At 55.8% G+C, this 57,671-nt stretch carries 45 protein-coding genes (1 of these 45 only partly in view); 13 read left to right on the top strand and 32 right to left on the bottom strand.

Annotated features, from left to right (window positions below; all coding sequences use genetic code 11):
- The first annotated feature begins 133 nt into the window (after positions 1 to 133).
- Together O9H85_RS26845 and trhA are read left to right on the top strand one after the other, a co-directional pair.
- Positions 134 to 1,471: an N-acyl-D-glucosamine 2-epimerase gene (locus tag O9H85_RS26845; protein ID WP_269884483.1), complete on the top strand. Its 1,338-nt coding sequence runs from the start codon at positions 134 to 136 to the stop codon at positions 1,469 to 1,471.
- 117 nt (positions 1,472 to 1,588) lie between these two features.
- The gene (gene trhA / locus O9H85_RS26840) at positions 1,589 to 2,224 is read left to right on the top strand and encodes a PAQR family membrane homeostasis protein TrhA (protein ID WP_409348209.1); all 636 of its coding nucleotides are present in this window, start codon (positions 1,589 to 1,591) and stop codon (positions 2,222 to 2,224) included.
- A gap of 121 nt (positions 2,225 to 2,345) precedes the next feature.
- Here trhA and O9H85_RS26835 read toward each other — a convergent pair whose 3' ends face one another.
- From O9H85_RS26835 to O9H85_RS26820, 4 genes are all read right to left on the bottom strand, one after another.
- Positions 2,346 to 2,753, bottom strand: a complete 408-nt coding sequence (locus tag O9H85_RS26835; protein WP_269884482.1) for a DUF4395 domain-containing protein — start codon at positions 2,751 to 2,753, stop codon at positions 2,346 to 2,348.
- A 54-nt stretch (positions 2,754 to 2,807) separates the two neighbouring features.
- Positions 2,808 to 5,180 (bottom strand): type IA DNA topoisomerase, encoded by a 2,373-nt coding sequence (locus O9H85_RS26830; RefSeq protein WP_269884481.1) that lies wholly within the window; start codon positions 5,178 to 5,180, stop codon positions 2,808 to 2,810.
- A gap of 210 nt (positions 5,181 to 5,390) precedes the next feature.
- On the bottom strand, positions 5,391 to 6,776 hold the full coding sequence (gene fumC, locus O9H85_RS26825; RefSeq protein ID WP_269884480.1) for a class II fumarate hydratase: 1,386 nt from the start codon (positions 6,774 to 6,776) through the stop codon (positions 5,391 to 5,393).
- 232 nt (positions 6,777 to 7,008) lie between these two features.
- Positions 7,009 to 8,925 (bottom strand): FAD-dependent oxidoreductase, encoded by a 1,917-nt coding sequence (locus tag O9H85_RS26820; RefSeq protein WP_269884479.1) that lies wholly within the window; start codon positions 8,923 to 8,925, stop codon positions 7,009 to 7,011.
- A 218-nt stretch (positions 8,926 to 9,143) separates the two neighbouring features.
- On the opposite strand from O9H85_RS26820, the gene O9H85_RS26815 reads away from it, so the two are divergent.
- Together O9H85_RS26815 and O9H85_RS26810 are read left to right on the top strand one after the other, a co-directional pair.
- Positions 9,144 to 11,306 (top strand): HelD family protein, encoded by a 2,163-nt coding sequence (locus tag O9H85_RS26815; RefSeq protein WP_269884478.1) that lies wholly within the window; start codon positions 9,144 to 9,146, stop codon positions 11,304 to 11,306.
- 224 nt (positions 11,307 to 11,530) lie between these two features.
- Complete coding sequence (locus O9H85_RS26810; RefSeq protein WP_269884477.1) at positions 11,531 to 12,313, top strand: arylamine N-acetyltransferase family protein; 783 nt, start codon at positions 11,531 to 11,533, stop codon at positions 12,311 to 12,313.
- Positions 12,314 to 12,428: 115 nt separating this feature from the next.
- Here O9H85_RS26810 and O9H85_RS26805 read toward each other — a convergent pair whose 3' ends face one another.
- Entirely contained in the window at positions 12,429 to 12,716 is a 288-nt protein-coding gene (locus O9H85_RS26805) for a hypothetical protein (protein WP_269884476.1), read from the bottom strand.
- Positions 12,717 to 12,901: 185 nt separating this feature from the next.
- On the opposite strand from O9H85_RS26805, the gene O9H85_RS26800 reads away from it, so the two are divergent.
- Positions 12,902 to 14,458, top strand: coding sequence for an ABC-F family ATP-binding cassette domain-containing protein (locus O9H85_RS26800; RefSeq protein WP_269884475.1), 1,557 nt, complete (start codon positions 12,902 to 12,904; stop codon positions 14,456 to 14,458).
- 112 nt (positions 14,459 to 14,570) lie between these two features.
- Here O9H85_RS26800 and O9H85_RS26795 read toward each other — a convergent pair whose 3' ends face one another.
- Together O9H85_RS26795 and O9H85_RS26790 are read right to left on the bottom strand one after the other, a co-directional pair.
- Positions 14,571 to 15,167, bottom strand: a complete 597-nt coding sequence (locus O9H85_RS26795) for an Hcp family type VI secretion system effector (RefSeq protein ID WP_269884474.1) — start codon at positions 15,165 to 15,167, stop codon at positions 14,571 to 14,573.
- 425 nt (positions 15,168 to 15,592) lie between these two features.
- Positions 15,593 to 16,501, bottom strand: coding sequence for a glycoside hydrolase family 25 domain-containing protein (locus O9H85_RS26790; protein ID WP_269884473.1), 909 nt, complete (start codon positions 16,499 to 16,501; stop codon positions 15,593 to 15,595).
- Positions 16,502 to 16,628: 127 nt separating this feature from the next.
- Here O9H85_RS26790 and O9H85_RS26785 point away from each other — a divergent pair, with 127 nt between their 5' ends.
- Complete coding sequence (locus tag O9H85_RS26785; protein ID WP_269884472.1) at positions 16,629 to 16,940, top strand: hypothetical protein; 312 nt, start codon at positions 16,629 to 16,631, stop codon at positions 16,938 to 16,940.
- Between the two features lie 311 nt (positions 16,941 to 17,251).
- On the opposite strand, the gene O9H85_RS26780 is transcribed toward O9H85_RS26785, so the two are convergent.
- From O9H85_RS26780 to O9H85_RS26765, 4 genes are all read right to left on the bottom strand, one after another.
- A complete protein-coding gene (locus tag O9H85_RS26780) occupies positions 17,252 to 17,902 on the bottom strand; it encodes an HAD family hydrolase (RefSeq protein WP_269884471.1) in 651 nt (216 codons plus the stop codon).
- 224 nt (positions 17,903 to 18,126) lie between these two features.
- Positions 18,127 to 19,119 (bottom strand): 2-hydroxyacid dehydrogenase, encoded by a 993-nt coding sequence (locus tag O9H85_RS26775; protein WP_269884470.1) that lies wholly within the window; start codon positions 19,117 to 19,119, stop codon positions 18,127 to 18,129.
- Between the two features lie 38 nt (positions 19,120 to 19,157).
- Positions 19,158 to 20,012 carry an ATP-dependent sacrificial sulfur transferase LarE gene (gene larE / locus O9H85_RS26770; protein WP_269884469.1) on the bottom strand — a complete coding sequence of 285 codons (855 nt, stop codon included), beginning with the start codon at positions 20,010 to 20,012 and terminating at the stop codon, positions 19,158 to 19,160.
- Between the two features lie 191 nt (positions 20,013 to 20,203).
- On the bottom strand, positions 20,204 to 20,680 hold the full coding sequence (locus O9H85_RS26765; protein ID WP_269884468.1) for a glutathione peroxidase: 477 nt from the start codon (positions 20,678 to 20,680) through the stop codon (positions 20,204 to 20,206).
- Between the two features lie 207 nt (positions 20,681 to 20,887).
- Between O9H85_RS26765 and O9H85_RS26760 the strand changes: the two genes are divergently transcribed.
- Entirely contained in the window at positions 20,888 to 22,192 is a 1,305-nt protein-coding gene (locus O9H85_RS26760; protein WP_269884546.1) for an AAA family ATPase, read from the top strand.
- 30 nt (positions 22,193 to 22,222) lie between these two features.
- Positions 22,223 to 23,953 carry a hypothetical protein gene (locus tag O9H85_RS26755; RefSeq protein WP_269884467.1) on the top strand — a complete coding sequence of 577 codons (1,731 nt, stop codon included), beginning with the start codon at positions 22,223 to 22,225 and terminating at the stop codon, positions 23,951 to 23,953.
- A 26-nt stretch (positions 23,954 to 23,979) separates the two neighbouring features.
- Here O9H85_RS26755 and O9H85_RS26750 read toward each other — a convergent pair whose 3' ends face one another.
- The 8 genes from O9H85_RS26750 to O9H85_RS26715 all read right to left on the bottom strand — a co-directional run bounded on the left by O9H85_RS26750 (position 23,980) and on the right by O9H85_RS26715 (position 32,630).
- A complete protein-coding gene (locus tag O9H85_RS26750; protein WP_269884466.1) occupies positions 23,980 to 25,077 on the bottom strand; it encodes a DUF3900 domain-containing protein in 1,098 nt (365 codons plus the stop codon).
- 253 nt (positions 25,078 to 25,330) lie between these two features.
- Positions 25,331 to 26,497 (bottom strand): stalk domain-containing protein, encoded by a 1,167-nt coding sequence (locus O9H85_RS26745; protein WP_269884465.1) that lies wholly within the window; start codon positions 26,495 to 26,497, stop codon positions 25,331 to 25,333.
- A 152-nt stretch (positions 26,498 to 26,649) separates the two neighbouring features.
- Positions 26,650 to 28,260, bottom strand: coding sequence for a copper amine oxidase N-terminal domain-containing protein (locus O9H85_RS26740; RefSeq protein ID WP_269884464.1), 1,611 nt, complete (start codon positions 28,258 to 28,260; stop codon positions 26,650 to 26,652).
- Positions 28,261 to 28,464: 204 nt separating this feature from the next.
- Positions 28,465 to 29,112: a superoxide dismutase family protein gene (locus O9H85_RS26735; RefSeq protein WP_269884463.1), complete on the bottom strand. Its 648-nt coding sequence runs from the start codon at positions 29,110 to 29,112 to the stop codon at positions 28,465 to 28,467.
- Between the two features lie 81 nt (positions 29,113 to 29,193).
- The gene (locus tag O9H85_RS26730; protein WP_269884462.1) at positions 29,194 to 29,877 is read right to left on the bottom strand and encodes a GNAT family N-acetyltransferase; all 684 of its coding nucleotides are present in this window, start codon (positions 29,875 to 29,877) and stop codon (positions 29,194 to 29,196) included.
- A 34-nt stretch (positions 29,878 to 29,911) separates the two neighbouring features.
- A complete protein-coding gene (locus O9H85_RS26725; RefSeq protein WP_269884461.1) occupies positions 29,912 to 30,781 on the bottom strand; it encodes a carbon-nitrogen hydrolase family protein in 870 nt (289 codons plus the stop codon).
- Positions 30,781 to 31,485, bottom strand: a complete 705-nt coding sequence (locus O9H85_RS26720) for a class I SAM-dependent methyltransferase (RefSeq protein WP_269884460.1) — start codon at positions 31,483 to 31,485, stop codon at positions 30,781 to 30,783. Before O9H85_RS26720 ends, O9H85_RS26725 begins: the two co-directional genes overlap by 1 nt.
- Before the next feature lie 164 nt (positions 31,486 to 31,649).
- Positions 31,650 to 32,630, bottom strand: a complete 981-nt coding sequence (locus tag O9H85_RS26715) for a helix-turn-helix transcriptional regulator (protein ID WP_269884459.1) — start codon at positions 32,628 to 32,630, stop codon at positions 31,650 to 31,652.
- Positions 32,631 to 32,804: 174 nt separating this feature from the next.
- Here O9H85_RS26715 and O9H85_RS26710 point away from each other — a divergent pair, with 174 nt between their 5' ends.
- Positions 32,805 to 34,313, top strand: a complete 1,509-nt coding sequence (locus O9H85_RS26710) for a glycoside hydrolase family 26 protein (protein WP_269884458.1) — start codon at positions 32,805 to 32,807, stop codon at positions 34,311 to 34,313.
- Between the two features lie 67 nt (positions 34,314 to 34,380).
- On the opposite strand, the gene O9H85_RS26705 is transcribed toward O9H85_RS26710, so the two are convergent.
- From O9H85_RS26705 to O9H85_RS26690, 4 genes are all read right to left on the bottom strand, one after another.
- Positions 34,381 to 35,148, bottom strand: coding sequence for a sugar phosphate isomerase/epimerase family protein (locus O9H85_RS26705; protein WP_269884457.1), 768 nt, complete (start codon positions 35,146 to 35,148; stop codon positions 34,381 to 34,383).
- A gap of 97 nt (positions 35,149 to 35,245) precedes the next feature.
- Positions 35,246 to 36,457, bottom strand: a complete 1,212-nt coding sequence (locus tag O9H85_RS26700) for a Gfo/Idh/MocA family protein (RefSeq protein ID WP_269884456.1) — start codon at positions 36,455 to 36,457, stop codon at positions 35,246 to 35,248.
- 164 nt (positions 36,458 to 36,621) lie between these two features.
- Entirely contained in the window at positions 36,622 to 37,548 is a 927-nt protein-coding gene (locus O9H85_RS26695) for an aldo/keto reductase (protein ID WP_269884455.1), read from the bottom strand.
- A gap of 56 nt (positions 37,549 to 37,604) precedes the next feature.
- Entirely contained in the window at positions 37,605 to 38,609 is a 1,005-nt protein-coding gene (locus O9H85_RS26690) for a Gfo/Idh/MocA family protein (protein ID WP_269884454.1), read from the bottom strand.
- A gap of 128 nt (positions 38,610 to 38,737) precedes the next feature.
- Between O9H85_RS26690 and O9H85_RS26685 the strand changes: the two genes are divergently transcribed.
- Positions 38,738 to 39,577: an AraC family transcriptional regulator gene (locus tag O9H85_RS26685; RefSeq protein ID WP_269884453.1), complete on the top strand. Its 840-nt coding sequence runs from the start codon at positions 38,738 to 38,740 to the stop codon at positions 39,575 to 39,577.
- A gap of 87 nt (positions 39,578 to 39,664) precedes the next feature.
- On the top strand, positions 39,665 to 41,821 hold the full coding sequence (locus O9H85_RS26680; protein WP_269884452.1) for a DNA topoisomerase III: 2,157 nt from the start codon (positions 39,665 to 39,667) through the stop codon (positions 41,819 to 41,821).
- Between the two features lie 30 nt (positions 41,822 to 41,851).
- Here the strand turns inward: O9H85_RS26680 and O9H85_RS26675 are convergent, their stop codons facing one another.
- A complete protein-coding gene (locus O9H85_RS26675) occupies positions 41,852 to 42,160 on the bottom strand; it encodes a S1 domain-containing protein (RefSeq protein ID WP_269884451.1) in 309 nt (102 codons plus the stop codon).
- Between the two features lie 4 nt (positions 42,161 to 42,164).
- A complete protein-coding gene (locus tag O9H85_RS26670; protein WP_269884450.1) occupies positions 42,165 to 43,079 on the bottom strand; it encodes a TIGR01777 family oxidoreductase in 915 nt (304 codons plus the stop codon).
- 170 nt (positions 43,080 to 43,249) lie between these two features.
- Between O9H85_RS26670 and O9H85_RS26665 the strand changes: the two genes are divergently transcribed.
- Positions 43,250 to 43,684 carry a MarR family winged helix-turn-helix transcriptional regulator gene (locus O9H85_RS26665; protein ID WP_269884449.1) on the top strand — a complete coding sequence of 145 codons (435 nt, stop codon included), beginning with the start codon at positions 43,250 to 43,252 and terminating at the stop codon, positions 43,682 to 43,684.
- A gap of 125 nt (positions 43,685 to 43,809) precedes the next feature.
- Positions 43,810 to 48,960, top strand: a complete 5,151-nt coding sequence (locus O9H85_RS26660) for an AAA family ATPase (protein ID WP_269884448.1) — start codon at positions 43,810 to 43,812, stop codon at positions 48,958 to 48,960.
- Positions 48,961 to 49,125: 165 nt separating this feature from the next.
- Here O9H85_RS26660 and O9H85_RS26655 read toward each other — a convergent pair whose 3' ends face one another.
- The 7 genes from O9H85_RS26655 to O9H85_RS26625 all read right to left on the bottom strand — a co-directional run.
- Positions 49,126 to 49,929: an alpha/beta hydrolase gene (locus O9H85_RS26655; protein WP_269884447.1), complete on the bottom strand. Its 804-nt coding sequence runs from the start codon at positions 49,927 to 49,929 to the stop codon at positions 49,126 to 49,128.
- A 36-nt stretch (positions 49,930 to 49,965) separates the two neighbouring features.
- Positions 49,966 to 50,307 carry a bacillithiol system redox-active protein YtxJ gene (ytxJ, locus tag O9H85_RS26650; protein ID WP_269884446.1) on the bottom strand — a complete coding sequence of 114 codons (342 nt, stop codon included), beginning with the start codon at positions 50,305 to 50,307 and terminating at the stop codon, positions 49,966 to 49,968.
- Positions 50,308 to 50,351: 44 nt separating this feature from the next.
- Positions 50,352 to 50,849 carry a metallophosphoesterase family protein gene (locus O9H85_RS26645; RefSeq protein WP_269884445.1) on the bottom strand — a complete coding sequence of 166 codons (498 nt, stop codon included), beginning with the start codon at positions 50,847 to 50,849 and terminating at the stop codon, positions 50,352 to 50,354.
- Positions 50,850 to 50,955: 106 nt separating this feature from the next.
- The gene (locus O9H85_RS26640) at positions 50,956 to 53,091 is read right to left on the bottom strand and encodes a hypothetical protein (protein WP_269884444.1); all 2,136 of its coding nucleotides are present in this window, start codon (positions 53,089 to 53,091) and stop codon (positions 50,956 to 50,958) included.
- A 1-nt stretch (position 53,092) separates the two neighbouring features.
- Positions 53,093 to 53,983 (bottom strand): ABC transporter ATP-binding protein, encoded by an 891-nt coding sequence (locus O9H85_RS26635; protein WP_269884443.1) that lies wholly within the window; start codon positions 53,981 to 53,983, stop codon positions 53,093 to 53,095.
- A gap of 12 nt (positions 53,984 to 53,995) precedes the next feature.
- On the bottom strand, positions 53,996 to 56,935 hold the full coding sequence (locus O9H85_RS26630; RefSeq protein WP_269884442.1) for an ABC transporter permease: 2,940 nt from the start codon (positions 56,933 to 56,935) through the stop codon (positions 53,996 to 53,998).
- An 11-nt stretch (positions 56,936 to 56,946) separates the two neighbouring features.
- A protein-coding gene (locus tag O9H85_RS26625; RefSeq protein ID WP_269884441.1) for an efflux RND transporter periplasmic adaptor subunit crosses the window boundary here: on the bottom strand, positions 56,947 to 57,671 show its 3' portion. The gene runs 316 nt beyond the window's last position; 725 of the gene's 1,041 nt are visible here — the last part of the coding sequence; its start codon lies beyond the right edge, outside the window; the stop codon is at positions 56,947 to 56,949.

Genomic DNA, 57,671 nt, shown 5'->3' with positions numbered 1-57,671 from the left:
TGCTTATCGGAGTTCTTCTAAGCAGCCAGACCTTCGGTTTACGCAGCAAAGCGTTCAAAAAAGCGAATGTCTTCCTCTTCTGGTACAATAAACTAATAGTAGACTTTAAAAGCTTCTACAGGAGGGCTTTTCAATGAAAGCAGAGCCGACGATTCAATTCGATCCGACCTTCAGCTACTACCTGGACCGCTCGCCGGAAAGCGTAGCTGCTGAGCTGGAGCTGGCGGGATACCGGACGGTCCGTTATTTCGTCACCGATGAAACCCGGGTCAATCGCCGTTTGGTCGAGGCTATGAAGGACCGCGGGCTTGAAGTATGGGGCATGGTGCTCGGCAACGGATATTACAGCACGAACCATCTTCCTCCCGATTGGCCCTCATGGCAGATGACATTACTCAAGCCCGTCAATGACGGCTTCACCCGCCTGTCCCCCTTCAGCTCCCGCTACGTCGCATGGAAGAAAGCGGCGCTGGCACAGATCGTCCGAACGGTTCCGTTCGATGGCATCGAGATCGCCGAATCGTATTTTCCCGAATGGAACGGCCTTAGCAGCGGTGTATATGGGGACGTCGGACCGCTCGCCCGGGCGGCGTTCAAGAAATTCAGCGGCGGCGAAATGCCCGAATTCAAATACCGGACATCACCTTATTACTATAAGAAGGACATCGCTAGGTATATGCTGTGGGTGGAATTCCGCGTGCAGACGGTGAACGGCTTCTTGCACGAGCTTCTCAATGGGGCCGGAGGGGCCCGGGAAGCGAACCCGCGGCTGCGCGTGGCAACCTGGTCCGTCGCGGTGGATGCCCGTAATGCCGTCAGTCGGGTGAGGGAGGAGCAGGGCTTCGACGCGCCCGAAATGATCCGCAGGGTGCGGCCGGACCTGCACATCATCCAGACCCATTGGCCGGACTGGATGCGTGGGAAGCTTCCGGCGGATTACGCCAAGGCGTATGCCTCCTTCGTGGAACAGATTCGCGCTTCCCACCCTTCGCTCCCGCTCGGGCTGCAGACCGATATCGGATCGCTGCGGAATATGCGGAGAAGCCGGGGCTGGCTGACGGAGTTTGCCGCAGAAGCCGGCCGGTTGGGATACAGCATGTGGACCGCTTACGAATACCATATCGGCTTAACCATGTACACCGAGCCCCCAGTCCCCTTAGCGGCATGCCGGATCGGTTCCGACCGGATCCGGCTGGACTTCAGCAAGCGGGTGGATGAAGCGACGGCGGCCGCTGCCGAACGTTACACTTGCTTCGCGAGAGACGAGCGATTGGCGTTGGCATTAACCGTGGAAAAGATCGACGGGAACCAAGTTACGCTCCGTACGGACGGGAAACCGGGCTTTCCGCCCGAGTCGTTTCATGTTCAGGTGCACGGCATCCGAGATACGCCGGACCGCCGGCTCCTTCCGAAGGAACCCTACAACGAATCGCCGCCGGGCAGCTCGGTGACGGTTCCGGCGGCACTTTGAACATTGGTCATTTCTGCCGGGAACGTGTACAATGAGATCAGCGTCATTTTCCGGATACATGAAATGAAACTCATGGGGAAAACTAGCTGTCATCACCGCCGACAGGAGTGAATTGGATTGACCGCCACATCATGGAAGGAAGAACGCGCGAACGCGATCTCCCACGGCATCGGCGCCGTGCTGAGCGCCGCCGCACTCGCGCTGCTGCTGATGCATTCGCTGAAGAACGGCAACGTTTGGCACATCGTCAGCTTTACGATTTTCGGCGTTACCCTGATCTTGCTCTATGTCTGCTCTACCCTGCTTCACAGCGCACGTCAGCCGAAATGGATCGATCTGTTCGAGATTATGGACCACTCGGCCATTTACCTGCTCATTGCCGGCACGTATACGCCGTTTCTCCTCGTCACCCTCCGAGGGCCGCTCGGTTGGAGCCTGTTCGGCGTCGTGTGGGGACTTGCCTTAATCGGCGTCATCTTCAAGCTGTTCTTCGTCAAACGCTTTAACGTGCTATCCACTCTGTTCTACATAGCCATGGGCTGGATGATCATTTTCGCCTTCCAGCCGCTGAAGCAGCAGCTGCCCGCCCTAGGCATCGACTGGCTGGTGGCCGGAGGCCTCCTCTATACGTTCGGCACGATCTTCTATTTGTGGCGCAAAATTCCGTACCATCACGCCATCTGGCACACGTTTGTGCTGTCAGGAAGCATCTGTCATTTCATCGCCGTGTACAGGTACGTTCTGCCCCGTTAGCCCGCCATGACTTATCGGTTAGAGCGCTTTTCCGCAAAAGATCGCAAGATCCGCGGGAAGGCGTTCTTTTTCGTTTCTCCCCAAAAAAAAGCGGCCAAAGCCGCCAAGCTCCGGTAGGAGCTTAACGGCGAAGCCGTTTGAATTGATAATACAGCGTGCAGCCGATGCAGTAGCCGCAGATGGCCATGAGCGCCGCCGCGCCGACCAGTCCGGCGAAGATATACCCCGCGATGCTGCCGGCATTCAGCCAGAAGAATAGAATCGATAACGTCAGCAGAATGACCGCGATCGAATTGTTGAAGCGCTGCAGCTCCCGCGATTCGGTAGGGGCGCCTGCCAGCTTGCTTCTCAGAAACGGAGCCGCCAACATGACGAATACGTTGGATCGGACGCCCTGCCACAAGTTAATGACTTGAATCGCCCACAGCACGACGATCAGAACAGGCTGCTGCAGCAGGATGGCCAGCAGCACCAGCAGAACGATCCCAGCTTGGTTCGTGCGCACATAGGGCAATGGGATTTCTTTCATACGGATGCTCCAACTCCTTTCAATTAGGATTCTTGATCAGTTGTTATAAGAGCATTAGGATGATGCGGCCGCAGTTTCCAATGCGAGCTTGCCGGTGTTTTTATCCTGCAGAACCAAGCGGCCTTCGATCGGACGTCCTTCCGTGTCCTGCAGCCGCATCAGTGCCGTTCGTCCATGCTGCAGCAGGTAGCGAAGCGCCGTTTCGGTCAGCGTCGCACCGAAGCTGATCTTCCAGATCACAAAGCCGCAGCCGGCTTTGTACTCGCTGCAGCCGTAGCCGCGCTTGCCGGCGATGATGCGCCCGCGGCAGCCCTCGCGCGGGCACGGCGCCAGCGGCACCGCCGCCGCGGGCCGCGCTGCCTCCGGCGCAGGCGCGGGCTCGCGCAGCGCAGCGGCTGCCGCTGCGGCCGGCGCACCGCCGCCCTCGCCCTGCGCCTCGCCCGCCGCCTTACGCCGGCTGCGCGGCTTGGCGCCGCCTTCGGCGGCTGCGCCCTTGCGCTCGCCGGCACTCGCGCCTCCGCGCTTGCGTCCGCCCGCGGCCTTCGAGGGCTCCTCGCCCTCGAAGGCCGTTTTGGACGCGCGCGCCTGCCGCCGCACCTTCTCGACGATCAGGGCGGCAAATTTCTTGACGTTCAGCATGAACGTCTCGTCCGAAGCGGCCCCGCGCGCGATCTCGTTCAGGCGCCGTTCCCAGTGGCCGGTCATCTCCGGCGAGGTCAGCAGCTCGACGCCCGCTCCGCGGATCAGCTCCACGGCCGTCCGGCCCTTTTGTGTGATCGCGATCCGCTTGCCCTGCATCGTCACGTAGCCGACCTGCTTCAGCCGCTCGATGACCGAAGCCCGGGTCGCGGGAGTGCCGAGGCCCGAATCCTTCATCGCGTCGCGAAGCTCCTCGTCCTCGATCTGCTTGCCCGCGCTCTCCATTGCCTTCAGCAGCGTTCCTTCGGTGTACGCCTTCGGCGGCTGCGTCTCCTTCTCCTTCGCCGCGCTGTCGGCGCAATGCACGCCCTCCTGCGGGTTTAGAGAGAACGGGGTGGAGATTTCCTCCTCCGCCGGCTCGTCGCCGTCCTGCGCGTCCTTTTCCTTATCCGCCTTGCCGCGCCCGCGCGCGGACTTCTCCTTTTTCGCATCGGTGTACAGCACCTTCCAGCCCGGCGACAGGAGCTGCTTGACGCTGCTCTTGAACGATTCCTCTTCGCAGGAGGTCACGATCGAATGCACCTTGTAAGCCGCAGCGGGGTAGAAGTGGGACAAGAACCGCCGGACGATTAAATCGTACAGCTTCTGTTCATCAGGAGGCAGTCCCGAAGCGATCTTATGGGTCGGCAGAATTGCATGGTGATCCTCGACCTTGGCCGGATTGCACACCGCTTTATTATTTTTATGCACCAGCCGCTTGTCCGCCTGCTCGACGAACGCCTTATATTCGGTTTTGCCCAGCTGGTCCAGCGCACGGTGCATCTCGGGAATGTTCTGCTCGTTCACATAGTTGGAGTTCGTCCGCGGGTAGCTGATCACCTTATGCTTCTCGTACAGCGCCTGCGCAAGGTCCAGCGTCTTCTTCGCCGAGAAGCCGAACTTGGCGTTCGCCTCCCGCTGCAGCAGCGTCAGATCGTACAGCTTGAACGGATACTCCTTCGTATCCTTCACCTCGTACTCCGCAATCCGTCCCGGTTTGTCCTTCACCTTCGCGGCCAGCGCCACCGCCTTGTCCCCATCGGTCAGCTTCTCGCCCTGCCACATGCCGCGATACCGCGTTTCGCCCTGGGTGAACCAGGCCTCCACTTCAAAATATTTGTTCGAGGTAAACGCCTCGATCTCCTTTTGCCGGTCGTACAACAGGGCGAGCACCGGCGTCTGCACCCGGCCTACGGACAGCAGCTCGTTATGCTTTGTCGTAAAAGCACGCGACCCGTTCATGCCGATCAGCCAATCGGCTTCGCTGCGGGCTTTGGCCGCCCGAGTCAAATTATCGAATTCCGAGCCTTCCTTCAGCTCGGCGAACCCTTTGCGAATCGTTTCGGGCGTGAGGTCCGAGATCCACAGCCGCTTCACGGGCTGCCCCAGCTTAAGGTGCCGCTGAATTAGCGAGAAAATATGCTGCCCTTCCCGCCCGGCGTCGCATGCGTTGATCAGCTCCGAGCTGCGCTTCGCCAGCTCCGCAATCACCTTCAGCTGATCCTTCGTCCGCGGATTCGGGACCAGCTTGAACTGCTCGGGCACGATGGGCAAATCGCCCAAATTCCATTTCTTATATCGATCATCATACGCGTCGGGCTCCGCAAGGCCGATCAAATGGCCGATCGCCCAAGTGATGATGTATTGTTCCCCTTCGATGTAAGTCCGCTGATTTTTCGCTTTCGGGTCGATCGCCGCCGCGATGTTGCGCCCCATGTCCGGTTTTTCCGCGATAATGAGCGTTTTCATGGCTTCTTCCTCTCCTGCTGCCTTACTATTTGAGACTATGGACCTTCCCCACAGGAGCCGGATGGCGTTAGGTCACCGGTCCGTCCCGGTTCAGCCGATCCTGCATTTCCGTACTCTTGTCCAGCCTCTCATTGTAAACACTCTTCTATATTAACACAAGGGCGCCTCGTGCGAGGACAAAATCTTCCATCCCACCGAGGCGCCTGCCGCTTACTTCGGATGTATCATGTTCTCGGGGCGAACCCATTCGTCAAACTGCGCCTCCGTGAGGTAGCCGCTTTGAACCGCGGCCGCTTTGAGCGTCAGCCCGTTCTTATGGGCGGTCTTGGCGATGGAAGCCGCCTTCTCGTAGCCGATATGCGGATTCAGCGCCGTGACAAGCATCAAGGACTCATCCAAGTACCGCTTGATCGTATCCCGGTTCGGCTCAATGCCTACCGCGCAGTGCTCGTTGAACGAATCCATCGCATCGGACAGCAGCCGGACCGACTGCAGGAAATTGTGGATGATGACCGGCTTGAACACGTTGAGCTCGAAGTTGCCTTGGCTTGCGGCAAAACCGATGACTGCGTCGTTGCCCATCACCTGGCAGGCGACCATGGTGACCGCTTCGCTTTGCGTCGGGTTCACCTTCCCCGGCATGATCGAGCTGCCCGGCTCGTTCTCGGGAATCGAAATTTCGCCGATCCCGCAGCGCGGGCCGCTCGCGAGCCAGCGGACGTCGTTAGCGATCTTCATCATATTCGCCGCCAGCGCCTTGAGCGCACCATGCGCGTACACCAGCTGATCGTGGCTTGTAAGCGCGTGGAATTTGTTGACTGCGGAAGTGAACGTTTGCCCTGTGGCGAGGCTGATTTCCTGAGCAACGGTTTCGCCGAACTTGGGGTGCGCATTCAGGCCCGTACCGACGGCGGTGCCGCCGATCGCCAGCTCCCGCATCGCCTCGGAGCCGGCGCGAATCATCCGTTCCGTCTGCGTCAGCATTGCATGCCAGCCGCTTATTTCTTGGCCGAGCGTAAGCGGCGTCGCATCCTGAAGATGGGTGCGGCCGATTTTGACGATGTCCATGAATTCTTGCGACTTTTGCTCGAGCGTGGCCTTCAGCCTCTGCAGCGACGGCAGCAACTTCTCCTCGACGGCCAGAACGGCGGCGATATGCATCGCGGTCGGGAACGTATCGTTCGAGCTCTGGGACCGGTTGACGTCATCGTTCGGATGGATCTTGACGCTGCTTCCCTTGGACTCCAGCAGCTGGTTGGCCCGGTGCGCTACCACCTCGTTGACGTTCATGTTCGATTGTGTGCCGCTGCCCGTCTGCCACACCACGAGCGGAAATTCGTCGTCCCAGCGTCCTTCCCATACCTCGCTCGCCGCGCCCGTAATCGCTTCAGCCTTCTCCTTGTCCAGCACGCCCAGCTTCAGATTGGCTTGAGCGGCCGAGAGCTTCAGCACCGCCATGGCGCGAACGAGCCCGAGCGGCATGCGCTCGGTCCCGATGCGGAAGTTTTCGCTGCTCCGCTGCGTCTGCGCTCCCCACAAGCGGTGTGCGGGCACCTGAATCTCGCCCATCGTATCCTTCTCGATCCGGTATTCCATTGTGAAGCTCCTCCTTTTCCCGCGGAAGCGGTGATCATCATACCCTATACCCATTTTACCCTATTCAGGAAACGGTTAACACCAGGATACGGATACGCCGACCTTGTCTTACAAGGACCAGCGCGTTTACCAAGGTTGATGCGAAGCTATAAGTTACGAAAACTTATAAATTCTTATCAACAAAGAATACACCCGTCCGGCCCGAAGAGGGCCAGACAGGTGCGTGGTTAAGCTATTCGATATTCATCTGGGCGTAATTCTTTGCAACGTCCCGGAGCAGGAGGAACGCTTCGCCGTTAGTCAGCTTGTTCGGATCCGCAATCTTGGACAGCGTCTCCTGCGTCAGCCAGCCCCTCGCCTTCAGCTCCTCCGCCGTTTTCTGCTGCGGAGGCTTCAGTCCGATCGCCGTACCGATCGTCAGCGCCGCCTGATTCAGCGTCAGCGCCTGCTTGGCGGGATCAGCCATGCCGACCAGCGCGGCCGAAGGATCTCCCGGGAATACGGCCGGCTTGATTTTGCGGATTCCCGCCATGTTATAGACGAACCGCTGCGCGTTGGAGGCGCCGTCGACTTCCCAATCCTTGTTGTTGTACCCGCCGACCGTAAGGAACATGCCGACCGCAGCCTTGAGACCGGGGTACGCCTTATGCTTCGTATACTCGGGCGCGTCGAACTTATACATCTTCAGCTCCATCTTCTGCTGGACGAGCTTCTCCCGCAGCGCAGCGATATCCTCGCTCGATTGCGACAGCTGGCGGAACGTGATGCCTTTGTCCGCAGCCAGCTTCGCCGCAGCGCCGGCCGCTTGTCCCGTAGCCATGCCGAGCGGAATGACCCGCGCGCTGCCGTGCGGCAGCGAATCGAAGCTGGCAGCCCGCCCGACCACGAGCAGCCCGTCCACCTTCTGCGGCACGAGCGTCCGGAACGGTACACCGTATTGAATCGGCTTCATCATGACCGCGCCCGGATCTTTATAGTTCGTGCTTTGGATGTCGACCTCATAGGAGCCGTAAGCAATCGCATCCGGGAAATCGCGGTTGTCCATCAAATCCGCCATCGTCAGGCGGTATTCGCCGATCAGATGCCGCGTCTCCCGCACATAGAGCTCCGGCGCCGTGCCGACGAGCTCCAAATTTTTGAACTCGGGGAAGTGCTGCTTCATGTATTCCACGACATGCGGAGCTTCCTTCTTCCCGATCTCGATCCCTTCCTTCACGGACTGCGGGTTCAACGGATCGACTCCGAAAATCTGCATTGCATTGATCAGGATTGTGTTATCATTCTGACGACCGATGTTGAGACCGCGCATGCGCACCCGCTCCGGATTCGTCGACTTGTATTCCTTCATCTCGGGGAAGCCCCATGTGCTTGTCGCATCACTCTGCGTATTCTTGTGCTTGCCGAACGACTGCCACACCTGCGGCGTGACGCCGCTCAGCTTCATGACTAGCGTAACGGCCATCTGCGATTTCGGATCGCCGATGTCTTCCCGTCCCCAGGTAAAAGGCGCGCCCGCCGCCGCCGCAATATCGGCATCCTGTGTGGCGTCGATGACCGCCTTCGCCTTGACCGCGATCTTGGTGCCGTCTTCCTTCACGATATCGAGTCCGGTTACCTTATTCGCAGGCGTACCCGGCTCCACGGACGGCTTCATCTCTTTCACCTTCATGAGCAGGTCGATGTTCGGCTCTTTGCGCACCATGTCATAGAAGACGTTGGCCGCCGTCGTCGTATCGAAGGACGTTCCTTCTACCCGCTCGTACCATTCCTGAAAAATACCCTTATCCAAAAAATTATGCTTTCCGGGAATGACCGGCTGCTCCGGCGCATAGTTCAGGTCGATCGTATTCAGCCAGCCGAGCGTCATGAGCCCTCCGAGAATTTCCCGGCCCCGTCCATCCACGAGCAGCACCTTCTGCCCGTTCCGCGCCGCGGAGATGGCCGCGCTTATGCCTTCGGGATCGGTGCCAGCTACGATCACGTCATAGCTATCCTTAATCGATGCCGCCGATTTGACGGGTATCAGCGCCTGCGGCTTTGCCGTCCCGCGCGCTCCGTTCTTCATCCACCAATACCAGCCGCCCGCTCCGGCGGCCGCCAGCACGAGCAGCACGATGATTCCCCAAATCCATTGCTTCCGTAAATGCATGATTTCACTCCCATATTCCGTGCGCTTGTCCGCGCTTCGACTAATGTTTCCCGGATCGACCGGTCTTTCCGGGGCAAACGATTCCAGCCTTATCCTATACGAGGATTGGCCCTCTTTGTTTCAAAAAAATTACTCCCTTGAAGCGGCGGCCCTGTTATGATATATTAAATCTCCTTTGAGCCTAAACTTTATGTAACTACGAAACGGAGGTATCCCCCTTGGAATCTGGTCTGCAGAACGCTTATCAAGAAGAATTGGCCCGTCTGGAGCTCACTATTGAAGAAATGGACCGCCATCTGGCGGAGCTCCGGGCCATCCCGCCTTATACCGGTCCCGATCTGACCGAGCAGGTATTGGAATCGATTCGCGAGAACAAACGGCACAGCTTGGCGCAAGCCGGACCCGAGCCATACTTCGGCAGGCTGGATTTCCAGGAGGAAGGCAAGCCGGAGCCCACTCCGTTATATATAGGAAAGTTCGGCGTCGAACGTGCCGATTCGCCCGAGCTGCTCGTCGTCGACTGGCGCGCCCCGGTGGCGAGCCTGTTCTACTCCTTCACCGGCGGAACGGACAAAGCGGCTTATGAATCTCCCGACGGGACGATCGATGGGCTCGTTTACTTGAAACGAAACCTCGTCATCCGCAAGCAGCTGCTTCAGCGCGTCGTCGACACGTTCGACCGCAGCGGCGATGCGATGGCCGTCACCGACGAGTTCCTGCTGTACCGCCTCGGCGAGAACAAGGACAACCGGCTGCGCGACATCGTTTCCACCATCCAAGCCGAGCAGGATTCCATCATTCGTGCGGGCAAGAACAACGCGCTCGTTATCCAGGGCGTCGCGGGCAGCGGCAAAACGACCGTAGCCCTTCACCGGCTCGCATATCTGCTGTATCACTACAGGAACCAGGTGCATGCGGAAAAAATGATCATCTTCGCACCGAACCGCATGTTCCTCGATTACATATCCGGTGTGCTCCCGGAGCTCGGCGTAGGCCATATTCAGCAAACGACGTTCGCCGATTGGGCGCTCGAGCTGCTGGAGCATGAAGTGAAGCTGACGGACGCGGCCGAGCGGCTGCTCTTCTGGTTCGGCAATGCAGCGGACAGCCCGGTGATGGACGACCGGGCTCCGGGTCGTATCAAGGGCTCTGTCACATACATGAATTGGCTCGGGCGCGTTGTCGATGCCTATGAAGCGCAAGCCGCGCCTCAAGCCGATTTTACGCCATGGGAGCGCGCCAGACTGTCTCAGCGGACGATTCGTGAATGGTACGAGGTCGAATATAAGCACGAGCCGCTGATGAAACGGCGCGAGCGCGTCCTGGCGCGCATCAAGCGCTGGATGGAGATGGAGCTCGACAAGGTGTGGGAGGTCCATCTCAAGAAAGAGTACAAGAAGAAGGGCTCGGCCAAGCTGCGCGACTATTCCAAGGCATGGACCGCCTATTCACCCTTTACATTTTACAAAGAACTGTTCGCGGAAAGCAACAGCAGGCCGGCTTGGCTGACGGAAGAAGCCCATGCGTATGTACCGGAACCGATTCGCACCGCCACCGCCGCTCTCGCGAAGAAAAAGAAAGTCGAGCCCGAGGACCTCGCTCCCCTGCTCTACTTGCGCAGCCGCTTCATCGGCATTCACGGCGATCTCCGCTTCGATCATACCGTGATCGACGAAGCGCAGGATTTCTCGCCGTTTCAGGTAGCGCTGCTGTCTCTTCATACGAAGAACGGGTCGTTCTCCATTCTTGGCGACTTGTCCCAAGGCATTCACGCGTACCAAGGCGTGATCGATTGGAAGGAGTTTTTGTCCCTCTTCCCGGAGGATCAGAGCGCCTACTTCACGCTCAATCGGAGCTACCGCTCGACGATGGAGATCATTTACTTCGCGAACGAAGTGCTGAAGGCCGGCATCGCCGAGCCTCCCGCTCTTGCGGTGCCGGTATTCCGCAGCGGCGAGCCTGTGGCGATGGTGAACACGGATGAGGACGGTCTGATCCGCAAGCTGACGGAGGAAATTGCCGCTCACCGCGCCAAAGGCGGCAATGGGACCTTGGCCGTGCTAGCCCGCTCGGAGGAGCGCTGCCGCAAGCTGCACGAGCGGCTCCAAGCGGCGGGCTGCGAGGTTCATCTCATTATTCCGGGCCAGCAGCAGTATGAAGGCGGCGTATCGGTACTGCCGGTTTACATGGCCAAAGGGCTCGAGTTCGACACGGCGCTCATCGTCGACGTCGACTCCGTGAATTACGCCGCCGCGCCGCAGGACGCGAAGCTGCTCTACGTCGGCTGTACCCGCGCCCTTCACGAGCTAAAGCTTTATTACAGCAGCGAGCCGTCCCCGTTAATCGGGGGCATAACGGGCGAATTCGTCCAATCGTTTTAAACCCGAATAGGGCTGCCCCGTGTCTATACGGCACGGGACAGCCCTATTCGTGCTTCTGCGCGGCTCTGACGGCGTTTACAATATCGCTGAATGTTCCGCTGCCGCCTACACGGCACGCCATTTACCCGGCCGTCGACTTTTTTTTCGTCTAATGCAAACGTGAGTATGATAAAATAAGGTCACAACTGACATGATGGTTAAAAATGGGAGGAGTGAAGAAGCTTATGGGGAAACAGCAAAGCGATGTTAGTCCCGAAGTCCGTGCTTATTTGGAACGTATCGGTTATGAAGGTCCGCTGGAGTGCAGTCCGGCCGTTTTGGAGCAGCTTCAAGAATGCCATCTTCATACCGTGCCTTATGAGAATTTGGATATCCTTCACCGTAAACCGCTATCGCTCGAAATCGACGACCTTCTGGAAAAGATCGTGACCCGGAGACGAGGCGGTTATTGCTTCGAGCTCAATGCCCTCTTCAGCTGGCTGCTGCGCGAGCTGGGCTATTCCGTAACCGATCTGATGGCCCGATTTTGGCGGGACGAACCCGCACCTCCACCCAAAAGACGCCATCAGGTATTAAAGGTGGAGACCGGCGATGCTTCCTACTTATGCGATGTCGGCGTCGGAGGGATCGTGCCCCGGCGGCCCATCAAGATGGAGGAAGGGCTTGTTCACCGGCAGGGAGACGAAACGTACCGGTTGAAGAGAGATCCGTACTACGGGTGGGTGCTCTGCGAATTAAAGAAGGACGAGTGGAAATGGCTTTACTCGTTCACGGAGGAGCCGCAGCTGCCTAAGGATTTCATTATGGCTACCTACTGGTGCGAGAACGCCCCGGATTCCATCTTCGTAAGCCAGCCGATGATTGCGATCCGTACCCGGGAAGGCCGGAATACCGTTGCCGGGAAGGAATTCAGGCTTTTTACCGCAGAAGGCGTCCGCTCGTTTATCCCGGAAACCGAGGAGGAATACAAAGCGTCGCTCGCCGCTTACTTCGGCATTCGCCTTTAATCGTCATCAGCCGCCGCCGGGCAGCTCGTTCCCCTGTTCATCCGTTATCGGGGGCGTTGATCTTGTAAACATGAGTTGGCTCCTTCACGATTAGATGCTTGAACAGGTCCGTCCGCTAATGTTTGTCCCGGCGAAACAGCGAAATGCCGCCGAAGCCGCTAATAATCGCGATGTAATATCCCAAGTCGTACCACCATCCGATGTTATGGACTTCATAGACCCGGATATGATGCTTGAAAAAGCCGATCACCAAGGAAACGGGAGCAATCCAGCCGTGCCATATCCCCCAAAAAAATCCGGCGGGATGCTGCGCATTGCTGGCCCCGTCCCCAGGCACGCAGCCCGATAAAGAGAGCATGGCCGCGAGCAGCAAAGCCATTGTCAAGAAAGACTTTATTTTCATTTTCCAGCCTCCTGTCCGCTTTGTCCGATTGTCCGATTGTCCGATTGCAAACACTTGAGTACGTTCACATTTATATTCTCAATGCTGCGTCCCAATCCCTGCCTCCCTATATTCGACATTGAGTGTTCTGCCCTTAGAGCTTATAATATTACAGGAATCAAGATTAAATAGAAAAGGTGTCATTCATGAGCATACTAAACGTAGAACGACTAAGCCACGGCTTTGGCGACCGCGCCATCTTCAACGACGTATCCTTCCGCCTGCTCAAAGGCGAGCATATCGGTCTCATCGGAGCCAACGGCGAAGGCAAATCCACCTTCATGAACATCATTACGGGCAAGCTTCAGCCGGACGACGGCAAGATCGAATGGTCCAAAAGAATGCGTGTCGGCTATCTCGACCAGCATGCGGTGCTGAGCAAGGGCATGACGATCCGCGGCGTCCTGAAGGGAGCCTTTCAATACTTGTTCGATATGGAGCAAGAGATGAACGATATGTACGGCAAGATGGGCGAAGTATCCCCGGAAGAGCTGGAGCAACTGCTTGAGGATGTCGGAACCATTCAGGATATGCTGACCAATCAGGATTTTTATATGATTGATGCCAAGATTGAAGAAACCGCCCGGGGACTCGGGCTTACCGATATCGGACTCGATAAGGACGTCAACGACCTCAGCGGCGGACAGCGGACGAAGGTGCTGCTGGCCAAGCTGCTGCTCGAGAAACCGGATATCCTGCTCCTCGACGAGCCGACGAACTATCTCGACGAAGTGCATATCGATTGGCTGAAGCGTTACCTGCAGGAGTACGAGAATGCCTTCATTCTCATTTCGCATGATATTCCGTTCCTGAACAGCGTCATTAATCTGATCTATCATATGGAAAATCAGGAGTTGAACCGTTATGTCGGCGACTACGATCATTTCCAGCAGGTTTACGAAATGAAGAAGCAGCAGCTGGAATCTGCCTTTAAGCGCCAGCAGCAAGAAATTGCCGATTTGAAGGACTTCGTAGCCCGGAACAAGGCAAGCGTCGCGACGCGGAACATGGCGATGTCGAGGCAAAAGAAGCTCGACAAGATGGACGTCATCGAGCTGGCGAAGGAGAAACCGAAGCCGCAGTTCAACTTCAAGGATGCAAGAACGTCCGGCAAGCTCATCTTCGAAGCGGAGAATCTCGTCATCGGTTACGACAGCCCGTTATCGAGAGCGCTCAATCTCCGGATGGAACGCGGCCAGAAGATTGCGCTAGTGGGCGCGAACGGTATAGGGAAAACGACGCTGCTACGAAGCATCCTTGGCGAGATTCCGGCCATCTCCGGCTCGGTCCAGCTTGGAGATAACCTGAGCATCGGGTATTTCGAGCAGGAAATGAAGGAGGCCAACTACAATACGTGCATTGAGGAAGTATGGAATGAATTCCCTTCCTACTCGCAGTTCGAGGTGCGTGCGGCTCTGGCCAAGTGCGGGCTGACAACCAAGCATATCGAGAGCAAGGTAGCCGTACTTAGCGGCGGCGAGAAGGCGAAGGTGCGTCTCTGCAAGCTGATCAACCGCGAGACGAATTTGCTCGTGCTCGACGAGCCGACCAACCATTTGGACGTAGATGCGAAGGATGAGCTGAAGCGTGCCCTCAAGGCGTATAAAGGCAGCATTCTGCTGATTTCGCACGAACCCGAATTTTATCGCGATGTCGTAACGGATACGTGGAATTGCGAAACCTGGACGACGAAAGTGTTCTAAACGGAATTCTCCAAAAAGCGTGCCAAATCGTTAAAGATTAGGCACGCTTTTTGATTGGGCAGCTCCGTTACCGATTACATGGCACGGTTCTGGCGGGATGGATTCAAAGATATTATTTGATAACGGAGTTTTGGGCGAAATCCCAGCCGCCGGTGACAGGAGCCGATAAATTTCCTTTAGCATCAATAGCCGAGTACCTCATTTTTATGGATTTAAATTTTAAGTTAAGCGTTTCAACGGTATTGTTAAATTGATAATCCGACACATACACCGTATCCAAATCGATAGTTAACATCGGAGCAGGAGCATTGCCGTCTTTATTGTGCCTTAAGAAAACGAGCTGTCCATTTTTGATTTTTTGTCCGGTGAGTGCAGCTTGAAATAAATGAATTGAAGAAGAATCGAACCGCAATTTTGTGACCGAAAATTGATTAAGGGTGCTTTTTCCTGCACCCGAGCCCGATCCTGCTGCATGTGATGAAGTATTAGAAACGTCAAATTGAACGTCTGCGATTTCGATCCATTTTACGTGACTCCTTTCGGCGGATTCGCCCTCAATGCCATCAAGCTTCAAATAGACGTCAAAATTTGGACCCGCTTGTGCGTTTACAGCGGTTGCCGGTGCTGCTGCGGCGGCTGGAACGGTTAAGGTCACTGCCATCAAAAATACAATTAATGCCGTTAGAAGCTGCTTTTTTAATCCTTTCATAAAGCCCACGCTCCTTTTATCAGCGATACTCCATGTATCGACGCTCCTAAATATATTGGATAGTCGGGCCTTTTGAATATAAGCTGAAAGACCCGGTTTTTATAAATAATTACCATTATTTTTTGAAGCAACGAGGCGGTTTTCACGGCAGATTCCATGACGACAGTATAAACGGCTACGCCGTCCTTGTCTTACAAGGACCAGCGCGTTTATCAAGGTTGATGCGAAGCTATAAGTCGCGAAAAACTTATAAATTTTTATCAATCAAAAAAGCGCCCGTGAGGGCGCTTTTAAGCCAAGTGAGCTATATGCTTAAGATAAGACCACTCGGTTGATGCCAATATAACAGGCCGTTATCCAGATTTTAACTCTCTCGCCCTCTGTCTACAATGCCATTTTTTGGAATTTTTTAAACGAGCGGAAATTCACTGCCCTTGACCAAGCGGAGAAATAGAAGCGCTCGCCAGCTGCTTCCATCCTTCGAAATCATGGATTGCAATGCCCCGGTAAGAGGGATAAACGGCTAACGTTCGCTCAGTCAGCTGCATCTGCTCCTTAACATAACTCATTCCCTTATCGTAAAATGTGGTATACCCCGGTTTCACGGGGTTCGTTTCAATGCCGACGATCACTTTCTTGTTTAACCTACTGGCCGTTTCGAGCTCATGCTTTACGACGTCCACGATACCGCCTCGGCTGAGCGCCTGATCGCGGTAGGCCATGATCGTTACATAATCCAGCCGCTCCAGCATCCAGCTGTTCATGGGGGTGGCATTTTTTGCCGGAGAAACCGGGACCTCATCCAGCCAGAAGGGCAAATCGGCTCCTGCTTCCACGTCCTTCAGTCCCTTGGTCAACGAAGTAAAATAATCCATGGACGAAAGCCAACCGTCGATCATGCTTTGCTTTTGATTCGTATTCCATCCCGGTTCGTTATAAGGCTCCATATCCAAATGAATGCCCTTTATCTTTTGCAGTCCGGAAGCCGATTCGTTATACGCGCGGACCCATGCGACCAGTTCCGCAATTTTATGTTGATTCTCCTTCCTCGCCCAGGAAGGATCGCCGTCCAGTGCATGAATTCGGATGCCGGACAAGCTTGCTTTTTCAATAAAAGCGCGATATTCGCCGAAGCTTAGCTTCGGATTGATTTGCAAAAAGATCAGATTGACCCGGTTGTTTCGGGCAAAAGCGAGCAGCTGCTCCGGGTCCTTAGAGATCAGATCGGAATTCCAGACCCAAGTCGCTCTCACTTGAGAAGGATTGCTTAACGTACATAGACATGCCGCCAGAATACATATAATAAGAGCCGGAATCAGCCTTCTTTTCATCATATCTGCCTGCTCATCTCCTTGTCTCGTAGGCTTCCCGTAACTTTATTCAGTTTGCCATGGACTACCCGGCTTGTCAAAACGGATATATAATGGTTATGGCAATCGAGACCGATAAGGAGGTTCATGAATGGATGAAAACGTAGAGCAGGCGCTGGAAGCGGCGTTACGCCATTGGAAAGCGATGTCGGGGGCTGACAGTGAGGAGGCCGAGTCGACAGCAGATGCGTTCCAGGCTTCTTTTTATCATTTCATCGATGCGGTGCGCGAATGGATCAACGGACGAAATCCCCGCCCGCAGACACTGAAGGCCTTTCTGGAGCTGACTGAGGTACAGGAAATCGTAGACCGGCTTCCGGCACCGCTGTATTTGAATTTCGAGACCGAAGCCGAGCTCCTGATCGAGAATAAACAAAGAATCGATGATGACAAGTACGATTAAAAAGAGATGTGACGAAACCTCCGAGTTGCCCATTGGCGGTTTCGTACACGTCTCTTTTATTTCCACTTAGAACTCGTACAATAAATTATCACGCGAAGCCGGCCTCACTAACTTCTGAGCGGCTCTTGAGTAGGTCTCTTCATACTTGAACTAGTAATTCTGCATGGATGAGCCTCCATTGTATGGTATGAGTTTGGTAAGATTTGCTTGCATTATCCCACATCATACAACGTCATCCGGTTTTGCCGTCAGTGGATAACTTTAGCTTCGCTGGTGAATTTGGTAATCTGGATTCAAGAGTTAACCGGTCGTTATTGTTCCAATTCGCGGATCAATTGTTCCAGGCTCACTTCACTCATAGAACCAATTCTTAAATCGAATGCTTCAAATTGCAGATTTTCCGTAACGCCATTGGGTACGATGACGCATCGTAACCCTGCCTTTACGGCAGCCTTAGCGCCATTGGGGGAATCTTCAAATGCGACCGCTTCAGCGGCGGAAACGTCCAGTGCCTTTACCGCTTCGACGTACAACGCCGGATCAGGCTTTACTTTCTCCACCTCGTCTCCGGTCTTGATCACTTGAAAATATTCGTAAAGGCGAAACTCCTTCAACCACCCTTCCACCCATGCTCTGGATGAGCTGGACGCGAGCCCGATCTTCAAGCCAAGCTCTTTGGCGCGGGTCAAATAGTGTTCGACGCCATCTCTTAAAGCGATATCTTTCATTTTCGTTCGATGTATTTCTTGCGCCGATTGCTTGATTTCACCGACTTCCCGCTCCCCCAGCCGCTGCCCGATATAAGCGTCCAGCAACGTATCATCCGTGCCGATGCACTTTACGAATACCTCCATAGGGAAATCCGCCCCTCGGAGTTCAAAGGCTTCTTGAAAAGCATGAAACCATGCCGTCTCGGTATCGATAATCAGTCCGTCAAAATCAAACACGATTGCTTTAATCATCAAACAACCCCCGATAAATATCATTCGAAATGCAATCTCAACTTCACTGCCCCAGGATAAACGGCTACGCTGTCCTTGTCTTACAAGGACCAGCGCGTTTATTAAGGTTGATGCGAAGCTATAAGTTGCGATAACTTATAAATTCTTATCAACTCAAAAAACCAAAAAACTGCATTCGCATGCAGTTTCCCGGCACTAATTTCATTCATTTCCTTTGAATGCGTTTATTCCACGAGCGACCTCAGCTCGCTCACCACGTACTGCGGCTTCCTGCCTGCGAGAGCGTCTACGAGGTTGTGCGCAGCCGTCATGGCCATATCCAGCCTTGTCTTGGCCGTCGCCGAACCTATGTGCGGCAGCGTGACCACGTTCGGCATCTGCAGGAGCGGATTATCCGGCTGCACCGGCTCGGTATCGAACACGTCCAATCCGGCGCCGCGGATGGTGCCATTCTGCAGCGCTTCGATCAATGCCTGCTCGTCTACAGTTTGGCCGCGGGAAGCGTTAATGAAGAACGCCGAACGCTTCATCCGGTCAAAGTGCTCCTTGCGCATAAACCGCTGCGTCTCCGGCGTGAGCGGCGTCATCAGCACGACGAAGTCCGATTGCTCCAGCAGCTCCTCCAGTCCGCAGAATCGTGCATGGAACCGCTCTTCCGTCTCCGGACGGCGGCTGCGGTTATGGTACAGCAGCTTCATATCAAAGCCGTGCACCGCACGCTTCGCGATAGCTTCACCGATGCGCCCCATGCCGATAATGCCGAGCGTCGCATGATGAACGTCGAGGCCGAAGAAATCCTCGTCGGTTAGGCCTGCGCCCTTCTTCCACATTCCCTGCTTGACAAAATGATCTAATTCTGGAATTCGCCGGGCCGACGCCAGCATAAGCGACAGCACCAAATCCGCTACCGTATCGTCCAGCACGTATGGCGTATTCGTACCGATCACGCCTCTCGCCTTCATCGCTTCCGTGTCAAAATGGTTATAGCCGACGGAGATCGAGCTGACAACCCGCAGCTTGGGCGCGCGTGCCAGCAGCTCGCCGTCAATCGGTCCGCTGCTGGTCAAGAGGCCCTCCACCTCGGCCAATTGGCCCAAGAGCCCTTCGCGGGACGGCGTTCCCCGGCCGTCCCACATGCGGCATTCGCAGTGCTGCTCCAGAAAGGCGAGTACTTCATCCGGAATCTTTTTGGTAATGTAAATTTTCGGTTTGCTCACGTCGCGGAACAGCTCCCCTCTTCTCAATTGGACTAACCTTAAACGCTTGCCGCCGTGTTCACGGCTTGCTGCTCCGGCGCAAGCACTTCGTTCAAGCTGCCGGACCGGTAGCCCTTCAAATCCAGTGTCACATAAGCGTAGCCGATCTCCTTCAGCTTGGCGTGAACCGTTTCGGCCACCGCCAGTACCTCCGCGAGATCCGATGCCGGCACCTCGACGCGGGCGAGATTGTCATGCTGCCGTACGCGCACTTGGCGGAAGCCAAGCTGGATTAGGAAATCCTCCGCCTGGTCGATCATGGACAGCTTCTGCGCCGTGATCAGCTCGCCGTAAGGAATGCGCGAGGACAAGCAGGCGAAGGATGGCTTATCCCACGTCCGAAGGCCGAATTTGCGGGACAAATGGCGGATTTCCGACTTCTTGATGCCCGCTTCGAGCAGCGGTGCGCGAACTCCGCGTTCATGCGCGGCCTGCAGGCCGGGGCGGTGCTCGCCGAGGTCATCGGCGATCGCGCCGAAGACGACATAGCCGAATCCGCGCGCCTCCGCGATCGGGATCAGATGATCGAACAGCGAGTTTTTACAGAAATAGCAGCGGTTCGTCGGATTCTCCGCATAGCCCGGGATATTGAGCTCGCTCGTATGAATCACTTCGTGAGGCGCGTTCAGCTCCTGTGCCAACTGGATGGCTTCATGCTTCTCGCGTTCAGGATACGTCTCCGAATCGGCAGTTATAGCGAGCACTTGATCCCGATCCAGAAATTCGAGCGCGGCCTTCAGCAGGAAAGCACTGTCCACGCCTCCGGAGAAGGCGACTACCACTTTGCCCATCGAACGGAGGATTTCCCCCAGCCGTTCGTATTTTTGTTCTATCGTAAGCTCCAAAGCTTCCATCCTCAAAAACCTCCTTATGAGCCGCCTGGCGGACCCGGTGCGGCTTATCTGCGGTGCACACGTTTGCAAAGACTAACGCAATCACACCTGTTGTAGCCTATTATAGTCTCTTTTTCCGATTTGAAAAAGATCTTTTATTCAAAAGTCCGCAAAAAAGCAGCCAGCCTTCCAGCTGACTGCCTGGAACCCGCCTAGAGCAGGCTTTTTACATCATCCTCCAGGGCGGCGGGTTCCGTGCGGGCGCTGAACTGCTTCACGACATTCCCCTCACGGTCCACAAGGAACTTAACGAAGTTCCACTCGATGTCGCCGGTCCGGTAAGGCTCCGGAACATGATCGACGAGGTAGGTAAACAGCGGATGGGCGTGCTCGCCCTTCACGTCGATTTTGGAGAACATCGGGAACGTGACTTTATAGTTTAAATCGCAGAACGCTTGGATCTCCGCGTCGGTGCCGGGCTCCTGGCCCGCAAACTGGTTGCAAGGAAAGCCGAGCACGGTGAAGCCCTGATCCCTGTATTGCTCGTACAACGCTTGAAGCCCCTTGTAGTGCGGGGTCAAGCCGCAGGCGCTGGCCGTGTTGACGATCAGCAGCACGTCGCCTTTATAATCCTCCAGCGATTTGGTTTCGCCCTCAATCGTCTTGGCTGAGAAAGAATAGACCGTCATGGTATCGCTCCTTGTCCATGGTTATTGTCACAGCTATTGTACCATGATTCCGAATGGAATTAAAACCCAACCTTCTTATTAGTGAATTAAGCCGCAGTCTGCTAAAATAGGGAATGTTCTACTATCCATGTCCGAACGATTCCAACGATTCCGAACATAAAGGAGGAACGCCGTCCTTTGGCCCTTGTGCCGCGCCGGCGAACGTCGATGAACCAAGAGATGCAAACGATCCGTGTCAAGATTGAAGAAGCGGTCTCCCTGCTGGAGGAACGCTTCCTGGAGCGCGAAGAGCTGATCCGTCTTCTGCTGCTCGGTCTGATGAGCAACGAGAATGCCCTGCTGGTCGGACCGCCGGGCACAGCGAAATCGCAGCTGGCACGTGCAGTGTCGCAGCTGTTCGGCAGCGGCCGCTGGTTCGATTACTTACTGACCCGGTTCACGACGCCGGACGAAATGTTCGGCCCCGTGTCCCTGCAGCAGCTGAAGCTTGACCAATATGTACGGCAGACCGACGGCTATTTGCCCGCCGCCGATTTCGCCTTCCTCGATGAAATCTTCAAAGCGAACAGCGCGATCTTGAACGCGCTGTTGTCGATACTGAACGAGCGTATTTTCTTTAACGGACAAGAGAAGCAGCCGGTGCCTCTGCTGTTTCTGATCGCCGCCTCCAACGAGCTGCCGGAGGAGAACGAACAGCTGGCCGCTTTGTACGATCGATTCCTGATCCGTTATGAGGTCGATTATTTAAAACACATGTCGAGCTATGAGAAAATGTTCCAGCTTCCGGACGCTCCCCTGCCCGAGTTGCTTTCCTTGAAGGATATCCGGCTGGTTCGCGAAGCCGCCGAAGAAGTGACGATTCCCGAGCCTCTGATCTATATACTGTATCAATTGAAAACGGAGATGGAAACCAAAGAATACAAGCTGTCGGACCGCCGCTGGCACAAAATCGGGCGCGTCTGGAAAACGTCCGCCGCTTTGAACGGGCGCAGCGAAGTCAATGTATGGGACACCGTATTTACGCCGCATATGCTATGGGATTTCCCGGAGGACCTCGGTCCCCTGCAGGAGCTGTTCCAGAAGGTATTCCAGGACGCTCTGCGACAGGAGACCGAACGGGAGCTTCCGCTCGGGCGCTACGACCGGACCGCGAAGCATTGGCTGGCCTTCGAGGATGAGCTCCATGCGTTCCAGTTCAAGAAGGAGGTCGGGACGCGGATGTCGCCCGAGGAGCTGGAGAAGGCCAGGACGAATCTGGAGAACTGCCGGACCGAGCTCGAAGAGACGGCGCGGGAGCTTCGCGGCAAGCTCGTGCAGTGGCTGCAGCGGGAGAAAGATTTGCCCGGCTTCATCCGCAATCGCAACTTCCTTCTGCTGCACACGGCGCAATATGCGGTCAAATATACCCACCTGCGAATTCAGGGAGAGCGGACGCTGCAGACGCTCCAGGGTCTGTACCGCACCCTCTTCGACCGCGAGATCCCCGGCGTGCAGTACGATTATACTTTGTAGGACTCCGGCTTAAAGGGGAGAAATGGCAGCATGATCATCCGCTGTGCGAAAATTGACCGCTATGTATTCGACGGCTACGTGAATTCATCCCGGACGGCCCAGGAATGGATACGGGAAGCCCGGGCCCGGGCCCCCTGGTTCTCGGTGGAGCTGTTCGCCGATTTCTTCATGTGCTTCTATCTGGCGCAGCCGGAGACGGACCGCAGCACGGAAGCCTCTCCCTTCCACCATTGGCTGGTGGAGGCGCTGCAGAAGCAGTTCTTCTACCATACCATTCATCCGCGGACGATAGGCGAAGTGAATGCATCGTTCAAGACGTCGCTCAAGGCGCTCATGTGGCTGACGGATAGCTTCGCCGAAGAAGTGAAGAGGCGGAAGAAAGACGAGAAGCAGCTGTTGACCATAGGCCTGGATGAAACGAAGCAGCAGCAAGGACAGGAGCAGTCACAAATGAGCGAGCGTTTGTCGGACAAGCAGATCGAGCAGCTGAAGCTGGTCGGCTATACGCTGCAGCAGGGCAAGCGCAATGTAGAGGAGAAGCAGGCGGCGTTGGACAGCCGTCCGCTCGTCGAGGCGGAGGTCGCGGCGCTGAAGGAACGGATCCGCTCCACGCAGGAGGATATGCGCACGGAGTTTCAGAAGCGCGACAAGCTGCGGGTCCGGCTGCAGAAGGCGGAGAGCGAGCTCGCTCAGCGTCAGAAGCAGCTCGACCGGTTGACGCGGCGCGAGCTGGAAACGATGCGGCAGCTGGAGGAGCAGCTCGGCGATTGGCTTAACCGGTCGCTGAAGGAGACGCTCGGGCGCGAGGAAGTCGAGAGCCTGGACGTCCATGAGCTGCTGCAGGCCAGCCAGCGCGTGTCGAACCGCCGCTGGGGCAGCGATCTCGGCCGGCTGCACCGGCAGGCGTTCGCAAACTACACGGAGTGGATTGAAAAGCTGAAGCGGCACCCGGAGCTGACGGCATTCCTCCAGGAGATCGGGAGAAATATTCAGCACCTTAAGGCGGAGCGGCGGAAGCAGAAGTCACCGCGAATACCGGAGCGGTACGACGATCTCCGGCAATCGGGAGACATCGCCCGCATGCTTCCGAGCGAGGCTATTCTGCTGGCCGATCCCGATTACGAGGCTTATTTCACCGTGAAGTGGCTGGAGCGCAAGCTGCTGACGTACCAGGTCACCGGACGGACGGAAGAGCCTCAGAAGGGCCCGGTCATCTGCATGCTCGATACGTCCCACTCCATGCGCGGCCCGAAGCTGCGACTGGCGCAAATCTTCGTCGCCACGTTCGCGGCCTTCAGCCTGCTGGAGCAGCGCGATTTCGTGCTCCTGCTGTTCGGCGCCCGCGGCGAATTGATCGAGCGCCCGCTGTACTGGCGGAAGCCGGACTGGGCTTCCTTCTATGCCCTGTCGCAGCTCGCGTTCGGCGGCGGGACGCATTTCGACGCGCCGCTGAAGCGCGGTATCGAACTCGTATCGACGCAGCCCCGCTATCATGACGCCGACTTCGTCATGGTGACCGACGGCGTCGGCGCAGTCTCGCCCCCTGTGCGCGAGCAGCTCGGCTTGCTCGGCCAGACGAAAGACGTGCGGCTGCACACGCTGATTGTCGGCACCGCCCGACAGCATCTCGCGCAGCGCTACGAGATCCTGGGCGTTTCGCACCAGGTGCGGTTTGCCGCTACTTGGGAAACCCGCCAGAGCGAGTCGCTGCTGCTGGATGTGTTCAAGAAACGCCGCCTGGAGAGCAAAGAAGGGACCTAATTTGAGGTCCCTTCTTTATTTTCATCCTATACCCCGACTGTCTCCAGCTCCGCCCGCTCCTCGCGCTCCTTCGCCTTGATCCTCTCGACCAGCTGCTCAAGCGGCTCCGGGGCAAGCAGCTCCACTGGCGAGATACCGCGGTCGAACTGGACGAAATCGCCTTCAAGCACGACGACGTACCGTTCCCCGACCTTGGCAATGTGCAGACGGTCGCCGAAATCGGCGAGCAGCGCGCGGACGGACATGTCGCCGACCTTCAGCTTCATCTCGATGTCAGGCTTCTGGTCGACCATGATGGAAGCGGCCTCAACCACCTGCTCGGGGCTCCATTTCTCTTGCAGCTCGCGCTTCTCGCTGCACGCCCAAAGTTCGATTTCTTCCAGCTCCCGTTCCTTCGCTTCCGGATTGTCCTCGAACACCTGCTCCACATACTGATGGACAAAATCAAGCACCTGGTCGTTCATCAGCTCCGGCACCGATTTCTCGTACTCCACGTATTTGAGGAAATCTTCGAAGTAGCGCGCGTGGGAAGCCTGATGAATTTTGAGCTCGCCGATCTCCATCATCCCGGGCTCCGGCATATGGGGATACATGATCGATTTCAAATTTTTCGCGTGGATCGCCATTTCCACCTTGTTCAGCAGACTACGCTCGTCCGTAATCCGCGCAATTTTCTGCTCGAAATCGCACTTGAACACGAACAGGAACGGCTCGTCGAAATACTCGTTCAGCTTGGCACTCGCGACGAACATCGCCCCGCCGCGGATGGCGCTCGTATCCATATACGCGCGAACGAGCGCTTCCGCTTCGTCCGTATATTCCTTTATCGTCCCCGCCGTGCGCAGACGGGCGAACAGATTATAGTTCGGATTCGATTCGAGACCGAAGCCCTCCTCTACGGCAAAGCGGCCGATCTTCGTCGGCACCTGCTCCGCCTTCGGATGCAGCTCCGCTTTCCGCTTCGCGGTCTTGGCGAATTCACCGTGCAGGAAATCGCTCAGCTCGCTCTCCGCATAGTCCTCGCCGTCCAGCGTCTGGTAGTGCTTGCACCGTTTACCTCCCTGGCCGTCTTCCCCATCCACCTGAATGACGAAAAAGGATACCCACTCAACGTCAAACCTCATGTCTTTGATTCCCCTCTGCTGCATGTCTATTCATGTCATGAATTACCGCATCACTTGCGGCCAACCGCCCGGTCCTCATTGACCTTCATACGTTACGAATAAATATCATCTTGATGTTCCGTTGCCGTTCCTTACTTGCATTCGCGGCTCTCAAAAAACAGAACGCTCTCTAGTATACTACATTCGTCCGCTAGGTTCATATAGGAAAGAAACCCTCTTCCGCTTGGGAAAAGGGTTGTCATTTCGCGAATCTTTATTTCGATCGGATTGAAATCGTTCCGCCTTCGGCCTTCACATCCGCCTTCGCAATTTCGGCGAAAAAGCTCAGAGGCACGTACATTCTGCCGTCCGGCCTGATCTCAGGCGCAGCGCCTAATGCGATTGGGACCGTCTTCAAATAAGTATAAGCGTTCTTTCCTACGGTAACGGAAGTCCATTGAGGGCCGCGGGTGAGCTCCGCCGATTGCTGTTCGTCATTCCATTTCACTTCATACCCGAGCGCTTCCGCAATCGGCCGCAGCGGCACCATCTGCACGCTGACGCCCTGGATATACACAGCCGCCTCCACCGTACCCAGCGGCTTCCCGTTCACGCTGAGCGCTTGCATGCCGCCGGCATCCGTCCGGCCTGTCCCGTTCCCTGATCCCGTGCCGCCCGGTTGTCCGGGAAGCGCAATGCGGAACTCCGGCATCCCTGCGGCGTACGGCGCGATTTCATATGGCTGGAATACGATTACGGCGTTCCCTTGATCCAAATAGAAGTTCGTCGTATTCGAAATCCCTTTGAAGGTGTCCGGAAAATAATTTTCCGGCTTTTCCGCGATTTGGGCCGATATGCTCGCATCGATGGTTTTCTTGTAGTCTTCCCCGAACAAATCCTTCAGTTCAACCCGCTGAGCTTCCTGTTCATCCCGCACGTTATATGTATCGAGACGCTGGATGCCGTGAGCGCCGCCGGTATACGTATAGGTCACAAGCTTGAGGGACAAGACATTGCCGTTCGCCTCGCCACCGTCCGCTTTGACTTCATACCTCAAGGTCAGCCCGTACGGACGGAACGTGTAGCCCGCCGCTTGGGAAGCCACTGCATCTTCAGCCGCCTGCTTCTTCAGCTGCTCCAGATCCTTCATCGCTTGACGTTCGATAATATCGTTCAGCTCGGCCTGATAGCGGGAATCCTTCAGATTCCGGATTACGGGAATGCTAAGGTCCGCATGAACCAGATCCGTATCCTCCTTCACGGATTTAGCCGTCACTTGAATGCTGCCGGACGAAGCGAGTGTCGCAATCGGCACGGCGCTTACCACGTTGGCTCCCGTTGCAACCGGATATACGGTTTCCGCCTGAATCGCCGGGGCTCCAAGACCGAACCATAGGCTGCCCGCTGCCGCTATGGAAAGTACTTTAAAAGGAATATTCATGGTTGATAGCCTCCTGAGCTTTTGTCGGTTCATTCAAATAGACGATTTGGGCCGATGGCCAGTTGCAAAAAAATGGATATCTGCGAAAAAAAGATGAAGGACGTAAAGCATCCTTCATCTTCCATTGTACGTACGATCCGATTTCCGGCTCATTACGGAGTCCATTCGATCCTTCGCAAACGATGAGCGTTCTCATCGAACAGCACGACATTTCCTGCGCCGTCGAAGCCGAACCAGGTTATCCGGTTGAGCGGTACCGAAGGCTGCTCCGAAGAACCGCTCTTCGGCGCTTCATAAGCTTTGGTCGCCGAATTGTAGACCCCATCCTTATAGCTTAGGCTGGAGATGTCAAGAAACTGCCTCATCCGCCCCGCGGCATCGAGCTCCATAAGCTTGTTGTTGATTGAGAGATACAGCTTGCCGTTCGCGGGAGCGGATCCGAATGCCTTAGTCGGGGCGAACGAGTTCACAGGAGCTGCCGTATTTGGGGTAACCTTCGTCCATGTACCGTCAAGCGAGTCGTAAACCAGCAGTCCGTCCTGATACAAAGCGTGAAGCTTGCGCTCGGAGCCGGCGCCTTCCTTGAACTTGCCCCAAAGTGCGGCCGGTTGCCCCAGAGGACCGCCAAAGATTTCACCCGACGCCATATTCGTGATGATGACCGACCCGTCGTCCGGGAATACGATCGCGTTGCCGCTTAAGTTCGAAGTCTTCTTCGTTGGAATCAATGCGGCTACTTGGATTTGCGGGAATACCTCATACAAAATGGCGCCGTATGGAAGACTCGGATCCTTGCTCGTCCCGTATACGTAAACTTTGCCGTTCTTCTCGTTCATCGTCAGCTTTTGGGGAACGAATTGAGTATATTGGAACAGGCCTTGATTTTGCCCGGCATCCGTATAAATGAAATTCAGATCGGACTCAAGCTTCCGGGATTGAACCGGCTTGCTGCCGGCGCCGGACAACGGATCGTATTGTTCCACCGTATAGGTGAACGTATTGATCGGTCCGAATTTCGAATCCTTTTCCAGGAGATAAACGCTCCCGCCCCGGTCGACGACGAACCCGTTCACTGTCTTGTATCTGAGTTTGTCCTTGGCCGCCGTACCCGACGTGAAGCCTTTGATCGGGTCCTGAAATTCCGATAAGGCAAGCTTGTGCGTTAAAGTAAAGACCTTCGGCTGAAGCTTCGCCAGCGGCTCATCGGCCTTAACGTCCGTAGAAGAAGTATTCTCTGAAGCGGAAGGCATGCTATCGGCACCTCCCGAAGCACCGGCTTCATTCTCGTTTGCTGCCTTTGTACGAATCGTAATCGATTGCGTAGCGGGATCATATTCGACTTGACGCCCGAAGCTCTCTCCGATAAACCGGAGCGGCACCATCGTTACCTGATTCTCGATTAGAGGCTCCGTGTCCAGGTTCACCTTTTTACCGTCGACTTCGGCCTCCGTATGGCCGATTGCCAGCCGCAGCTGCCTCCCGTTATAGGCAAGGTTAACGCTTTGCGAGACGGCATCCCATTCGACCTTAGCGCCGAACGTTTCGGCGATGAATCGGAGTGGCACCAGGGTGGTGCCGTTCCTAAGCACAGGAGGCGCCGGAAGCGTGTACCGCTTGCCGCCAGCCAAGACGGCATCCTGCCCGATTTGGAGTACAAGCTCGCTGCTCACGGGCAGGTCCTTCGCTCCTGCCGCATGCGCTGTTGATAATGATATTACGGCGGCTGCGGCAAGTAGCGCCATCGATTTCTTCGTCCGTTTCATAGGGACCCCTCCGACTTTGATAACCGCAAAACTACGGCATCATATTCCGCTTTTGGAAAGATTTCTACATGAGCCCCGGCTTCTCCTCCATATCGGCCAAAAAGAAAAAGAGCGCTGACGCGCAGCGCTCAAGCTGTAGAGAAACCCATGAAATAGAGAAATCTTCCATGGTACTCCGGTGGGGCACCCCCTTCCAGCCGCAGACTATTGAATGACCCCGCAAGCGATACGGGCACCTGAATTGCCGGAAGGATCGGTGACGTAATCGTCCGCCTTCTCATGAATGACAAGAGCGGTTCCTCCTGCTTTGAGCAGCGAGTTCGGCTTGCCCTTCTCCAGCGTTACGTTCTTCGCCACAACCTCGGCCTTGGCTTTCCCGTCGGCCCCTGCCGTCAAATTCGGCAGATCGCCGTTATGTGCGCCCTGCGGGTTATTCAAGCCGTGCTTCTTCATGTCCGGATTGAGGTGCGCTCCCGCGGTCTGGAAATCCGGTGCGGCGCACTTGCCGTTCTCGTGAAAATGCAACCCGTGCTGGCCTTCCGGAATGGATGCCGCATCGACCTGAACGCGGACGCCGTCCTTTTCCTGCTTCAGAAACGCCTTGCCGATCGACAGCCCTTTGCTGTTGATCAAATCGACCGTGACGGAGACGGCGGATTCCGAAGCGGGCTCTGCAGGGTGGCTCATAGCCATTGCGGCGTCACCGCTGCCGCTGTCCTGCGCGTTCGCGTGAGCCGCATGATCCTCCGTACCTGCCTTAGCGCCATACCAGGTATGTGCTCCTCCGTGACACCCGCTCAATAAGACGGCCAGCGCCGCGGCGGTAAAAGTCATTGTGCTGAAATGTTTCATCGCTTCCCCTTCCTCCGTTTACAGACGGACAGTGAAAATGTACATTGTCCATTGTATCCAGATTCCGGAAGGTTAAACGTTCTAAGATTCGCTCCAGGCCGCAAAAGGATTGCGCCATTCCATCAGCATGGCGTAATTCAGCGACTCCTCATCCTCCAAATAGTTCGGAGCCAGCTTCAGCGGCGTCCGGCCGCAGCGGAGCAGGAAGGTCATGACCGGATCCTTCCGCTTGCCTTCCAGCACCTCCCGCACATAATCCTCTGGAGATAACGTACCCGCGACCTTGCGGTAGCCCGGCAGCCGGCCGCCGCCGAGGAGACGCGCAAGCCCCAGCTGCACGACCACCTCGTACATCGACTGCATGAGCCATTTGCCGAGTCCCAGCTTCCGGTACCTTGGCCTTACGCCGATATCGACGATATACAGCGTATTTCCGTCCGGACGGTGATTGCGGATATAGCCGGCGTCGGTTATTTCTTCCCACGTATGTTCTCCGTGCATCGGATTGTAATCCACGATCAGTCCGGTGACGGAAGCCGCCGGCTCCCCGTTGATCTCGACGCAGAGCGCCCCCTCGGGGAAGTTCGTAATATGACTGAGGAGCTGCTCCTCACTCCACCAGAGCTCCGGAGGAAACGGCGGCGGGAAGCTTTCCTGCTGGATGCGGATCAATCCCGGAAAATCCTCCTTCGTATAAGAACGGATAACGGCCTTTAGCGGGCGGTCGCCCTCAAATACATATAACGTTTTACGGTACGGGCACACGGGCCCTTCAGCTCCTTTGAATCGATTTCGCCGTTCAGCTCCAATCCGGATACAGATCGGTTCTCCGGTCGCGCCAGGTCGTTACGGACCCTTTCTCCCTCACCTCGTAGAGCAAATCCAAGTCCAGGTCTCCGGTAATCACCATGTCGCCGTTGATCTCCCCGGCCGTCATGATGCCGCCTGGCGGGAAAGGCACGTCATTGGGTGTGATCAGCGCCGCCTGTCCGTAATTGCCTCTCATGAAGTCAACGGTCGGGAGCGAACCGACCGTACCCGTCGTCGCAACATAAACCTGATTCTCGATCGTGCGCGCGTGGCACGTATAGCGGACCCGGTGAAAGCCGTGCCGGTCATCGGTGCAGGACGGGCAGAACAGCACATCCGCTCCGCGGGCTTTGGCCATCCGCACGATCTCGGGAAACTCCATGTCGTAACAGATCAAGATAGCGATCCGGCCGAACTTCGTATCGAACACCTGCAGTTCGTCGCCCGACGCCATATTCCATTCTTTGACCTCCGTCGGAGTAATATGCAGTTTGCGCTGCTGTCCGATGCGGCCGTCCGGATAGAACAGGAACGCCGTATTGTAGAGCTTGCCCCGCTCCTCGATAATGTGCGTCCCGCCGATCAAATGCATTCCCGTCGTCTCCGCCAGGGAACGGAACAAATGAATGTATTGCTCAGTAAAGGCCGGGAGCTCGCCTATCGAAAGCGCCCGGGTGCGTCCGTCCGAATCGGTCGTACCGATCGACATCAGCTGGGTGGTGAACAGCTCCGGGAACAGAACGAAGTCGGAGCCGAATTCCTCGGCCGTCCGGACATAATGGGTAACCTCATCGGCAAATTCCTGGAAACTCGAGATCGTGTGAAGATGATATTGTACAGCGGATACTCTTATTTTCATTATCGTTCTCCTTTTTCTTGCTCCTGTTCCGTCGCGTCATGCTCCGGAGGCGTTAGATCATGTTCCAATCCTTCAATCGGATCGAAAAATAAAATGTGCGGCTTGCGCAAGCACCAAGTCGTCATACAGCGCTGTCCGGACACGTTCACGGTCTTCAGAGGTTCGACGAGCTGTCCGTGCAGCTTCTCGGTCAACTTCGTCAGCATCGGCTCATCGGCCAAATACCGCTCGGAACCGTCCGGAAGAAGAAACCGGTTCCCGCCAAGCGGCACGACCCGGTCCTCCAGCCCGATGGAGGAGGCCAGCCGAATAAACAGCAGCCCGCCCGGCTTGAGTACTCTCCATAGCTCGGATGCCATCTGGCGGAAATGCCGGTCGTCCTCGGCAAAATGAAGCACCGCATTGCAAATGACCGCATCGAATCTGTCGTTGGCGAAGCTCATTTTCTCGACCGGCTCCTGACGAATTTGTTCTTCCGCCCGGGAATCGCCATACCAAGGCACGGCTAACCTCCGGACCTCTTCGACGGAAGCCTCCGACCGGTCTATGGCGAAGACGTCGAAGCCGTTCCTGAAGAAATAAACCAGATTTCTCCCCTTGCCGCAGCCTGCATCGAGCAGCCGCATGCCCGGAAGGAAACGGCCCTTCAGCAGCTGGTCGAACAAATAAATATCGATATTGCCGAATTCCTCGAGAATATTCATTCTATCAGGCCCACTCGCTTCCAAATGATGGCTTTATCGCTAATCGTCATTATACCACAGGAAGCTTAGAAAACCACGGCCCGGGTTGACATTGAAAGCGATTACGGCCCTTCCAATCCCGTCAAGCTTAGCTTCAAGCAGGATGGAGCCTGCGGTCCATGACGTTAGCCGCCATTCAGATAAGCCGACTGCAGCCGTGCCACCTCCCGGCGGATCCGGGCTACGAGCGCTTCCGGCTCCCGTGCCACGATATCCGAACCGAAGCTGAGGAATTGACGCACATAAAAGTCGATTTCGTCTTCTTGGCAGAAATGCATCAATGTGCCCGTTCCATCCTCATGCACCTCCAGTGCATCTTCAAACCATTTCTCCCACCGGGACCGTTTCACTCCATTCACGCTGAGGGATGCCTTAATTTTTATCCGGCCGGCTCCGTGGACAAGAGGATGATGTTGCTCGCTCCCGGGAGGCTTGAACCAATCGGCGATCGGGAACTCGCTTAAATCGACCGCAGGGTGCGTCTCTTCCGCCCAATCCGCTTCCAGCACCCGGTCTACGCGGAACAGCAGGAACCGTTCCTTCATAAAACAATAGGACGGGCAATACCAGAACCCGTTATAAGAGTAAACCCCGACGGGCTGGACCGGTCGTTTCTTCGCTCCTTCCCGCGAGTCGTACAGGATGCGGAGCGGGCGCTGCTGCAATCCCGCATCCAGCAGCAGCCGCAGATGAGGTGTCGGAACCGGCCGCTTCGGAGTCCAGAAGACGACGCGCTGCTTCATCTTATCGATCTTCTGCTTCGTATCCTCCGGCAAATAATAATAAAACTTGTTCAACGCCGTGACGGACTCCTCGCTGAACGGGAGCGCTCCGAAATGCTGAAGCGACTGATAGGCGAAGAACATCGCCACCGCCTCCTGCTCCGAGAACATGATCGGCGGCAGAAGCCGTTCATTCAGCACCCGGTAGCCGCCGTGCGGGCCATACTCCGCGTAGAGCGGAAGCCCAAGCTCATCCAGCACCTGCAGATCTCGCATGATGGTGCGAGTGGACACCTGGAATTCCTCGGCCAGCTCGCGAACGGTAAACTTCCTGCGTTTATTCACTGCGATCATCAGCGCCATCAGCCGTTTGGATTTGCTCATATTCCGATCCTCCTTCTTCTGAATGACATTATATCATGTTACTAAGACATAAATTGTCATAGTCTCATCCGATGTTATGCATCCGCATACCCGAGGTCATCTTAAGACGGCGTATTCGGAAGCAGAATCAGCGATTATAATAGAGTCATCGAACTTATTTGAGGAGTAATCGTCATGAGCAAGCGAAAACGAATGTTAAGGCTTGGCGGCGTCGTGATCGGCTTCACGGCAGCGTGCTTCATCCTTATGCAATATGCCGTGAACCGGCAGCCGCAGCCCGAAGCGCTTCCGCAACCCATGCCGGAGCAGCAGGCATCCGTCATCGACTATTGGGATATGCAAGCAGCTGCGGCCGAGCAAATGGGCCAGTCGGCAGTAGCTCAGGATTATCGCGGGCGAATCGCTTCGTTCAAGGCCGGCCCTGCCCCCGAAGAAACGCGGACGGAAGGCCTGCCTGAAATTCCGGCCGCACTCTATATCCGTACCCCGCTCCCTTCCGTACACGAACCGGCGAAGTACGAGCCCGTTTCCGGAACGTATCTTGGCATGCTCGGCGCCGACAAGAGAGTCGGATACGATGTCGCCAAAATCGAGGGCGTATACGGCCGGAGGCATGCGCTATATTTGTCTTACGTAGGTTGGCGCAAGCTCCAGACCGATACGAACACCTACTTCCCCGAACGAACCGCCGCCCGCGTCAACCAGCTGGGCGGAGCGCTGCAGATCGGCTGGGAGCCCAGATACGGCTTGGACGATGTGCTGGATGACGAATATGTGCGAAGATTTGCCCGTGAAGCTAAAGCTTCAGGCATTCCTATCTTCCTGCGTTACGCCTCCGAGATGAACGGAGCGTGGGTCCCCTGGCACGGGAATCCGGCCAAATATATCGAGAAATTCCGTTTAATCCACGATATTATGGCGGAGGAAGCCCCCAATGTGGCTATGGTCTGGTCTCCAAACTTTTCGCCCGTCGACACTATCGATGATTACTATCCCGGGGATGCTTATGTCGACTGGGTAGGCTTCTCCCTTTATGCGACGCCGGTCTCCGGAGGCAAGGAGGATTTGAACGGCAGTATCATCGATCGCTTCGCACCGTTGTACGTCAAGTACAAGCATAAGCCGATCATGATCTCCGAAGGGGCGATCGCCCATACCGTACTGGAAACAGACAAGAGCTACGGATCTTGGGCCGAGAGCCAGCTGGGTTACATGTATGGGCTTCTGCCTAGAATGTTTCCCCAAGTGAAGGCAATCACTTATTTCAACTTCAGCCGTTCCCAAGCGCTTCGCACCCATATGGAGTATGTGTATGATCTCGGCGAGAATATCTATACCGACGGTCTGTACCGGAGGCTGATCACCTCCCGCTGGTTTCTGGATACGATACAGGAAGGAGCCTCCCCCGTGGATTATACGTATCCTCCAATGGATAAGGCGTATGTTCCTTCCGGAAAACAAACGGTCATGGTTTACATGAAGCCGCAAGAGGGACTTGCTCCGTTCGCCGTCGCGCTGTATCAAGGGGACCGGAGACTCGGTATCCGATATGAAATGCCCTGGGAATTCGAAACGAACCTGACGCTCGAGCAAGCGTCCATCCCGGTGAGAGCGGTAGCTTATCACCGCGATATGACGCCGGCAGCCGCCGCTTCCTTTCAGCCTGCGCCGGGGCTAAAATAACTTTCCTAATTTAAAAAAAGGGCCGTCCCGAGCGTTCTCAAGCTCAGGATGGCCCTTTTTCGTCATATTAAGCGTCTACACCCATGCGGCGAAGATGGTTAAAGCTGGTTTGCAGACAATCGAACGGATTGCGGCCGTAGCATTGATCCTGCTCCACCGCGCCCCACTCCACGCCGATTTCCCGGCAAGCTTCCAGAATGCGCTTGAAGTTCATATTGCCTTCCCCGACTTCGGAGAACAGCTGCTTGCGGTCGTTCGTAACGGCCATATCCTTCAGATGAACGACCTTCATCCGCCCGTTCACCTTGCGGATCCATTCCGCCGGATCGCCTCCGCCGGCTTGCACCCAATAGACATCGAGCTCAAAATCGACGGCGTCGCGGTCGGTTTCCTCCAGCAAAATCTCGATGCCGGTTTTGTCACCGAATTTGGCGAATTCGAAATCGTGGTTATGATAAATAAACTTGAGACCCGCTTCCTTCAGCTGGCGTCCGATGACCGAAGCCTTCTCCGCAAAGGTCTGGTAGCCTTCCTTGCTTGTGCGGTACTCCTGAGGCAAGCCGCCAAGACCAACATATTGACACCCCCATAGCTGATGCTTGGCAATCACTTCATCCATCTTCTCCGTCAAATCGGCATAACCGATGTGCGTAGCGCAAATCGTTAAGCCGTTCGCATCGGTCAGCTCCTTCAAAGCCGCAGGCTCGATCGGCCCCATGCCCGATACTTGAACCGCGTTGTAACCGATGGCTTTCACCTGTTTGAGAGCGCTTGCAATGTCTTCGGGCGTTTTTAGATGCTCCCGTAGCGAGTACAATTGTGCTGCCAGTTTCATAAGAACACTCCTTTTAAGTTTTGCTAGTATCGGTTAGTCAGGCGTTCATTAGTCCATCCAAATTATAATTGGAAAAGGTTGCCGATACAAGAACTCTTTACAATGCCAGCTGCAGCTTCCGGTATCGGACCATTTCGATTTCGGGAGTATGAACGGCCCACGGCACGCCGATTTCCGAAAAAAGCTTTCTTCCAATCGAAGCCTCTGCGATGATCTTGTCAATCCCGTCGATGACGGCAAACGTCGTATCGTCCTCCGGAAGCTGTTTCACCTGTTCTTCCGGTACTGCGCGGATGATACCCGAAGAAGTGAACGCGCCGTTGGCTGCGAGAAGCATGCTCCGGCTGTTTTGCAGCGGGCAGAAAAGGCTCTCCTCTTCGCCCCGAAGGTGCCGGATCATATTCAGATACATGTTGCGCACCAGCTTCTCGTCTTCAAATACGAGTTCTTCTTCCTGTCCCGCGGAAGAGGCGTAATGAAGACGATGGTTGTAATACCACCGCATTCGGCCGGATTCTCCCTCGATGTCAATGTAAGGGATCTCGCTTTTATCGTGACACAGCGTAGTATAGATATGAAGGCTGACCCCGTTCTTGGCGCGGATCCTCACGGCAGCGGTATCCTCGGATTCGATCCGGTGCCCTTTGTACAGCTCGGCTTGCACCGTTACCGGCTCCGCCGCTGCCGGATCGCCTGCGCCTGCGGCGACGAACGCGTTATGCAACAGGTGCGAGAATGGGTTGAGCAGGGTACCGTCCAGCACATACTCGCCTCGGTAGCGGATCGCTCCGGCCCAGTATGTTCGGCTGTAATATTTCTCGGAGCGCTTCCACATGCCTACGGCCGTAACGTTCATGATCTTCCCGATCCTGCCTTCCCGAAGCTCGCTAAGCAGCTGCCTGAACGCCTTGCCAGATGTGTTCTGAAATTGAACCGCAGCCGGAACGCCCGTCCGCGATTGAACTTCGATCATTTCATCCAAATCTTCAATGGTTACCGCGGGCGGCTTCTCCAGCAGCACCGGAACGCCGAGCTGAAGCGCATCGATACACATCCGCTTGTGAAGCGGAATCGGCGTGGCGACGACGGCAAAATCGAGTCCGGGATGCTTCAGCATGTCTTGATAGTCCGTATAATGCGCAGCGCCCAGTGAGTTCAGCGTCTGCGCCTGCTCCCCGAAGCGGTCCGCATACGGCTCGCAGTAAGCCGCGCAGTGGATCAGGCCTTCGCGCGCCAGCTCCGCAATCATACCGACGTGAAGCTTGCCCCAGCCTCCAATGCCGATCAAACCTACTTGAAGCGGTTTCATGAAACATTCCCCCTTGTCGGTTGCTAAGGATAAGCCTAACCTTAAAGCAAGCCCGTAGGAATGTCTTCTCACTTTCCGAACTGGATTTCAACAATCGGTATGCCCTTTTCTAACCTGCAGAAAACCCCGCGGGTCCGCGGGGCATGAAAGATTCGGATCGTGGATCAGCCGTGCTCGAGCCACCGGACTTCGTCCGGCGTCAAGCGGATTTCCGACCCTTCCTTGCAGGAAGCCAGCTCCTCCGGCGATTGCGCGCCGATCAGCGCCGCCGTAGGGAAAGGCTGATTGAGTACGTACGCCAGCGCGATCTGAATCGTGCTGACTCCCTTCCGTTTGCCGAGCTCCTCCGCCCGGTAAAGCCTCTCCCAGTTCGCATCGCTGTAGAAGACGCGGACAAGATCGGCGTTGTCCCGCACTTCGGGGGTGAAACGCCCGGTGAAGAAGCCGCGGGCTTGCGACGACCACGAAAGCAGCGGAAGCTGGTGCTCCTCGTGCCATGCGCAATAATCCTCATCGGCCGAGACGCAGCCCGTCCAGAACGGCTCCTTCGCTTTGGCAAGGCTGAGGTTCGGGCTGTTGAACGTAAAGCCGGCCAATCCTTTGGAAGCGGCATACTCGTTCGCTTCCTGAAGACGGGCGGTCGTCCAGTTCGATGCCCCGATTGCCCGGACCTTGCCTGCCCGAATGTGTTCGTTCAAGGCATCGATAATGATGCTTACCGGTACGGCCGGGTCGTCGCGATGCAGTGCATACAAATCGATATAATCCGTTCCGAGACGCTCCAGGCTCGTAGCCAGATCGCTCGCGATCGCTTCCGGATTGACCTTCGGTCCGTTCTTGTCGTGATGCGCGCCCTTCGTCAGGATGATGACCTCCTGCCGGTTGCCGCGATCCTTCATCCAGCGTCCGATCGTTTCCTCGCTCTCTCCGCCGCAGTAGATATAAGCCGTATCGATCGTATTGCCGCCGGCGGCGAAGAAGCCGTCAAGCACGGTGCGCACTTTATCGTAAACGTTATGCTTAAAATAGTCCGAGCCCTGGATCAGGCAGGTTACCGGCTTGTCTAAGCCTTTAATCTCAATCGTTCTCATGGCTGTGGCCTCCTTATGATTTGCGATTTGAATTTGGCGGTTATCCCGGCACTTGCTTACCGGATTTCAATGCGTTTGCGTTCCCGGGCCGACTGCAGGCAGGCGTCGATGACCCGCATGTTCAGCACGGCATCCTGAGGGGAGTACGGCAGCGGCTCGCCGCTCAGCACGGCCCGCGCGAAGGCATCCGCTTGGAGGGCGTATTGGTTGACCCGGGGGACTTCAACCTCTCTTCGCCCTTCCTTGGTGGAGACGAAGAAATGATCGTTTTCGTTTTGTCTGGCGACGTAAGCGGAAGGTACCTCGATCCGTCCTTCGGTCCCGATGATTTCGAGCACGTTTCGGCCCGCCGCCCACATGCCGCAATCAAAGGTGAGCGCCACGCTTCCCGGGAATTCTAGCAGCCCGGACGCCATCATATCGACTCCGTCATGCTCATCGGAGAAGAAGGCGTGAACCGTCGCCGCTTCAGGCTCCCGGTTCAAGATCATCCGTGCCGCGCTGATCGGATAAACCCCGACATCATACAGCGAGCCACCGCCCCAATCGCGGCGATAGCGCACGTTCTTCGCATCCTTCGCGTTGTTGAACGTAAACGCGCCGTGAATTCCACGAAGCTCGCCGATCTCCCCGGAGCCGATAATCTCGCGGATCATCTCGTAACGAGGGTGGTACCGGTACATGAACGCTTCCGCGAACTGGACGCCGGCCTTCGCGCAGGCATCCGCCATTTCCTCCATCTCCCGTGCATTCAGCGCGGCCGGCTTCTCGCAAAGCACGTGCTTGCCGGCTTCGGCGGCACGGATTGTCCATTCCTTATGCAGATGGTTCGGCAGCGGAATGTAAACGGCATCAATTTCCTTATCGGCGAGCAGCTCCTCGTAGCTTCCGTAGGTTTGCGGGATGCCCAGCTTCGCCGCCGTTTCCTCCGCTTTCCGGGTGTCCCGGCTGGCGATAGCCGCCGCCACTCCGGTTTGAGATTGCTGGATTCCGGGAATGGTCGAACGGATCGCGATCCCGGCACAGCCGATAATTCCCCAGCGCAGCTTCTTGTCGCTCATGCTTCACTTCTCCTTTATCAAGCAGATTTAAGATGATATTGCCATTATATTGAACGTTGTCTAAAATGAAAATAATAGCTTTTTGCAATAGGATAAAACAATATTGTCATCGCCCGGAGGTTCGTTAAATGAGTAGACACCTTCAGTTGCCTACGTTGAACCGGCATGATTATTTCATTCTGCCCGAATCCGTCGGCTGGTACTGGGATATGCCGGAGCATCAGGTAGCACGGGCCCCCGGCGCCCTGAACAACTTCAGCATTCACCTGATCACCGGCGGCCGAGGGTACGTGGAAACGAAAGAAGGAACGATGACCCTGAGCCGGGGGGACGCTTTCCTCTTCTTCCCGCTTCAGCCCCAGCGGTATTATTCGGACGAGGACGATCCTTGGGACGTCAGGTGGATGCACTTCTACGGGAATACGCTGAAGGAATACATGCTGGAGCGCGGCTTCCAGAGCTCCTCCGTCTGGACGGTCCGCTCCGTCAAGCCCTTGGAGCAGGCTCTGTCGGAGCTGCTGGAGGAAGCGGAGCAGCACGCCTTTCTTAGGCCTACGCGCCTGTCGGCGTTAACCTATGCCGCACTGGCGGAATTCGTGGCACAGGCATCGCCCCTCTCTTCAGCAAGAACGCCGGAGGCCGCCGACAAGATCACGCCTCTGCTCCCGAGAATCCAGGCGGAGGCGTGCCGCGCCTTCGATCTGGCCTATTGGGCTGCCGAAGCCGGGGTAAGCACATATTATTTTTGCAAGCTGTTCAAAAAAACGACCCGGATGACCCCTATGACCTTCGTCACGCTCTGCCGGCTTCAGATCAGCAAGCAGTGGCTTCTGGAGAAGCGGGACCTGACCGTAAAGGATATCGCCGCGGATGCGGGGTACCCCAGCACGAGCTATTTCAACAAGCGGTTCCTGGAGCAAGAAGGAATGACTCCTACCGAATACCGCCAACTATACCAGCGGCAATAACCCGCATGCGGGGATGAAGTCCGGGGCCTTTTTTGGTATGCTGTTAGGGCAGGCAAGCGGAAGGCGCAGCCTACGAAAGGAGTATGTATGAAATCACTCGTTTTAGCGGAAAAGCCGAGCGTGGCCAAGGAAATAGCCCGCGTGCTCGGCTGCACGAGCAAGCACAAGCATTATATCGAAGGGCCCAAGCATGTCGTAACCTGGGCTCTGGGCCATTTGGTGACCCTCTCGGATCCGGAGGAATACGATCCGAAATATAAAACGTGGAATTTGGAGGATCTGCCCCTGCTTCCGGAACGGATGAAGCTGAAGGTGATCCGCGAGACGACGCCGCAGTTCAAGGCGATCCAGCAGCTCGCCGCACGCAGCGACCTATCGGAGCTCGTCATCGCGACGGATGCCGGACGCGAAGGCGAGCTCGTAGCCCGCTGGATCATGGAGCTCGTCCGTTGGAAGAAGCCATTCAAGCGGCTCTGGATATCCTCTCAGACGGACAAGGCGATCCTAGACGGCTTCGCCTCGCTGAAGCCCGGTACCGCCTACGACCCGCTCTACCGCTCGGCGGTATGCAGGGCGGAGGCCGATTGGCTGATCGGGCTGAACACCACCCGCGCGCTGACCTGCAAGCATCAGGCGCAGCTGTCGGCGGGCCGCGTGCAGACGCCTACGCTCTATATGCTGATGGAACGGGAGCGGCTTATCCAGTCGTTCCAATCGAAGGATTATTGGATGCTGCGGGCCCAGCTGGATTCGTTCCAGGCTGAATGGCGCAGCGAGAAGCAGCCGGACGGCCGCTTGTTCGACGAGGCGGCGGCCGACGCTTTATTGCAGCGTCTCGCTCAAGCGAAGAGCGCCAAGGTCGCCCGGCTCAAGACCGTGACGAGGAGCGAGCCTCACCCGCTCGCCTATGATCTGACGGAGCTGCAGCGGGATGCGAACAAGCGGTACGGCTTTACCGCCAAACAAACGTCGAACGTCCTCCAGCGCCTTTATGAGCAGCATAAGCTCGTGACGTATCCGCGCACGGATTCGCGCTACCTGTCCTCCGATATGGTATCGACGCTGCCGGGCCGCCTCGAAGCTTTGAACGTTCAGCCTTACGCGCCGCTCGTTCGCCCGCTGCTGCGCAGGCCCCTTCCCGTAACGAAACGGATTGCAGACGACAGCAAGGTGTCCGATCACCACGCGATTATCCCGACGGACGAGCGGCCCCAGCTCGGACTGCTTACCGCCGATGAACGGAAGCTGTACGATCTGATCGTGCGCAGATTTATTTGTTTGTTCTATCCGGCTTATCAGTATGACGAAACGTCCGTGACAGTCGATATCTTGGGCGAAAGCTTTTACGCCAAAGGACGGATCGAGCGGGACGCTGGTTGGAAGTCCGTTTACGGGCAAGATTCCGTGCCGGATGAAGAGGAGGAGGAAAACGATGCGGATCCGGGCAAGGAACGTTCCGCCGTCCAATCGCTGCCTCCTTTGCAGGAGGGTACGGAGCTGCGCAGCGTCAAGCTGTCGCTTCTGAAGCAGTATACGAAGCCCCCTGGCCGGTATACGGAGGCCTCTTTGCTGTCCGTGATGGAAAAGCATCATATGGGAACGCCCGCCACCCGGGCCGACATCATCGAGAAGCTGCTCTCCACGGATACGATCGAACGCAGGATGAATACGCTCCAGCCGACCGGCAAGGGCGCCCAACTCATCGATCTCGTCGTACCCGCCCTTCGCACGCCCGAGCTGACGGCCGAATGGGAGCGGGAGCTGGAACGCATTGCAAAGGGACAAGGCAACGACCGGGCGTTCATGAAGAATATTCGGGAGCAGACCGAAGCCATCGTCCGGGAGGTTAAGACGAGCGAAACGGAGTATAAGCCGCACAACCTGACTTCCTCCCGCTGCCCCGAGTGCGGCAAGCCGCTTCAGGATATCAAAGGAAAGCGCGGCAGAATGCTGGTCTGCAGCAGCCGGGAATGCAGCTACAAACGGGCTGCCGAGGCTCCGCTGTCGAACAAGCGCTGTCCGCAATGCCGCAAAAAAATGGAAATCCATACGGGCAAGGTCGGCAAATATGCCCAGTGCCGTCCGTGCAACGTGATCGAAATGCTCAGCGAAAACGGCGGCGGCGGACGGGCGGCGAAACGTCAGCAGACCCAGCTCGCAAAGCAGTTCAGCGACGGCGAGCAGCAGAACAACAGCCTCGGCGATGCCCTGAAGCTGGCCATGGAACGAATGAAAAAAGACTGAAAAAAAAGCTTGATGACCTCATTCGGGTCATCAAGCTTTTTTCGTCATCAGCGGACGCACCTCATGTTCATAGAACGTGCGGAGCTGCTCCTTTTCCTGCTCGGTAAATTGATATTCGATATCCCTGCCTTCATCCTGCGGAACGATCTGGACGATGTCCCCGGATCTCGTGCAAATAATCCATCCCGTCAGCTCGCTGATCTCCTCGGGCAGCGTCGTACCAGGCTCCAAATCGAAGCGGACCTCCACGTCGGTCCACTGCTCGTCCCTTGGCCCCGCCTGTGCACGCAGACGGACAAATTTCAGCTCCTGAGCCTCCGTATCCCCATAGCGAATCATCCGATCACCTCTTCTGCAGGGTGGTGCCCAGGCTTCCGGTCAAATCCTCCATCGCCGGCTTCAGAATCGGATAATGAAAGTGGAAGCCATGCGATATCGCCACATTCGGAAGCACCCGTTGCCCTTCAAGCAGCAGCGAAGCCAGTTCGCCGAACATCAGCTTCATGACGAAAGCCGGTACGGGAAAGGAGTACGGCTTCCCCATCACGTTGGCTAGCGTGCGGCCGAACTCGTCATTCGTGACCGCTTGCGGCGCCGTTGCGTTGACGGGTCCTTCCAGCTCGTCCTTCTCCACGCAAAAGTCGATCAGACGGATCATATCGTCGATATGAATCCAGGACAAAATTTGACGTCCGGTACCGATGCGGCCTCCCAAGCCGAACTGAAACGGCTTGCTCATCTTGGGAAAAGCGCCGCCGTCCTTGCCGAGAACGATTCCGACACGCAGCAGGACGACTCGGGTATCCGGAATTTGCTCGGCCGCCGCCTCCCACTGGTCCACGACCGAGGACAGGAAGTCGCCCGTGAACAGCTCGCTTTCTTCAGTGAACGTATCCGTTTCGGAAGCGCCGTAAATGGAAATGCCGGATGCGTTCACAAGGACTGGTTTATAATCGAGCCGTTCGATCATACTGCGTACACGCTCGACCGCATCCAGACGGGATTTCAGAATTCGTTCCTTCGCGGATGACGTCCAGCGCTGGTTAATGGTTTCCCCCGCCAGATTGACGATGGCGTCCGCTCCTTCAATCGGCTTGACGCTTTTCTCCAAATCCTCCCATGTGACATAGCGAAGCAGCGGATTGTCGGATTTCCGTTTTTGCCGGGAAACGCAAACCACCGTCGCCTTTTTCTCCAAATAATATTCGGTCAGATGCCGCCCAACAAAGCCGGCGCCACCTGTAATGACTACCTTCATCCTGCTTCCCCCGTCAATCCAGTTATGTTATCGTAACCCTTATTATATTACATAACCGGCAGAAGCCAAACAAGTATATGAAAACTTTTCAAAATTGTTGCCGTATCCGTTCTTCCGGCATTGTCAGTTTGTTTCGTTTCACTATATAATTTAAACGGGAGGTTCGATGTATGGAAACTAGAGAAACCCTTGAACAATTTATTACGCACATGCAAGCCATCAACCGCTTCCTCCGTTCCAACGTATTTGACCAGCAGAATACGCCGCTCACACGGGTTCAGTGGCTTCTCCTGCGCAACCTGAATCGTACCGGCCCGCGGACGGTCGGCCAATTGGCTGTCCATCTGGATGTGAGACCCAGTACCATGACGCAAATGATCGACCGGCTGGAAAAGGCGGGACTGGTATACCGCGAGTCCAGCGAACCGGACGCAAGGGTCCGTTTCGTCAGCTTGACCGAGGAAGGGCTCAGTATCATCCGGCGAACCGAAGCCTTGTGGGCGGAGTCGCTTACGGAACCGTTCGAGCGGTTGTCGGAGTCGGAGCGATACCAGCTTGTGGAATACATGAAGCGTCTGGCGGAGGCGCTCCCTAAGAAATCCTAAGAGGCTGCAAGACTGGCACCAAAGAAGGTAATCATCTTCCCGCTTCACGAATCTTATTGCTTCCCATGTTTGAAAAAAGTAAAATGTTTTGAAATAAAGCAACCGTATCGGAGGCCATACCCAGCATGTGGAACATGAACGGGGTTACGCTGGACCGACTGTATGACAGCGGTTCATTTGTTTTATACCGGGCAACCCATACCGAGACGAATGAGATTCGGTTACTGAAGAGACAAAAGCACGTCCACCCTCTTCGGGCGGACGGCTCCCTGCTGCGCAGAGAACTGGAAACGGGAGGCTCGCTTCCGCTTGCTCAGCGGATGTTCCCCTTGGAGCTGATCGCCTTTGAACAAGAAACGGCGCTGCTGCTCCGTGATGAGGGGGAGGTTCCGCTTTCTTCGCTGCTGAGCGCAGGCCCGGTTGCGATCCATCATTTTCTGCCGCTGGCCGTTTCCATGTCGGAGGCCGTTCATCAGCTGCACCGGCTGAATTGGGCTCATCTGCGGCTTTCGTTATATAGTTTTTTTGTCGAATCCGAAGGAAAAAGCGTGAAAATTTCGGATTTTTACGCAGCGGAGCCTTTTTCCTCCATCGAAAACAATAAACCGCATTTCGAAAGCGGCGAGGAACTGCATTCCTTCGTTTATGTATCGCCGGAGCAGACGGGACGGATGAACCGCAAGGTGAATTACCGCTCCGATCTCTATTCGCTGGGCGTCTTATTTTATGAAATGCTGACCGGCGTTCCTCCTTTTCATAGCGAAGACGTGAATGAGTTGGCGCATTGTCACGTAGCCCATCAGCCCATTCCCCCTGCGCAGCGGTCTCCCCTCATTCCGAAGACGCTGTCGGATCTCATCATGAAATGCTTGGCCAAGCATCCGGAACAGCGATACCCCAGCGCATTTGCTCTGCAGCTGGATTTGGAGCGCTGCCTGTCGGAGCTGGAGCTCCATGGCCGCATTCCGGACTTCGAGGTCGGGGCGTCCGGCGGATCGGATCAATTCTATGTGTCCGAGACGATCTATGGACGGAGCGAGGAGCTCGCAGCCTTGAGGCATGCCTATACCAGCGCAAGCCAAGGCGGTCTCGAGTTCGTACTTGTCAAAGGAATGTCCGGCGTCGGCAAGTCTTATCTGATTCACGAGTTTCAAAAGTCGCTGCAGCGGCAGCCGGGCTTGTTCATCACCGGCAAATTCGATCAATTCAGGGAAGATCTTCCTTATCAAGCGATCATACAAGCGGGCAAGCAGCAGATTCAATATTTGCTCACCCTAAATGAGAACGATTTTCAAATTTGGAAAGAACGCATTTTGGAAGCCGTATCGCCGAACGGTCAAGTGCTGATCGATATGGTTCCGGAGCTTGAGCTGATTCTCGGCAAACAGCCGCCGCTCGCGAAGCTCCCTCCTGCTGAAATGCACAACCGGTTTATCCTGACGCTGGAGAAATACTTGTCCGTCTTCATCAGCAAAGAACGGCCGATGATTATGTTTCTTGACGACTTGCAGTGGGCCGACCCCGGCTCGATTCAGCTGATTCAGGACATGGCGCAGCGGGCTATCGAGAAATACGTCCTGTTTATCGGCGCATACCGGGATCAGGAGCTCGGCGAATCCCATCCCGTTCGCTTGATGACGGATAAGCTCGCCCGTAACGCCAATCTCCATCTGATTCAATTGGAGCTGGAGCCCCTGCAGCCTACGCATATTGAGACGATGGTGCGGGATACCCTCAGGCCGGTCCGTCAGCCGATTGAAGATTTGTCGGCCCAAATTATGAGCAAGACGAAGGGAAATCCGTTTTTTACAAAGCAATTTTTCCGCTCGCTTTACGATCAGAAGCTCCTGTACTTTAATTACGACAGCGGTTTCTGGGAATGGGAAGCGGGGCAAATCCAAGAGCTTCATATCACGGACAATGTCGTCGACTTCATGATTAACAAAATCAAGCGGCTTCCTGAACCTCTGCAGCATGTGCTGATGCATGCCGCATGTATCGGAAACCAATTCAATGTGGAGCTGCTCTCGCTCGTGACCGAGCAGTCTTCGGATGAAGTCATGGGACTTTTGAATCAGGCAAGCAAGGACGGTCTCGTCTTGGCTGTTCCCATGCCGAATCAGGAACACGACCCGGTCTACAAGTTCATGCACGACCGCGTGCTCCAAGCCGTCTATTCCCTTGTCGACAAGGAACACAAGAAGCAGATGCATATCCGAATCGGCAAGCTCTACCAGCAGATTTGGACTTCAGAGCAGCAGGAGGACCGCGTCTTCGAAATCGCGAACCAGTTGAACCAGGGTCTGGAGTTGCTGAGCTCGTGCCAGGAGAAGGAGCAGCTCGCCCAGCTGAACTTGTCTGCCTGCCGCAAGGCCAAACGAAGCGCAGCCTATGACACGGCGCTGAAGTATGCCAACTACGGCCTTCATATGCTGAATAAGCCGATCAGCTGGAATGACCAGTACCCGCTAACGTTCTCCCTATCGCTCGAGCTTGCCGAGCTGGAATATTTATGCGGACACTTCGGTGAAGCCAAGCGCACGTTCGAGACCGTCGTATCCCGCGCCCGGACGAATGTGGAGAAGGCTGAAGCCTATAATTCGATGATGGTGCTCTACACCAACATGGGTGAGCATATGCAGGCGCTGGAGATGGGACTGGAAGGGCTGCGCCTGCTCGGCGTCCCGATTCTGGGCACCCCGAACCGGGCCGCCATCTTATGGGAAATGCTCAAAACCCGGTGGAACATGGGCTCGAAGCATCCTGAGGATCTGCTCGATGCTCCCGTCATGACGGATCCCGTCCACATAAGCGTCATGCGTCTGATGGTAAATCTGATCCCGCCGGCCTATTTCTTAAATTCGGACTTGTATATTTATTTAATGCTCAAGATGTTCAACTATTCGCTTATTCACGGCCAGTCGGAGGGATCGGCGTTCGCCTATTCCACCTACAGCGTCATTCTCAGCTCCATCTTCGGGAGATTGAAGGCCGGCTGGGATTACGGACTGCTCGGACTGAAGCTGAGCGATGCGTTCGATAACTTGGCCATCAAGTGCAAGGTTTATTTCGGCTATGGCGCTTTTACCAGCAACCTCAAGGACCACATCGATCAGAATGTGGCCTACTTGCGGAAGGCTTACCGGTTCGGAACGGAATCAGGCGATTTCGTTTACGCCGGATATTCGATCGCCTTCAGCTTTTTTCTGCGGTTATACAAAGGCGATCATTTGAGCGAGATATTCAAGGAGTCCGAAGAGTACCGTTTGTTTATTAATAAAGCCCAAGATCAGGATACGATCTCGATCTATACGGTACTGCAGCGGTTTATGTTGTTCCTGAAGGAGTCTCCTCCCCTGTCGACTCATCCGGAGGAAGAGGCTTTGATTCAGCCGTTCATGAACGAAGAGGAGCAGCTCCAGCTGCAAGGCTTCGGGAACAAGGCGGTCATACATACCTATTATGTGCATCAGGTGCTGGCATTTTATATGTTCGACCGGTTGGAGGAAGCCAAAGCGGTCAGCGAGGCCATCGAAGATAATTTGAAATCGGTCTTCGGTCTGCTGTTTGTCAATCTTCACTACTTTAACCGGGCGCTTGTATACGCCGCCTTGTATCCGTTCGCCTCTCCTGCCGACCGAAACAAATATCGCACTGCGATACGTCAGAGCATCCGCTTCCTCGAGAAGTGGGCGCGGCACTCGCCTGATAATTTCCTGCACCTTAAGCTGCTGCTCGAAGCGGAGTGGTGCCGTATTCACGGAGAAGGCGCTGCCGCCATGGAAAAATATGAGCAGTCGATTCATTATGCGGGCAAAAATCGCTTCTTAAACTACGAAGCGCTGGCAAACGAGTGCGCGGCCAAGTTTTACATCGCAGCCGGAAAGCTAAAGATCGCCCGCTCTTATCTGCTCGAGGCGCGAGCCCTCTACGCCAAGTGGGGTGCCGTAAGAAAGGTCGCGGATTTGGAGCGGAAGCATCCTTATCTCGTCAGCCGCGCTCAGGCCGGCGAACCGACGATCGATGTCTCGACGATGGTCAAGGCTTCCCAGGCGATCAGCGGCGGAGAAGCTTTTCATCACATGCTGGACAGCATCATGACGATTTTGCTCGAAAATGCCGGAGCCGACAAAGGGCTGCTCATGCTGGCCAGAGACAACAAGCTGTTCGTGGAAGCAGAGAAGATGCTGAGGCAGCCGCTGAACGCAATGCACGCCCTTCCGCTGGAGGAATGCGATTCGGCCGCCGTCCAGGTGCTGCAATTCGCGGCCAGAACGGAACGGGCCCTCTGCCTGGACGACGAAGGCGAGCTTCATACCTTCAGCAAGGATCCTTATATTCAGCTCAGGAAGCCGAAGTCCGTGCTTTGTTTGCCGATTATCAACCTGGGCAAGCTGGCAGGCATTCTTTATTTGGAGAATCAATCCGCCAGCGGCGTCTTTCATGAAGAACGCTGGGGAACCTTGAAGCTGCTTGCTTCCGAGATCGCGATGTGGATTGAGAATACGAAGCTGTATGCCCATCTGGAGTACAAGGACTATAAGCTTCAGCTGCTGGAGGAGCAGGAGAAGAACGTACGGCTTCGTCTTGATGAGAAGGAGCGCTGGGTACAATCGGCGGAAGCGACCATGCTGAACATCCGGAAAGCGCAGCATGAGCTGATCAACAACGTCCAGACGGTTCACGCGCTGCTGATGATGAACAAATACGATATGGCGAAGGACTACATCTCCGTCTGGTGCAAGGAGATTGTTCAGCAATCCGTCGTCAACTCCGTCAAATTCCCCGTTCTGGGCGTTGTGCTGAGCAATGTGTCCCTGCACTGCATTTCCGGCAAAATCGACCTGCAGGTCGGCGGAGAGCTGGACTGTCCCTTTGACGGGCTGACGGTTCCCATCAGCTATTTCTCCAGTATCGTACATAATTTGCTCAAGAACGCGATCGAAGCGATTCCTCCGGACGATCCGCTTCGCACTTTGAAGCTCACGATTATGATCGAAGACGGCTTCTATAAGCTAACCGTGTTTAATACAGGCTCTTATATTGCCGAAGAACAGCGGAGCCGCATCTTCGATAAAGGGTTCTCGACCAAATCCGGATCGGCCAATTCCGGTCTCGGGCTCCATATCGCCCAAAATTACCTGCAGCATTACGGCGGCAGCATCGAGTGCCATTCGGAGGAAGGCGTCGGCACCACCTTCTCGGTTTATTTCCCCCGTAAAGCGGAGCCGGCCTACCCGCTTACACCGGCGATAGGTCAGGTAGTGGAAGGCTAAGCATATCAAAGCCCATCGCCATAAAAGTGCGATGGGCTTATTTTGGTTGATAAGACTTTATAAATTTTTGCAGCTTATAGCTTCGCATCAACCTTGATAAACGCGCTAGTCCTTGTAAGACAAGGACGGCGTAGCCGTTTATCCTGGGTGCAAAATAAATCCCGCTTACGTTGCGGCTGCCGCAAATTGGCGTTCGATAAAGTCCAGAGCTTCGGTCAAATGCTTGCCGAAATAATCCCAGTTATGCTCCCCCTCAAACTCCATATATTCGTGGGGGTAACGGATTTGCTCCAGCAGCGATTTGTATGCGACGTTGAGCGGATACAAGTAATCCGACTTCCCGCAATTGAAATGCAGCGCGGGCTTCTTCTCTTCCTTCACCCTTCTCGCAGCCAGCACATGTAGGTCAAGCTCCTTGGCGAACGGTCCCTGCACGGGGCCGATCATGCGGCACACGTCGGTACGAAGCATGTCCTCGGTCAATTGACTTGTGGCCGTAAGCGCTCCTGCGATGCTAGAAGCTGCGGTGAATACGTCCGGATTCCGCAGCGACAGCACAAACGCCCCATAGCCTCCCATGGACAAACCGCACACCGCGCGGTGCTCGGCGGAAGCTATCGTCCGGAATTCCCGGTCGATGGCCGGAATCAGATCGTATAGAATATAGTCCTCGAACCGGCCCGAGCCGTCGTACCAGTTTACATAGAACGTCCCGTGCCCGTAGCCCCCGTCGCTCGGCATGACGATGATGCTCTCGCGCAGGCTGCCGGAACGCATCATCCGGTAGAGCGTGGCCTCCGCCTGTCCTTTCAAGAGCCAATGCGCCTCGGAGCCGTACAAGCCATGAAGCAAATAAATGACCGGGTACCTCCGGTCCTCCGACGCGTGATAGCTGGGGGGTAAATAAACATGGCATACTTTCCGGGCGAACAAGGCACCGGAAAAAAACGGGAATGGCTGGACACTCATGGAGGACTCCCCTTCCTTCCAACGCAAATTCGGATTTTAGTCCAATACCGCCGTGATGTGCTCTTCGGTAATGGCCCAGTGGGACGTATTCCAGATCGTTTCTTTATCTTTGATATATAAAATTTGCGGAGAAGCATGCTTCACGCCGGTATCCTCAGCGATCTGATTCGAGACCGGACGCGATTCGATCACCTTCACCAAGGCATAATCGACATTCGGATTCGGGTTTTTCCCGAGGTACGCATCATATTCCTTCAGCGCATTGAAGCTGACAGGGCAAGCGGTGCTATGCTTGAGGATCACAACCGGCTTCTCCTGAGAGCCGGACATTAAGTCATTCCATTCTTCATTCGTCGTAATTTCTTTCCACTGGCTCATATCGATTCCTCCTCATCATGAACATGCGGCCGGCCATCCGCCGGTCACGCCTCTTTGCTATCGTAATAGTGATGCTCGGCCGTTATCGTTTCCCCTAACGTCACTATACCGAACGAATACTTGGGCTGCCGCCGCTTGTCGGTAGGCGAACCGGGATTAAACAGCAGTACGCCGCCGCGCCGCTCCAAATACGGAATATGCGAGTGTCCGAACACGATTAAATCAACCGGCGCCGCTTTAAAGCTGTGAAAAGCGGTTTCCGCCGTTTGACGTCCTCCGTCTCCGTGCACCATTCCGATCTTTTTTCCGCCCAGCGTCAGTTCCTTCCTGCGGCCGAATCGTCTGACTAAGGAAGGGCCGTCATTATTGCCTGCAATCGCCTCAACCGGCGCAATAGCGAGGAACAAGTCAACCACCTCTTCGTCCACCCAATCCCCGGCGTGCAGGATCAAATCAACCCCGACGAGCCCGCGGACCAAAGCAGCAGGCAGCGCCTTCGCCCGTGAATACATATGAGTATCGGAAACTACTCCGATGCGCATCGTTTGCCACGCTCCTTCGCCTCAAGGCTCATTCTTCCATTCTATCACACCGTACTCCAAAAGAAAAAATACTCCCGGAATCATGTTCCGGGAGCAAAAACCTGGCTTAATCCAATATCGTAAACCAATCGACCTTCTGCGAAGCAAGCAGCTTGCGCTTACCCTGAAGCTCGCTGTATACCGACAGCTTGTATTGCTTCAGCTGTTCGACCAGGAATACCAGATCGGGGTCCGCCCAAGTGAGCTTCGTATCATGCTCCCCGAGTTCCAGCTTCTTGTCGTCCGTGGAAGGCGCGGTCTCCAGGAAAAAGCTTTGGCTCAGCTTTACATTGCCTTTGATGTCCTCGAATTCGATGACCAGCTTCGTGCCGTCCGTATTCGTCTCAAAATAGCTGTCCTTCTCCAGCTTGTAGCGGAAAAGGACCCGTAGCTCCTTTCTGTCGAGCCAGGTTTGCACATGGCCGAGCGAAATCTGGTAAGGAAAGAAAGCAACGTTCTTCAGGCTGGGCTTTACCTCAGTCGCTTCCGCAGGGAGCGCCATCTCCACCGCATTCAGGAAGCCGTCCGGCTTCTCATCGGGTCCCGTCCAATGCTGATCGGTGGTGGATTCGCCAATGACCAGCTTCAAACCGGAGGTATCCATATCCATCGGAAGCTTGGCGGTAAACGATTGCAGCGCTTTACCCGAAGGGTTCAGACGCTGTTTCACCTCGCGAAGCTTGGTCGGGAACAGCTGATCGTCCGGCGTCTTCACGAATGCCGTAAGCTTAGGGACGGCGGCGGATCGCTTCTCTTCGTTCCGGCTTTCCAGCTGAACCTCGAACAGCTTCGAGTTGTCGTCAATGTAGGTATGGACCGCCCTCGGAGCGAAGCTGGCTTTGCGCCCCGCTCCCGAGATGGGCTGCCTCCCTCCGAGCGCGACGGACGGAAGGGTTGCGCTGCCGAGAGGCAGCTCGAACTGCGCCATATCCTGCGAGGATTGGTCGCCGGTTTTCTCCTGAACGACCAATTTTACCGAATCGAAGGGGTACAAATATGGAATTTTGGCCGCCAGCATCGTATGCACAGCCGTTCCCGCCGGCAGCCCGACCGCACGATCGGTCCGGATGATCTTAGCCTCCACCTTGGCGCCTTCGTCCAGCATGAAGTATGCCTTCAACTCGGGAAAGGGCATCGCGTTCGCCTCGCCGTGAGTCAGCGACAAATCCGCCGCCAGCACATCCTGGTCGTCCCAAGGCATTCGGCTGAGCTTGTCCGCCTGGAGCCGGTAAGTTCCGTCAGCATTCGTGTACTCTGCGGTGTAACCTGGCGGAGTGGCGTTTGGAGCCGATAACGGCACTTTCAATGCCGCTATCGGATAATTCAGCTTCTGGTCGCTGTTTAGCGTTACCGTCTGGGATATTATGACGTCCCAAACCTCTTGTCCCGAGGCGGCTGAAGACGGAATCATGGCTCCTTTCAGCTGCAGATCGACCGGCACCCCCGGCGTCAGCAGCACCTTGTCGGCAACGGCTGCCGGTTCCAGCGGATACTGTGCTCCGCCGGGTGTCCTTAGGGCGAACTGCAGTCCGGGCAGCTTCAAGCTGGATTGTCCTTTGTTTGTCAGCTTCAACGTGAGCTTGGGCGTAACATAGGTTTCCTTGGGCTGAATGTTCAGCCGCGTCACTTCGGCATCTACCTGGAAGCTGCCGAAGCTTAACGTCTGGCTGCCTCCCGCTCCCCGCAGCACCGTCGCCGCATCGTCAGGAAACCGGATGTCACCCACCCGCGATTCCAACGACCGGCTGCTGTAATTCCAACGGATGATTGTAAAAATCAAATCGCTGAGCTCTACGGCATCGTTGATGGGGGCATAGAACGAAAAATCCATGCGTTGACCTGCGGGAAGCTCCTTCTTAAGCTTGTCCTGCGGCAGCAGCTCCGCTTTGAACTCGGTGCCTGCCGAGCTTTTGATGCGAATCCAGTAATCGAGGAACGACTTCTGCCTTCCGCTGTTATTCTCAACCGTCATCGTAAAATACAATATCGGCCCGTTCTCCGACGGGAGAATAACGGCATTCTTCAAATCGAAGATCAGCTCTTCCTCCGTTGTGACCGGAGCAAGCCGCTGCTCCTGAGCGAGCCGATCCCGCTGATATGCTTCTTCCAGCGCCCAAGCCGGGGGTGCCGGAAGCGATGCGGCGATCGGGGCCAGCGCGAGCAGCCCGAGCAAAGCGCATCGGATATGCTTTCTAAGTGTCATATCAACCTTCCTCCTTCTGGTCCGGAGGAAGCAGAACGATCCGGCCGTCCTCCAGCTGCACTTTCAATTTGTTCGAATCCCGCAAACCGATCGACTGCAGCATCTCCGACGGGATTTGCAGCCGTCCCGCTTTATCCAATACCGCATATTCCACATGGGACTCGTTTTCCTCCTGCAGCCCGTTCTCCAGCTCCGCCAGCTCGTCGGCGTACGATTTGCGCCGGATAATTTCGGAAGACGTCTTGCCGTCTCGAATCGCTACGACACGGTCGACCTTCTTCGCCAGAAGCGGATCGTGAGTGACGATAACGACAGTCAGACCGAGCGTCCGGTTTAGCTCCCGGAACAGATCGAGAATCTGATTCGCCATGCGCGTATCGACAGAGCCTGTCGGCTCGTCCGCCAGCAGAAGCTTCGGCTGGTTGGATAACGCGATCGCAATCGCGACCCGCTGCTGCTCGCCGCCCGACAGCTGGCTCAGCTTGTTGCCCTTCCGGTGGCTGAGCCCGACCGCCTCGAGCAGCTCCAGTGCGCGTTCCCGGCGCCGCTTGCCCTTAAGCAGAATCGGCAGCTCGACATTCTCCAGGGCGGTCAAATAAGGAATCAGGTTGCGGGCATTGTTCTGCCATACGAAGCCGACGGTTTCCCGTTTATAATGAACGATATCTTTCTCGGAAAATTTCAACAGATCCTTCCCGTCGACGAACAGCTGCCCGGCCGAAGGTCGATCCAGCCCTCCCAGCATATTCAAGAGCGTCGATTTGCCGCTGCCGCTGTTGCCGATGATGGCCATCAGCTCGCCCGGCTCCACGCGCAGGTCGAGACCCTGAAGCGCTACGACCTCAAGGTCGGCGACTTTATAAATTTTCACCAGGTTATCGCAATGAATCACCGCTGGTCCTCCTTAGTCCTCTCCAAGCTTTACGGCCTGATGAATTTTAATCCGCGAAAGCATCGAGCCCAGAATGAACAGTCCGAGAAGCAGCATGAACCCGACGATGATAAACAACTGAAGCTGGTCTCTCGGATCGAACGTTACCTGAAATGGCGGCACCTGCGACTGGGATTGCAGAGAAAGCTGGAACATCGGAACGAATAAGCGGCTTGCCGTTCCCCCAAGCAAGACGCCCATCGCAATAGCGGCCCCTGACGTCATCAGCTGCTCGCCGATGAGCATGGAGAGCAGCTGCCGGAACGAAATGCCCATCGCCCGCAGGATGCCGAATTGGAGCACTCGCCCGGACAGCGATAGGATCCAATACAGCAGGAAACCGCAGAAGCTGATCGTGATGGAGATCAGAAACCCAAGCGTCATGACGCCGTTGATGGCCATAAGGAACGGATCGTTTTTCGCCCGGATCAGCATTTGTTTGGCGTCGTCCAGCTTGGTCACCGGAATTTGCTTGTCCTCCAACGCTTGATATAGCTGCTGGCTTGTCGCTTCCGGCTTCAGCTTCATCCACACGTCGTAAGGCTCCAAAGCGAGATTGTTCTGAATGTAGGGCAAATTTCCTACGATCAGCATCGGATATTTCACCTTGCTTACCTTGCCGTTCTTCCCGGCCGCCCCGCCGGTCGGCGAGCTGACAGCGGACTTATCGCTGAAGTTCGGGTTCGGATTCCAGGAAGGCCAATAATCGACAATGCCGTAAATGTTGAACATGGCGCTCTGTACGCCCCTCCAGCCGGTATTAATATGATCGCCGGGCTTCAAGTGATACTGATCCGCCAAAGTCCGGGAAATCAAAACGGCCGAAGGATTGCTGCCCAGCAAATTTAAATATTCATTGAAATGATGGTCGAGAAGACCGTTTCTCAGCCAGGCCGTTTGCCCGAAGGCATCCGTGTCGATCCCCATCAGCAGTGCGTTCCCGCTGTCCTTGCCGATGCTAAAGGCAGCATCCTTCTTAAGAAACACCTTGGCCGCCTGCTCGACACCCGGCAGCTGCGTCAAGGGAAGAAACGGCGGCTCCGAGAACTGTACCTTCTTCTTGGGCGCGGGGAGCACGCTTGGAGCAGGCGAATCTCCGCCGTCGGCGGCGGCGCCGTCGCCTTCATCCCCCATGCCGGGAGGCGGGGCGTCGTCCTCCCATTTGATTTGCATCGCAATGTCCGCGCCGTTGGTATACATGATTTTCTCCATTGCGTTCTTATTGATTGTCCTGGCGGCGCTGGCACTGAACATGCCGGTAGCGAGCGTGACGCTGAGGAAGACCATAATCGCTTGATATTGGGAGGCAGACCGTCCTACCTGAAGCAAGGTCGAATATAACGACGGCGGCCACCACCTTCGCCCGGCTGCATAGATCAGCCGGACGAGCAGCGGATAAATGCGCAGGATTAAAAAGGCGCAGCCCAGCACGAAGAGTGCCGGTACCAGAAACAGCAGCGGATCGATCTGCAGGTCGGATGCGTCAAGACCCAGCGATTGCAGATCGGCCATGCGGCGGCGGAACGACTGCAGCCCATAAAGCGAAATGCCGACGAGCACGATGTCAACGTAATATTTGTGCCAGAACGAAGGCTTGTGCTGGCGGGCCATCTGCTGCTTATGGCCGACTATGGTGGTTCGCGTCGCGAACAGGACCGGCAGTATCGTCGTAACCATCGAGCAAATGACGGCTATCAGACCGTATTGGTATGCTTCGCCGCTTAGCTGGACCTTGAGCGCCGATCGCTGGACGAACTCCAGAAACCCGTTCGAAGACCCCAGCATTTTCGTCAGCATGAGCCCGAGGAACGGACCTGCGGCAAGAGCCGCTATGCCGAGGAGGAATCCCTCCATCAAATAGCTCAGCACGATCTGCAGCCGGCTTGCGCCCCGGCTTCGAAGTACTGCAATCTCCGTCTTTTGCCGCTCTGTAATCAGATTCGACACCATGAAGAGATAGTAGGCCAGCATGATCATGACCGGAACGTTGAGCGACCAGAGCATTAATCGCAGCTTGGCTTCCTTCGCATAGTAACCGCCGAGCGTTTGCATCGCCGGGGCCTTCATCGACGTATTCTCGAACAGCTCTCCCAGAAAGCCCTCCGTCCGCTGGTAGGAGGTGATGAACCGGCTAATCGAATCGAGCGACATCTGGGTATAATCGAACGCCGTATACCATACGGTGGAACGAACGCGCAGAACGCCGTCTTCCATGAAGTCTTTGTCGAAGATATCATAGGGAATAAGGAAGCTGCTGCGGTAGCTGGACAAATAATTGTACCAATACAAATCATCATACGATTTGCGGTCGATTACGCCGACCACCTTGAACCGGACTGGCTGCTTCAGCTGCTCCTCGTCAGAAACGATGAATTCGTTGCCGACCACAAGCTTGAGGTTGGACAACGCATCCTCGACCACCAGCACTTCGTATACTCCTGGATCGGACTGATTCTTGGGCCATACCCCGTCCTTCAGCACGGCGTGCTCCTCCATGCCGCTCAGTGAAACCACGTCAACGGAACGGTTTACGCCCGGATCGATTCTGGACGGATCGGCAGGCACCATTTTGTATCGGTCCGTTGACCTTTCCGTGACGAAGGTTTTGATCGGGAGCTGGAACCCCGGCTGAGCCTTCTCCGTCATATACGTGTCCGATTGACGAAGCTTCTTCACCGTATTCGCCGGGTCCTGGTCGGAAGCATACACCGAAGTCCAGAAAATGCCGGAATATTGAAGCGTATTCGTCTGCAGGATTTCCAAATCCTTGATGAGCAGTCTTTGCAAAATGGCACTCGTATAGATCGGCATGCTGCTGCTGAGTCCCACCGAAATGACGAGTCCAAGCAGCAAGCTGAGCTCGAGCCATTTATTTTTGGCCATTTTGCGTATCATCATGATCCATAACGCCACGAAGCGTCACCTCAATTGTTCAAAATCACCTTCTGGCCTTCCTTAAGTCCCTTGCGGATCTCCACTTCGGTCGCGGATACGATACCTTTCTCCACGTCGATCTCCTTCCGGCTTTCCCCTTCGAGCACCTGGACGTAATCGCGCCCGAGGTACGATCTCAGACCAACTTTAGGGATAACCAGCACGTTCTCGCGCTTTTCCGTCACGATCGTAATGTCCGCATTGTTGCCGATCGTCACCTCCGGGGGAAGGTCGGTCACGCTGATGACGACCGATTTCGCATTCTTATCGGCAATCGCCTTCACATCGGATTGCGGGGCCGTCGACGGTATCTGCACCACCTTGCCCTTCAGAGGCTTGTTCTTGAACTTCACGTCCACTTCCATCCCGATTTGAATGCCAGTCAGATCATTGATGTTGCCGAACTCATAAACAAGCTTCATTGTCTTCGGATCCGATACTGTCACGAGCTGCTTGTAAGCAACGACTAGATCGCCCTGCTTAATGGGATCGATGTAGGTGACAATGCCGTTTACCGTTGAGATCAGCTTGGATTTGTCCTGCTGCAGCCGAAGCTGATCGAGCGCCACCTGCTCCTTCTCCGCGTCAAGGACTTTGAGCCGGATCGCCATCGCGTCCCCTCGCTTCTCATCCTTGGTTTGCTCCAGAATAATCTGCGACTTCTCCAGCGCGATTTGCTGCTGCCGGATGCGGCTCTGCAGATCGCCCGTATCAA

The sequence above is a fragment of the Paenibacillus gyeongsangnamensis genome (genome assembly GCF_027533625.1).
GTDB classification, from domain to species: domain Bacteria; phylum Bacillota; class Bacilli; order Paenibacillales; family NBRC-103111; genus Paenibacillus_G; species Paenibacillus_G gyeongsangnamensis.
Note: the sequence above shows the minus strand (reverse complement) of the source record. Positions and strands in the feature narration are given on the sequence as shown.

Bases quoted from the DNA above. Each gene is read 5' to 3' on its own strand.
- O9H85_RS26640 (WP_269884444.1), bottom strand. From the start codon at position 53,091: ATGACACTTAGAAAGCATATCCGATGCGCTTTGCTCGGGCTGCTCGCG.
- O9H85_RS26660 (WP_269884448.1), top strand. From the start codon at position 43,810: ATGTGGAACATGAACGGGGTTACGCTGGACCGACTGTATGACAGCGGT.
- O9H85_RS26655 (WP_269884447.1), bottom strand. From the start codon at position 49,929: ATGAGTGTCCAGCCATTCCCGTTTTTTTCCGGTGCCTTGTTCGCCCGG.
- O9H85_RS26790 (WP_269884473.1), bottom strand. From the start codon at position 16,501: ATGATGAAAAGAAGGCTGATTCCGGCTCTTATTATATGTATTCTGGCG.
- O9H85_RS26845 (WP_269884483.1), top strand. From the start codon at position 134: ATGAAAGCAGAGCCGACGATTCAATTCGATCCGACCTTCAGCTACTAC.
- O9H85_RS26645 (WP_269884445.1), bottom strand. From the start codon at position 50,849: ATGCGCATCGGAGTAGTTTCCGATACTCATATGTATTCACGGGCGAAG.
- O9H85_RS26705 (WP_269884457.1), bottom strand. From the start codon at position 35,148: ATGAAACTGGCAGCACAATTGTACTCGCTACGGGAGCATCTAAAAACG.
- O9H85_RS26735 (WP_269884463.1), bottom strand. From the start codon at position 29,112: ATGAAACATTTCAGCACAATGACTTTTACCGCCGCGGCGCTGGCCGTC.
- O9H85_RS26810 (WP_269884477.1), top strand. From the start codon at position 11,531: ATGGGGAAACAGCAAAGCGATGTTAGTCCCGAAGTCCGTGCTTATTTG.
- O9H85_RS26685 (WP_269884453.1), top strand. From the start codon at position 38,738: ATGAGTAGACACCTTCAGTTGCCTACGTTGAACCGGCATGATTATTTC.
- O9H85_RS26725 (WP_269884461.1), bottom strand. From the start codon at position 30,781: ATGAAAATAAGAGTATCCGCTGTACAATATCATCTTCACACGATCTCG.
- O9H85_RS26680 (WP_269884452.1), top strand. From the start codon at position 39,665: ATGAAATCACTCGTTTTAGCGGAAAAGCCGAGCGTGGCCAAGGAAATA.
- O9H85_RS26820 (WP_269884479.1), bottom strand. From the start codon at position 8,925: ATGCATTTACGGAAGCAATGGATTTGGGGAATCATCGTGCTGCTCGTG.
- O9H85_RS26800 (WP_269884475.1), top strand. From the start codon at position 12,902: ATGAGCATACTAAACGTAGAACGACTAAGCCACGGCTTTGGCGACCGC.
- O9H85_RS26805 (WP_269884476.1), bottom strand. From the start codon at position 12,716: ATGAAAATAAAGTCTTTCTTGACAATGGCTTTGCTGCTCGCGGCCATG.
- O9H85_RS26715 (WP_269884459.1), bottom strand. From the start codon at position 32,630: ATGAGCAAATCCAAACGGCTGATGGCGCTGATGATCGCAGTGAATAAA.
- O9H85_RS26830 (WP_269884481.1), bottom strand. From the start codon at position 5,180: ATGAAAACGCTCATTATCGCGGAAAAACCGGACATGGGGCGCAACATC.
- O9H85_RS26745 (WP_269884465.1), bottom strand. From the start codon at position 26,497: ATGAATATTCCTTTTAAAGTACTTTCCATAGCGGCAGCGGGCAGCCTA.
- ytxJ (WP_269884446.1), bottom strand. From the start codon at position 50,307: ATGAGCCAGTGGAAAGAAATTACGACGAATGAAGAATGGAATGACTTA.
- O9H85_RS26695 (WP_269884455.1), bottom strand. From the start codon at position 37,548: ATGAGAACGATTGAGATTAAAGGCTTAGACAAGCCGGTAACCTGCCTG.
- O9H85_RS26795 (WP_269884474.1), bottom strand. From the start codon at position 15,167: ATGAAAGGATTAAAAAAGCAGCTTCTAACGGCATTAATTGTATTTTTG.
- O9H85_RS26710 (WP_269884458.1), top strand. From the start codon at position 32,805: ATGAGCAAGCGAAAACGAATGTTAAGGCTTGGCGGCGTCGTGATCGGC.
- O9H85_RS26750 (WP_269884466.1), bottom strand. From the start codon at position 25,077: ATGAGGTTTGACGTTGAGTGGGTATCCTTTTTCGTCATTCAGGTGGAT.
- O9H85_RS26665 (WP_269884449.1), top strand. From the start codon at position 43,250: ATGGAAACTAGAGAAACCCTTGAACAATTTATTACGCACATGCAAGCC.
- fumC (WP_269884480.1), bottom strand. From the start codon at position 6,776: ATGGAATACCGGATCGAGAAGGATACGATGGGCGAGATTCAGGTGCCC.
- O9H85_RS26760 (WP_269884546.1), top strand. From the start codon at position 20,888: ATGAACCAAGAGATGCAAACGATCCGTGTCAAGATTGAAGAAGCGGTC.
- larE (WP_269884469.1), bottom strand. From the start codon at position 20,012: ATGGAAGCTTTGGAGCTTACGATAGAACAAAAATACGAACGGCTGGGG.
- O9H85_RS26690 (WP_269884454.1), bottom strand. From the start codon at position 38,609: ATGAGCGACAAGAAGCTGCGCTGGGGAATTATCGGCTGTGCCGGGATC.
- O9H85_RS26835 (WP_269884482.1), bottom strand. From the start codon at position 2,753: ATGAAAGAAATCCCATTGCCCTATGTGCGCACGAACCAAGCTGGGATC.
- O9H85_RS26700 (WP_269884456.1), bottom strand. From the start codon at position 36,457: ATGAAACCGCTTCAAGTAGGTTTGATCGGCATTGGAGGCTGGGGCAAG.
- O9H85_RS26780 (WP_269884471.1), bottom strand. From the start codon at position 17,902: ATGATTAAAGCAATCGTGTTTGATTTTGACGGACTGATTATCGATACC.
- O9H85_RS26765 (WP_269884468.1), bottom strand. From the start codon at position 20,680: ATGACGGTCTATTCTTTCTCAGCCAAGACGATTGAGGGCGAAACCAAA.
- O9H85_RS26740 (WP_269884464.1), bottom strand. From the start codon at position 28,260: ATGAAACGGACGAAGAAATCGATGGCGCTACTTGCCGCAGCCGCCGTA.
- O9H85_RS26720 (WP_269884460.1), bottom strand. From the start codon at position 31,485: ATGAATATTCTCGAGGAATTCGGCAATATCGATATTTATTTGTTCGAC.
- O9H85_RS26755 (WP_269884467.1), top strand. From the start codon at position 22,223: ATGATCATCCGCTGTGCGAAAATTGACCGCTATGTATTCGACGGCTAC.
- O9H85_RS26675 (WP_269884451.1), bottom strand. From the start codon at position 42,160: ATGATTCGCTATGGGGATACGGAGGCTCAGGAGCTGAAATTTGTCCGT.
- O9H85_RS26670 (WP_269884450.1), bottom strand. From the start codon at position 43,079: ATGAAGGTAGTCATTACAGGTGGCGCCGGCTTTGTTGGGCGGCATCTG.
- O9H85_RS26785 (WP_269884472.1), top strand. From the start codon at position 16,629: ATGGATGAAAACGTAGAGCAGGCGCTGGAAGCGGCGTTACGCCATTGG.